Source organism: Salmonella sp. NW722 (assembly GCF_051702785.1).
Classification (GTDB): Bacteria; Pseudomonadota; Gammaproteobacteria; order Enterobacterales; family Enterobacteriaceae; genus Salmonella; species Salmonella enterica.
Genome location: NZ_JAMMIN010000007.1, coordinates 153556 through 211226 on the forward strand (window position 1 = coordinate 153556; position 57671 = coordinate 211226).

The 57671-nt window shown below is 52.9% G+C and carries 47 protein-coding genes and 1 pseudogene (1 of these 48 running past the window's edge); 26 read left to right on the forward strand and 22 right to left on the reverse strand.

Going from position 1 to position 57671, the window contains the following annotated elements; all coding sequences use genetic code 11:
• The coding region (locus NA330_RS18225; RefSeq protein ID WP_198879422.1) for an autotransporter outer membrane beta-barrel domain-containing protein at positions 1 to 2632 on the forward strand (2632 nt) is incomplete at its 5' end.
• Between the two features lie 719 nt (positions 2633 to 3351).
• Positions 3352 to 5133: pseudogene (locus NA330_RS18230) on the forward strand (vWA domain-containing protein).
• 40 nt (positions 5134 to 5173) lie between these two features.
• Here NA330_RS18230 and NA330_RS18235 read toward each other — a convergent pair.
• Both NA330_RS18235 and rbn read right to left on the reverse strand, forming a co-directional pair.
• Complete coding sequence (locus NA330_RS18235; protein WP_000368560.1) at positions 5174 to 6175, reverse strand: chemotaxis protein; 1002 nt, start codon at positions 6173 to 6175, stop codon at positions 5174 to 5176.
• Positions 6176 to 6240: 65 nt separating this feature from the next.
• Positions 6241 to 7158 carry a ribonuclease BN gene (gene rbn / locus NA330_RS18240; RefSeq protein WP_023242548.1) on the reverse strand — a complete coding sequence of 306 codons (918 nt, stop codon included), beginning with the start codon at positions 7156 to 7158 and terminating at the stop codon, positions 6241 to 6243.
• 60 nt (positions 7159 to 7218) lie between these two features.
• On the opposite strand from rbn, the gene NA330_RS18245 reads away from it, so the two are divergent.
• The 9 genes from NA330_RS18245 to pmrD all read left to right on the forward strand — a co-directional run bounded on the left by NA330_RS18245 (position 7219) and on the right by pmrD (position 15500).
• Positions 7219 to 7680, forward strand: coding sequence for a GNAT family N-acetyltransferase (locus NA330_RS18245; protein ID WP_000568155.1), 462 nt, complete (start codon positions 7219 to 7221; stop codon positions 7678 to 7680).
• A 54-nt stretch (positions 7681 to 7734) separates the two neighbouring features.
• A complete protein-coding gene (gene elaB, locus NA330_RS18250; RefSeq protein ID WP_001519663.1) occupies positions 7735 to 8040 on the forward strand; it encodes a stress response protein ElaB in 306 nt (101 codons plus the stop codon).
• 100 nt (positions 8041 to 8140) lie between these two features.
• A complete protein-coding gene (gene menF / locus NA330_RS18255; RefSeq protein WP_000555676.1) occupies positions 8141 to 9436 on the forward strand; it encodes an isochorismate synthase MenF in 1296 nt (431 codons plus the stop codon).
• 85 nt (positions 9437 to 9521) lie between these two features.
• On the forward strand, positions 9522 to 11192 hold the full coding sequence (gene menD / locus NA330_RS18260; RefSeq protein WP_000116395.1) for a 2-succinyl-5-enolpyruvyl-6-hydroxy-3-cyclohexene-1-carboxylic-acid synthase: 1671 nt from the start codon (positions 9522 to 9524) through the stop codon (positions 11190 to 11192).
• Entirely contained in the window at positions 11189 to 11947 is a 759-nt protein-coding gene (gene menH, locus NA330_RS18265; protein WP_023242547.1) for a 2-succinyl-6-hydroxy-2,4-cyclohexadiene-1-carboxylate synthase, read from the forward strand. The genes menD and menH overlap by 4 nt, the downstream gene beginning before the upstream one ends.
• A gap of 14 nt (positions 11948 to 11961) precedes the next feature.
• Positions 11962 to 12819 (forward strand): 1,4-dihydroxy-2-naphthoyl-CoA synthase, encoded by an 858-nt coding sequence (gene menB / locus NA330_RS18270; RefSeq protein ID WP_000640013.1) that lies wholly within the window; start codon positions 11962 to 11964, stop codon positions 12817 to 12819.
• Positions 12819 to 13781, forward strand: coding sequence for an o-succinylbenzoate synthase (menC, locus tag NA330_RS18275; RefSeq protein ID WP_023242546.1), 963 nt, complete (start codon positions 12819 to 12821; stop codon positions 13779 to 13781). Before menB ends, menC begins: the two co-directional genes overlap by 1 nt.
• Positions 13778 to 15145, forward strand: a complete 1368-nt coding sequence (gene menE, locus NA330_RS18280; protein ID WP_023202370.1) for an o-succinylbenzoate--CoA ligase — start codon at positions 13778 to 13780, stop codon at positions 15143 to 15145. The genes menC and menE overlap by 4 nt, the downstream gene beginning before the upstream one ends.
• Before the next feature lie 97 nt (positions 15146 to 15242).
• Positions 15243 to 15500: a signal transduction protein PmrD gene (pmrD, locus tag NA330_RS18285; protein ID WP_000455132.1), complete on the forward strand. Its 258-nt coding sequence runs from the start codon at positions 15243 to 15245 to the stop codon at positions 15498 to 15500.
• Here pmrD and arnF read toward each other — a convergent pair.
• From arnF to arnB, 7 genes are read right to left on the reverse strand one after another with little or no spacing between them, the layout of a single operon-like run.
• Positions 15495 to 15872, reverse strand: coding sequence for a 4-amino-4-deoxy-L-arabinose-phosphoundecaprenol flippase subunit ArnF (gene arnF / locus NA330_RS18290; RefSeq protein WP_000538692.1), 378 nt, complete (start codon positions 15870 to 15872; stop codon positions 15495 to 15497). The genes pmrD and arnF overlap by 6 nt on opposite strands.
• Positions 15872 to 16207: a 4-amino-4-deoxy-L-arabinose-phosphoundecaprenol flippase subunit ArnE gene (gene arnE / locus NA330_RS18295; protein ID WP_023202372.1), complete on the reverse strand. Its 336-nt coding sequence runs from the start codon at positions 16205 to 16207 to the stop codon at positions 15872 to 15874. Before arnE ends, arnF begins: the two co-directional genes overlap by 1 nt.
• Positions 16204 to 17850 (reverse strand): lipid IV(A) 4-amino-4-deoxy-L-arabinosyltransferase, encoded by a 1647-nt coding sequence (gene arnT, locus NA330_RS18300; RefSeq protein WP_031608415.1) that lies wholly within the window; start codon positions 17848 to 17850, stop codon positions 16204 to 16206. The genes arnE and arnT overlap by 4 nt, the downstream gene beginning before the upstream one ends.
• The gene (gene arnD, locus NA330_RS18305; protein ID WP_023242544.1) at positions 17847 to 18746 is read right to left on the reverse strand and encodes a 4-deoxy-4-formamido-L-arabinose-phosphoundecaprenol deformylase; all 900 of its coding nucleotides are present in this window, start codon (positions 18744 to 18746) and stop codon (positions 17847 to 17849) included. Before arnD ends, arnT begins: the two co-directional genes overlap by 4 nt.
• The gene (arnA, locus tag NA330_RS18310) at positions 18743 to 20725 is read right to left on the reverse strand and encodes a bifunctional UDP-4-amino-4-deoxy-L-arabinose formyltransferase/UDP-glucuronic acid oxidase ArnA (protein ID WP_023242543.1); all 1983 of its coding nucleotides are present in this window, start codon (positions 20723 to 20725) and stop codon (positions 18743 to 18745) included. Before arnA ends, arnD begins: the two co-directional genes overlap by 4 nt.
• Positions 20722 to 21705, reverse strand: coding sequence for an undecaprenyl-phosphate 4-deoxy-4-formamido-L-arabinose transferase (gene arnC, locus NA330_RS18315; protein ID WP_000458893.1), 984 nt, complete (start codon positions 21703 to 21705; stop codon positions 20722 to 20724). The genes arnA and arnC overlap by 4 nt, the downstream gene beginning before the upstream one ends.
• Positions 21706 to 21707: 2 nt before the next feature.
• Complete coding sequence (arnB, locus tag NA330_RS18320; protein WP_023242542.1) at positions 21708 to 22847, reverse strand: UDP-4-amino-4-deoxy-L-arabinose aminotransferase; 1140 nt, start codon at positions 22845 to 22847, stop codon at positions 21708 to 21710.
• Positions 22848 to 23145: 298 nt separating this feature from the next.
• On the opposite strand from arnB, the gene pmrG reads away from it, so the two are divergent.
• The gene (pmrG, locus tag NA330_RS18325) at positions 23146 to 23751 is read left to right on the forward strand and encodes a lipopolysaccharide core heptose(II)-phosphate phosphatase PmrG (RefSeq protein WP_000879257.1); all 606 of its coding nucleotides are present in this window, start codon (positions 23146 to 23148) and stop codon (positions 23749 to 23751) included.
• A 44-nt stretch (positions 23752 to 23795) separates the two neighbouring features.
• Here the strand turns inward: pmrG and nudI are convergent, their stop codons facing one another.
• Positions 23796 to 24221 (reverse strand): nucleoside triphosphatase NudI, encoded by a 426-nt coding sequence (gene nudI, locus NA330_RS18330; protein ID WP_001249905.1) that lies wholly within the window; start codon positions 24219 to 24221, stop codon positions 23796 to 23798.
• Between the two features lie 278 nt (positions 24222 to 24499).
• On the opposite strand from nudI, the gene NA330_RS18335 reads away from it, so the two are divergent.
• From NA330_RS18335 to NA330_RS18365, 7 genes are all read left to right on the forward strand, one after another.
• Positions 24500 to 25042: a YfaZ family protein gene (locus NA330_RS18335; RefSeq protein ID WP_001670658.1), complete on the forward strand. Its 543-nt coding sequence runs from the start codon at positions 24500 to 24502 to the stop codon at positions 25040 to 25042.
• A 114-nt stretch (positions 25043 to 25156) separates the two neighbouring features.
• Positions 25157 to 26353: a nicotinamide mononucleotide deamidase-related protein YfaY gene (locus tag NA330_RS18340; RefSeq protein WP_000935683.1), complete on the forward strand. Its 1197-nt coding sequence runs from the start codon at positions 25157 to 25159 to the stop codon at positions 26351 to 26353.
• A 249-nt stretch (positions 26354 to 26602) separates the two neighbouring features.
• The gene (locus NA330_RS18345) at positions 26603 to 27385 is read left to right on the forward strand and encodes an IclR family transcriptional regulator (protein ID WP_000894173.1); all 783 of its coding nucleotides are present in this window, start codon (positions 26603 to 26605) and stop codon (positions 27383 to 27385) included.
• A 13-nt stretch (positions 27386 to 27398) separates the two neighbouring features.
• Positions 27399 to 28604 carry an L-rhamnonate dehydratase gene (gene rhmD / locus NA330_RS18350; RefSeq protein ID WP_001530644.1) on the forward strand — a complete coding sequence of 402 codons (1206 nt, stop codon included), beginning with the start codon at positions 27399 to 27401 and terminating at the stop codon, positions 28602 to 28604.
• Between the two features lie 55 nt (positions 28605 to 28659).
• A complete protein-coding gene (locus NA330_RS18355; RefSeq protein ID WP_000028931.1) occupies positions 28660 to 29949 on the forward strand; it encodes an MFS transporter in 1290 nt (429 codons plus the stop codon).
• 25 nt (positions 29950 to 29974) lie between these two features.
• Positions 29975 to 30778: a 2-keto-3-deoxy-L-rhamnonate aldolase gene (gene yfaU, locus NA330_RS18360; protein ID WP_023242540.1), complete on the forward strand. Its 804-nt coding sequence runs from the start codon at positions 29975 to 29977 to the stop codon at positions 30776 to 30778.
• Positions 30779 to 30783: 5 nt separating this feature from the next.
• On the forward strand, positions 30784 to 30960 hold the full coding sequence (locus NA330_RS18365) for a hypothetical protein (protein WP_001112766.1): 177 nt from the start codon (positions 30784 to 30786) through the stop codon (positions 30958 to 30960).
• Between the two features lie 233 nt (positions 30961 to 31193).
• Here NA330_RS18365 and sseL read toward each other — a convergent pair whose 3' ends face one another.
• The 4 genes from sseL to glpA form a co-directional block, all read right to left on the reverse strand.
• Positions 31194 to 32216, reverse strand: coding sequence for an SPI-2 type III secretion system effector deubiquitinase SseL (sseL, locus tag NA330_RS18370; protein WP_023242539.1), 1023 nt, complete (start codon positions 32214 to 32216; stop codon positions 31194 to 31196).
• Between the two features lie 425 nt (positions 32217 to 32641).
• On the reverse strand, positions 32642 to 33832 hold the full coding sequence (gene glpC, locus NA330_RS18375; protein WP_023242538.1) for an anaerobic glycerol-3-phosphate dehydrogenase subunit GlpC: 1191 nt from the start codon (positions 33830 to 33832) through the stop codon (positions 32642 to 32644).
• The gene (glpB, locus tag NA330_RS18380) at positions 33829 to 35088 is read right to left on the reverse strand and encodes a glycerol-3-phosphate dehydrogenase subunit GlpB (protein ID WP_000667146.1); all 1260 of its coding nucleotides are present in this window, start codon (positions 35086 to 35088) and stop codon (positions 33829 to 33831) included. The genes glpC and glpB overlap by 4 nt, the downstream gene beginning before the upstream one ends.
• The gene (gene glpA, locus NA330_RS18385) at positions 35078 to 36706 is read right to left on the reverse strand and encodes an anaerobic glycerol-3-phosphate dehydrogenase subunit A (protein WP_000857205.1); all 1629 of its coding nucleotides are present in this window, start codon (positions 36704 to 36706) and stop codon (positions 35078 to 35080) included. Before glpA ends, glpB begins: the two co-directional genes overlap by 11 nt.
• 272 nt (positions 36707 to 36978) lie before the next feature.
• Here glpA and glpT point away from each other — a divergent pair, with 272 nt between their 5' ends.
• Both glpT and glpQ read left to right on the forward strand, forming a co-directional pair.
• Positions 36979 to 38337: a glycerol-3-phosphate transporter gene (gene glpT, locus NA330_RS18390; protein ID WP_000948739.1), complete on the forward strand. Its 1359-nt coding sequence runs from the start codon at positions 36979 to 36981 to the stop codon at positions 38335 to 38337.
• A gap of 4 nt (positions 38338 to 38341) precedes the next feature.
• Entirely contained in the window at positions 38342 to 39412 is a 1071-nt protein-coding gene (glpQ, locus tag NA330_RS18395) for a glycerophosphodiester phosphodiesterase (RefSeq protein WP_000858952.1), read from the forward strand.
• Between the two features lie 115 nt (positions 39413 to 39527).
• Here glpQ and NA330_RS18400 read toward each other — a convergent pair whose 3' ends face one another.
• Positions 39528 to 40406, reverse strand: a complete 879-nt coding sequence (locus NA330_RS18400) for a LysR family transcriptional regulator (RefSeq protein ID WP_000176718.1) — start codon at positions 40404 to 40406, stop codon at positions 39528 to 39530.
• A gap of 161 nt (positions 40407 to 40567) precedes the next feature.
• On the opposite strand from NA330_RS18400, the gene NA330_RS18405 reads away from it, so the two are divergent.
• The gene (locus NA330_RS18405) at positions 40568 to 41758 is read left to right on the forward strand and encodes an MFS transporter (protein ID WP_000660247.1); all 1191 of its coding nucleotides are present in this window, start codon (positions 40568 to 40570) and stop codon (positions 41756 to 41758) included.
• Position 41759: 1 nt separating this feature from the next.
• Here NA330_RS18405 and yfaE read toward each other — a convergent pair whose 3' ends face one another.
• The 5 genes from yfaE to NA330_RS18430 all read right to left on the reverse strand — a co-directional run bounded on the left by yfaE (position 41760) and on the right by NA330_RS18430 (position 47593).
• Complete coding sequence (yfaE, locus tag NA330_RS18410) at positions 41760 to 42014, reverse strand: ferredoxin-like diferric-tyrosyl radical cofactor maintenance protein YfaE (protein ID WP_000533921.1); 255 nt, start codon at positions 42012 to 42014, stop codon at positions 41760 to 41762.
• Entirely contained in the window at positions 42014 to 43144 is a 1131-nt protein-coding gene (nrdB, locus tag NA330_RS18415) for a class Ia ribonucleoside-diphosphate reductase subunit beta (RefSeq protein WP_000332026.1), read from the reverse strand. Before nrdB ends, yfaE begins: the two co-directional genes overlap by 1 nt.
• 112 nt (positions 43145 to 43256) lie before the next feature.
• Positions 43257 to 45542: a class 1a ribonucleoside-diphosphate reductase subunit alpha gene (gene nrdA / locus NA330_RS18420; RefSeq protein WP_001076494.1), complete on the reverse strand. Its 2286-nt coding sequence runs from the start codon at positions 45540 to 45542 to the stop codon at positions 43257 to 43259.
• 355 nt (positions 45543 to 45897) lie between these two features.
• Positions 45898 to 46626: a bifunctional 2-polyprenyl-6-hydroxyphenol methylase/3-demethylubiquinol 3-O-methyltransferase UbiG gene (ubiG, locus tag NA330_RS18425; RefSeq protein WP_001091009.1), complete on the reverse strand. Its 729-nt coding sequence runs from the start codon at positions 46624 to 46626 to the stop codon at positions 45898 to 45900.
• An 82-nt stretch (positions 46627 to 46708) separates the two neighbouring features.
• Positions 46709 to 47593 carry a GntR family transcriptional regulator gene (locus NA330_RS18430; protein ID WP_000944714.1) on the reverse strand — a complete coding sequence of 295 codons (885 nt, stop codon included), beginning with the start codon at positions 47591 to 47593 and terminating at the stop codon, positions 46709 to 46711.
• 49 nt (positions 47594 to 47642) lie between these two features.
• Between NA330_RS18430 and NA330_RS18435 the strand changes: the two genes are divergently transcribed.
• The 4 genes from NA330_RS18435 to rcsC all read left to right on the forward strand — a co-directional run bounded on the left by NA330_RS18435 (position 47643) and on the right by rcsC (position 56195).
• Entirely contained in the window at positions 47643 to 48968 is a 1326-nt protein-coding gene (locus tag NA330_RS18435) for an MFS transporter (RefSeq protein WP_000098078.1), read from the forward strand.
• A gap of 14 nt (positions 48969 to 48982) precedes the next feature.
• Positions 48983 to 50185, forward strand: a complete 1203-nt coding sequence (locus NA330_RS18440; protein ID WP_000705581.1) for a mandelate racemase/muconate lactonizing enzyme family protein — start codon at positions 48983 to 48985, stop codon at positions 50183 to 50185.
• Positions 50186 to 50594: 409 nt separating this feature from the next.
• A complete protein-coding gene (gene gyrA / locus NA330_RS18445) occupies positions 50595 to 53231 on the forward strand; it encodes a DNA topoisomerase (ATP-hydrolyzing) subunit A (RefSeq protein ID WP_001281212.1) in 2637 nt (878 codons plus the stop codon).
• 117 nt (positions 53232 to 53348) lie between these two features.
• Positions 53349 to 56195 carry a two-component system sensor histidine kinase RcsC gene (gene rcsC / locus NA330_RS18450; protein WP_023242536.1) on the forward strand — a complete coding sequence of 949 codons (2847 nt, stop codon included), beginning with the start codon at positions 53349 to 53351 and terminating at the stop codon, positions 56193 to 56195.
• Between the two features lie 102 nt (positions 56196 to 56297).
• On the opposite strand, the gene rcsB is transcribed toward rcsC, so the two are convergent.
• Together rcsB and rcsD are read right to left on the reverse strand one after the other, a co-directional pair.
• Positions 56298 to 56948 (reverse strand): response regulator transcription factor RcsB, encoded by a 651-nt coding sequence (gene rcsB, locus NA330_RS18455; RefSeq protein ID WP_001061919.1) that lies wholly within the window; start codon positions 56946 to 56948, stop codon positions 56298 to 56300.
• 16 nt (positions 56949 to 56964) lie between these two features.
• Positions 56965 to 57671 carry the 3' portion of a phosphotransferase RcsD gene (rcsD, locus tag NA330_RS18460; RefSeq protein ID WP_023242535.1) on the reverse strand. The gene runs 1963 nt beyond the window's last position, so only the last 707 of its 2670 coding nucleotides appear in the window; the start codon falls outside the window, past its right edge; its stop codon occupies positions 56965 to 56967.

Below are 57671 nucleotides of genomic sequence, written 5' to 3' on the forward strand. Positions count from 1 at the left end.
CACCGGCGGCACCCTCATCAGCGGCGGCACGCTAGTCGCCACTAGCGTTGAGGCGCTGGGAAGTGGCGACGTCACCGACAACGCCGTGCTGGAACTGAACACAGGCGGCACGTTCGACAATGCCATCAGCGGCAGCGGCCAGGTGGTAAAATCCGGCGATAAGACGCTCACGCTTTCCGGCGCCAATTCTTACACTGGCGGCACCACCATCAGCGGCGGTACGCTGGTCGCCAGTAACGTTGAGGCGCTGGGCAGCGGTGATATCGACAATTACGCCAGCCTGCAACTGAACGCCAGCGGCCAGTTCGTTACGGCAAATCTCACCACTCACGATAACGCCATCACCGCAATCGGCGCAGGCAGCGCATTGCGGGCAAATACGCTAACGCAGGAGGCGAACGGCACCCTGGCCGTACACCTGACCGACAACAACAGCGGCGCCATCGTCACCGCCGACCGCGCCAACCTGGGCGGCACGCTGGATATTACCGGCATCGGCAACGTGACGAAATCCTGGACCCGCGACGCGTACGCCTACACGCTGATTGACACGGACAGCGCCATCGATAGCGATTTTGCGCAATTCACCGTAGCCGGTATGGACGCCAAACAGGTGGATTTTCTCACCGTCGATGGGCGCGTGAACGCCGACGACGACACCCGCTATGACGTAACCGCCTCGCTGTCCTGGTATGCCGACAGCGACAACGCCGCCACCGACGCCCACGGCACCTTCACCCTGAGCGAGCAAGGCCACAGCTTCACGCTGAACACCGCGCTGACGGACGTTGACGCCACGCTCGATCCCGACAGCGCCACCGGCTGGGACGGCAAATCGCTCATCAAACGGGGCGCTGGCGCGCTGATCCTGGGGGCGCAAAACACCTACAGCGGCGACACCGACGTGCAGGAGGGCGCGCTATGGCTGACCGAAACGGCGACTATCGGCTCAGCGGGGAGCGCGCAGGCGGTTAATATCGCCGCGAACGCCGCCTTTGGCGGCCACAACGCCACGGTGAACGGCCATGTTAACAACCTGGGCAGCCTGTACTTTGCCGATACGTTCACCGTCAACGGCGATGTCGTCAACAGCAGCGCGATGATAAGCGGCAGCGACCAGCCCAACAATACGCTGACGATCGCGGGAAACTATACCGGCAACGACGGTCATCTCTATCTCAATACCCAACTGGGCGATGACAGCTCGCCCACCGATAAACTGATCGTCACCGGCGACACCGCCGGCAGCACCACGCTGCATATCACCAACGTCAATGGCCTGGGCGCACAAACGGTTAACGGTATTGAAGTCATTGAGGTGGGCGGTCAGTCCGACGGTGATTTTAGGCTCTACAAAGGGCATGTTGATATTAACGCCTGGACCTACACGCTGAAACAAGACGGCGGCGACTGGTACTTGCGCTCCGAGTCTGATGACGTGCCGGACGACGGCGGTGAGGTTACTCCGCCTGACGATGGCGGCGAGGTCACTCCGCCTGACGATGGCGGTGAGGTCACTCCGCCGGACGACGGCGGTGAGGTCACCCCGCCTGACGATGGCGGTGAGGTTACCCCGCCGGACGACGACGGTGAGGTCACTCCGCCTGACGACGGCGGCGATATCACTCCGCCTGACGATGGCGGCGATATCACTCCACCTGACGGCGGCGACGTCACGCCCGTGGCGCCGCAGTACCGCGCCGACATTGGCGTTTATCTCGGCAACCAGTGGATGGCGCGCAACCTGCAAATGCAGACCCTCTATGACCGGGAAGGCAGCCAGTACCGTTCCGCCGACGGCAGCATCTGGATGCGTTTTAAGGCCGGTAAAGCCGAATCGCAGGCGGTTAACGGCAATGTAGATATCGACAGTGACTACTCGCAGTTCCAGCTCGGCGGCGACATCCTGACCTGGAGCGACGGCGCGCAGAGCGTCACCGTTGGCCTGATGGGCAGCTACATCAACGCCAGCACCGACAGCACCGGCAACCGGGGGGCGGACGGCAGCCAGTTCTCCGCCAACGGTAGCGTGGACGGCTACAACCTCGGCCTCTACGCCACCTGGTTTGCCGATGCTCAAAGCCATCGCGGGGCTTACATCGATAGCTGGTATCAGTACGGCGCTTACAACAACAGCGTGGATAACGACGGACTCAGCGCCAGCCGTTACGACTCCGCCGCGCACGCCGTCTCGCTGGAAACGGGTTATCGTTATGATATTGCGTTAAGCAACCGCAACACGGTCAGCCTGACACCGCAGGCGCAGGTCACCTGGCAGCGCTACAGCGCCGACACGGTTATTGACGATGGCGGTACCCGCATCAGCGGCCAGAACGATGATAGCTGGACGACGCGCTTAGGCGTGCGTGTGGACGGTAAACTGTACAAAGAGAGCGGCAGGATCCAGCCGTTTATGGAGGTCAACTGGCTGCACGCCAGCGACAATGCCTCGGCCACCTTTGGCGACACGAAGGTATCGCAGGATTTGCCGAACGACCGCGTGGAAGTGAAAGTGGGGATTCAGGCAAACGTCAGCGAACGGCTAAGCGTCTACGCCCAGGCCGCCGGTCAGAAGGGAAAGAACGACTACGGCGACGCCAGCTTTAGCCTGAACATGCGCTATAACTGGTAGGTTGCTGACCAGGCATAGTACAACATTTATGCCGGATGGCGGCTACGCCTTATCCGGCCTGCAGGGTTATCAATATGTGATAATTCGTAGGCCTGATAAGCGAAGCGCCATCAGGCGTTGGGTGAGGCGTAGGTTGGGTAGAGCGCAACGCAACATTCGGTATCCGGTTCCGCAAGCAGGCAGTGGAACAACTCTCCCAACTGTTTTCGTGACCCGTTTCCCGGATAAATGTTTATTCATCGACTTCAATGGGAAAAATTTGATCTGAAGCGTATTTCTGTCAGCGTTTTTCAGGGCGTCAACGATCGCGCTCAGTTCATTATTTCATGTGACGGCGGCATATAATATCTTTCCATCAATAACGTGAGTGTCGGCACGGCTTAATGGATTGCTGTTTGGTGGGTTGTAAAAGGAAGTATCGGCGAGGGCACAGTGCAGATAGTCCCCCATCTTATATATTCACTTTTGGTAAATCGGTCACTGTAAATAGTGTTCTTCACGCAGAATCTGTGGGTCGAACGCCAGCAACTGATTAAGCCTGTCATCTTAAACGTAAATATTATTTGCCTCAAAAATATAATTATCTTTTTTATTATGGGTGGTTATTAACGCAGGTAATATTATTTTCTACTTTCGCCATGCAGATAATAAAAGTAAAGCGGAATATAATGCAGGACATCTGCAGAGAGTTACCCGAATATAATTGAAAAGGAATTTGTATGCTTAATGGAAAAACATTAATGCTGTTGTTGGGTGGAGTTGTTCTCTCGGGCTGTGGGCCGGAGCCCTCCGACCCGCAGGGAAATAATCCGGCTGAGTTAAAACAGGAGCAGGCTATCCAGAAAGAAAATAGCGCTCAGGCCGGGGATGACACTGTCCAGAAAAGACAAGCCGAGGCCGCCCAACAGGCTGCGAAAAAAGCAGCCGAATATGCTGAAGCCAAAGCCCTGGCAGATGCCAAAGCGGGATCTCTGGCAACAGCCGAAGCACCGCAATAAGTAATGCAGACACGTGCCGCGGCACCAAAAGCGTTCGCTGCACAAGGCGGTAATGTAATGGGGACCGCGCGTTACGAACACTACGATGAAAATCCAATTAAACAGGTAAGTCAGGCGCCGCTCGCCACGTTTAGTCTGGATGTAGACACTGGCAGCTACGCTAACGTGCGGCGCTTTCTGAATCAGGGGCAACTGCCGCCGCCGGAAGCCGTGCGGGTAGAAGAGATGCTCAACTATTTTCCCGCGCCTCAGCCCGTTGCGGATAAGCAGGATAACACTAAACCCATTGCGGCCTGTATACCGATGCCATTTGCGGTTAAATACGAACTGGCTCCCTCGCCGTGGAACGCGCAGCGTACGCTATTAAAAGTTGATGTTCAGGCCCGGGACATGCAGACCAGAGATCTACCACCTGCCAACCTGGTTTTTCTCATTGATACTTCCGGCTCTATGCAGCCAGCGGAACGCCTGCCGTTGATCCGGTCGGCGCTAAAACTGTTGGTGAACGATCTGCGTGCGCAGGATAACATCACGATTGTGACCTACGCGGGCGGCACTCACGTCGCGCTGGCGTCTACAGCGGGAAATAACACAACCGCGATTAAAGCGGCAATTGATAATCTGGATGCTTACGGGAGTACCGGTGGTGAAGCGGGATTACGACTAGCCTACGAGCAGGCCGAAAAAGGGTTTATCAAAGGCGGCGTTAACCGCATTTTGTTGACCACCGACGGTGATTTTAACCTCGGTATTACCGATCCCAAAGACATCGAAGCGCTGGTAAAAAAAGAGCGCGAGAAAGGTATTACCTTATCTACGCTGGGCGTCGGCGATGACAATTTCAACGAAGCCATGATGGTGAGAATTGCTGATGTGGGTAACGGCAATTACAGCTACATCGACTCCCTCTCCGAGGCGCAAAAAGTCCTCAAAGATGAGATGCATCAAACGCTGGTCACCGTTGCCAAAGATGTAAAATCGCAAATCGAATTTAATCCGCAGTGGGTGACTGAGTACCGGCAGATTGGTTATGAAAAACGCCAACTGCGCGACGAGGATTTCAATAACGATAAGGTTGATGCCGGTGATATCGGCGCGGGTAAACACGTCACGCTATTCTTTGAACTGACGCTTAACGGGCAGAAAGCCTCGGTGGATAAACTGCGCTACGCTCAGGATAAAGCCGCCTCAAAGCCAACAAAATCAAGCGAGCTGGCGTGGATCAAATTGCGCTGGAAAGCGCCGCAGGGCAGCGAAAGTACATTAGCCGAGTTCCCGGTCGTTATGGGAAAAATGCCGATCTTTGCTGACGCCTCTGAAGATTTTCGTTTCCGCGCGGCGGTAGCGGCTTTCGGGCAAAAACTGCGTGGCTCAGAAACGCTGGCAGATACGACCTGGCCGCAAATTATTAAATGGGGTGAACAGGCGCGCGGGGAAGATAGACAAGGCTATCGCGCGGAGTTTATTAAACTGGTAAAACTGGCGGAAGGCTTGTCTCACTAAGCGTCAGGGGATGCCTGTACTGTAGGCATCCCCTGTTACGTCAGGCGCTTTTGCGGCTGATCAGTGGTCCCTGGCTGTTTGTTGCTGCGCGCTCCAGCACTTCCTGAATGACCGAAGAGAGTTCGTTAATCTCAAACTTGGCCACGTAGCCGTCGGCCTGCACTTTACGTATATGATCTTCGTTGGCGCTGCCGGAAAGGGAAGAGTGAATAACGACCGGGATCTTTTTCAGCCGTTCATCGGTTTTAATTTTACGCGTTAACGTAAAGCCATCCATCTCCGGCATCTCAAGATCTGTCAGGACCAGCGCGATTTTCTCGCTAATTGGCTTACCTTCGGCCTCCGCTTCCTGCGCCAGTTGCTGGATTCTCTCCCATGCATCCTTGCCGGTCACATGCATCTGATGCGGAATTCCCATCGCGTTCAGCCCTTTTTCCAGCATCGCGCGGGCGACTTTGGAGTCTTCCGCCACAATGGCTACCGCGCCTGGGGTAATATAAAATTTATTGGTCTTCAGATTGGTGGCGCGCAGATCGTGGCTGGAGGGGACAATATCATAAAGGATCTGCTCAACGTCGAGCACCAGCGCCAGGTTGTTGGTTTCTTTGTTGTCATCCAGGCAGGCAATACTGGTGATGTAGCGACCGTTGACGGCTTTCTCGGCGGTATGCACCTGTTGCCAGTCAAGACGCATAATATTTTCCACCGACTCGACGGCAAATGCCTGTACGCTGCGCGCATATTCGGTGATCAGCAAAATATTCAGCCCGGTTTCCGGCTTGCAGCCCGCTACCGCTGGCAAATCAATCACCGGAATGACCTGATCCCGAATATTGACCATGCCCAATAGCGGCGCTTTCATGCCTGCCGGGCGCGTAAAGGCGGGCATTGGTACGATTTCGCGCAGCTTAAATACATTGATGCCGAACAGCTCTGACTTTTGTTCATGCAGCGATGTACCAAGACGGAATAACAGCAGTTCAAAACGGTTGGACAGGGTTAAATTGGCCCTGTCATCAATATCTTTCTGAAAATTGTCCATCCTAACCTCATTATGAAAGCCTGCCTTTTTTAGTGTTATCGGCAATGAGGACAAAAAATGGAGCGCTAAACCGGGAAAACAGAAAAATCGTAAGCCAGCTCCGTCGCCGGGAAAATAGCACGGCATTCCGCCAGTAAGCGCTGACAGCCTTTATCGTCATAGCGTGAGCTAATATGGGTCATAATCAGCCGACCGACGGCAGCTTCCCGCGCCAGCGTCGCGGTTTGACGGGTGGAGCTGTGTCCGCGAGCGTTGGCTTTCTCCTCCATTGACGCATCCAGCGTGGTTTCATGGACCATCACATCCACGCCTTGCGCCAGCGCGAGGGCGGCCTCGCAGGGCGCGGTATCGCCGAAAATCGCCACTGATTTCCCGGCCACGGCGGGAGCAAGGTAGTCGGCGCCATTGATCTGCCTTCCATCGGCAAGCGTGACGGTTTTTCCTGCCTTCAACGTCTGAAACAGCGGGCCGGGCGTAACGCCTGCGGCTTTTAACGCCCTGGCATTCAGCGCGCCAGGCTTGTCATGTTCAACAACGCGATATCCGTAGCACTCCAGTGGATGCTCCAGCCTGAATGCGGTCACTTTACGCAGACCGTCGTCAAGAATATCGCCTGCGCTAATTTCTTCAATTTGCAACGGAAAATCGGTCCATGAACCGCTAAGGCGCAGTGTGGTTGCAATAAACTCACGCACGCCTTGAGGTCCGTATACGGTTAGCGGATGGGGATTCCCCGCCATCGACCGGCTGCATAGCAGACCCGGCAGGCCAAACAGATGATCTCCGTGAAGATGGCTGATAAAAATGCGCTCAAGCTTACCGGGATGAAACGCGGTATTAAGCATTTGATGCTGTGTCCCTTCGCCGCAATCAAAAAGCCATACTCCCGGCTGCGTTGGATGTTGCAGATGTAATAAAATTGCCGTTACATTGCGTGAGCGCGTGGGAACGCCTGCGGACGTACCTAAAAAAATTAATTCCATCTTGTCCATACACGTTTGGTTATCGTTTAACCCAAGATTACCACAACACAGGAGCGCATCATGATTGACTGGCAGGATCTCCACCATAGCGAACTTACCGTTCCTCAACTTTACGCGTTACTCAAATTGCGCTGCGCAGTCTTTGTGGTAGAACAGCGCTGTCCTTACCTGGATGTGGATGGCGATGATTTAGTCGGCGACAATCGGCATATTCTGGGCTGGCACCAGGATGAGCTGGTGGCGTATGCGAGGATTCTGAAAAGCGATAACGAATCAGACCCGGTTGTCATTGGCCGGGTGATCGTCAGCGATGCCTGGCGAGGGGCGAAACTGGGCCAGCAATTAATGGCGAAAACGCTGGAATCTTGTGGGCGGCACTGGCCGGATAAGCCGCTATATCTGGGAGCGCAGGCGCATCTGCAACCTTTTTATGCGCGGTTTGGTTTTATTCCGGTCACCGATGTTTATGACGAAGACGGCATTCCGCACCGGGGAATGGCGCGGGAGGTTCATCAGGCATAAACCGAAACCGTTGACTATAGTTAGGAGCAGGTGTTAACACAACGGAGAATGAGAATGTCATATCAATTTGGTGAATCACGTGTTGATGATGATCTGACTTTGCTCAGCGAAACGCTGGAAGAGATTTTACGTTCCTCAGGCGATCCCGCCGATCAAAAATACATTGAGCTGAAAGCCCGCGCGGAACAAGCGCTGGAAGAGGTGAAAAACCGCGTAAGCCATGCGTCGGATAGCTATTATTACCGGGCAAAGCAGGCCGTTTATAAAGCGGATGACTACGTTCATGAAAAACCCTGGCAGGGTATTGGCGTAGGCGCGGCGGTAGGACTGGTACTTGGACTGCTGCTGGCGCGGCGCTAAATCCCCCCACTGAACAGAATTGCAACCCTCCCTAAATGAGGTACTGCTTTTTTAGGGCAGTACCCCGTATAATGTGGGGTTTTTAACAGGGAGGGTCCGCGTGCATTCTATTACTACTGCGCTGGAAAATCTGACGCGTCAGCTATCGCAAGAGATACCGGCGACGCCAGGGCTTTGCGTTTTCGATGCGCCTTTCCCTTTAAACGATGCCTTCGATGCATTGAGCTGGCTGGCCAGCCAGTCATCCTTTCCGCAATTCTACTGGCAACAGCGCAATGGCGACGAAGAAGCTGCCGTTCTCGGGGCAATCACCGTTTTTTCATCGCTCGATCTGGCGCAACGGTTTTTACGTCAGCACGCGCAGCCTGACTTACGTATTTGGGGGCTGAATGCGTTCGAGCCGAAAGAGGGCTACTTATTGCTGCCGCGGCTGGAGTGGCGACGTAGCGGGGGTACGGCGACCTTACGCTTACATCTGCACAGTGACGTTTCGCTACGCGATGATGCGCGCCAGGCGAAAGCGTTTCTCGCTTCTCTGGTCGGCATTAAGCCTGTTCCGGCGCTACGCCTTTCGCTCACGAGCGAACAACACTGGCCGGACAAAGACGGTTGGGTGAAGCTGATTCAGCAGGCCACCCACACCATTGCGCAAGAGGCGTTTGATAAAGTTGTGCTGGCGCGGGCCACCGACTTACAATTCTCCCGTCCGGTCAATGCCGCCGCGATGATGGCGTCCAGTCGTCGTTTAAATCTCAACTGCTACCACTTTTTTATGGCTTTTTCCGCCGATACCGCCTTTCTGGGATCATCGCCGGAGCGGCTCTGGCGGCGGCGTGAAACGGCGCTGCGTACCGAAGCGCTGGCCGGGACGGTGGCGAACCATCCGGATAACCATAAAGCCTGGCAGCTTGGCGAATGGTTAATGAAAGACGATAAAAACCAGCGAGAAAATATGCTGGTTGTCGAAGACATCTGCCAGCGACTGCAAAACTGCACCCACTCGCTGGATGTGCTGCCGCCGCAGGTGCTCAGACTGCGCAAGGTACAGCATTTGCGCCGCTGTATCTGGACGGCGCTTAATCAGGCGGACGACACGCTCTGCCTGCACCAGTTACAGCCTACCGCAGCGGTCGCCGGGATCCCTCGTGAACCCGCGCGTTGTTTTATAGAACAATATGAGCCGTTCGAACGTGAATGGTATGCCGGGTCGGCAGGCTATCTCTCCACGCGGCAAAGTGAGTTTTGCGTGACGTTACGTTCAGCCAAAGTGACGGCCAATGTGGTGCGATTGTATGCCGGCGCGGGAATCGTCCGCGGCTCCGATCCGGAACAGGAATGGCAGGAAATAGATAATAAAGCGGCCGGGTTACGTACCTTATTGCAGATGGATGCGTAATGAGTCACATATTCCCGACCCATATCAATAATCCATTTTTGCAGCTCTTTATACTTAGTCCCAATGATTGATACCGGACAAACTCATGTCAGTAAGTGCATTTAACCGGCGCTGGGCGGCGGTCATCCTGGAAGCCTTAACCCGTCATGGCGTCAGGCATGTTTGTATCGCCCCTGGTTCCCGTTCCACGCCGCTCACGTTGGCGGCGGCAGAGAATCCTGCTTTTATTCACCATACGCACTTTGATGAGCGTGGGCTTGGTCATCTGGCGTTAGGGCTGGCGAAAGTCAGCCAGCAGCCGGTTGCCGTTATTGTCACTTCAGGTACCGCCGTGGCGAACCTCTATCCGGCGCTGATTGAGGCGGGTCTGACGGGCGAGAAGCTCATTTTACTTACCGCCGATCGCCCGCCGGAGCTGATTGACTGCGGCGCCAACCAGGCGATCCGTCAGGCGGGGATGTTTGCCTCGCACCCCTCCCAAACTCTGTCGTTGCCGCGTCCCACGCAGGATATTCCGGCGCGCTGGCTGGTGTCGACCATCGACAATGCGCTCGCCATGCTTCATGCGGGCGCGCTGCACATTAACTGTCCTTTTGCCGAACCGCTGTATGGCGATATGAATGACACCGGTCTGGTCTGGCAGCAGCGCCTCGGCGACTGGTGGCAGGATGAAAAACCCTGGCTGCGCGAAGCGCGTCGACTGGAAAGCGACAAACAGCGCGACTGGTTCTTCTGGCGACAAAAACGCGGCGTCGTTGTCGCCGGGCGTATGAGCGCGGAAGAAGGCAAAAAAGTGGCGCAGTGGGCGCAAACTCTGGGATGGCCATTAATTGGCGACGTATTGTCGCAAACCGGGCAGCCGCTGCCGTGCGCCGACCTGTGGCTCGGCAACGCCAAAGCGGTGACCGAACTGCAGCAGGCGCAGATTGTCGTCCAGCTTGGCAGTAGCCTTACCGGAAAACGCTTACTGCAATGGCAGGCAACCTGCGAGCCGGAAGAGTACTGGGTAATCGACAATATTGAAGGTCGTCTGGACCCGGCGCACCATCGTGGACGCAGACTGGTAGCGAAAATCGCCGACTGGCTGGAGATGCATCCGGCGGAAAAACGTAAACCGTGGTGTGTAGAGATCCCGCGTCTGGCGGAACTGGCGTGGCAACGGGTGGTCGCGCAGCGAGACACCTTTGGCGAAGCGCAGCTGGCGCACCGTATCCGCGACTATCTGCCGGAGCAGGGGCAATTGTTCGTGGGCAATAGTCTGGTGGTGCGTCTGATCGACGCGCTGTCGCAGTTGCCGGCTGGCTATCCGGTATACAGCAATCGCGGGGCGAGCGGCATTGACGGCCTGCTTTCCACGGCGGCGGGTGTGCAGCGCGCCAGCGCCAAATCGACGCTGGCTATCGTCGGCGATTTATCCGCGCTGTACGATCTTAACGCGCTGGCGTTACTACGTCAGGTATCCGCGCCGTTTGTGTTGATTGTGGTTAACAATAACGGCGGGCAGATCTTTTCCCTGCTGCCGACGCCGCAAAGCAAACGTGAGCGCTTTTATTTGATGCCGCAAAACGTCCATTTTGACCATGCGGCCGCCATGTTTAACCTGCGCTATCATCGCCCGGAAAACTGGGAAGAGCTGGAGTCTGCGCTGGCTGGCGCGTGGCGAACCCCGGCGACAACGGTGATTGAGCTGGTGGTAAACGATACGGATGGCGCGCAGACGCTGCAGCAACTTTTGGCTCAGGTAAGCCATCTATGATGTTGCACGCGCAGCACATGCCCGGACAGCCTGGGGCGCCCTCGCTGGTTTTCCTGCACGGTTTTTCTGGCGATTGCCGCGAATGGCAGCCGGTTGGCGAACAGTTTCACGGCTGTTCGCGGCTTTATATTGACTTACCGGGACATGGCGGATCTGCGGCTATTCCGGTCGGCGGATTTGCCGATGTCATCAGATTGCTGCGCGCTACGTTAATTAGTTACAACATACTAAAGTTTTGGTTGGTGGGATACTCTCTTGGCGGCCGGGTGGCGATGATGGCAGCCTGCCAGGGAATACTAGGCCTGTGCGGCCTGGTGGTCGAAGGCGGTCATCCGGGGCTGCAAAATGAACAGGCGTGCGCTGAAAGACGGTTGTCTGACGGGCGCTGGGCAGAGCGTTTTCGTCGTGAACCCCTGACTGAGGTTTTTCACGACTGGTATCAGCAGCCGGTGTTCGCCTCGCTGACGGCGCAGCAAAGGCAGACGCTGACGGCGCTGCGTAGCCAGAATAACGGCGAAACGCTGGCTGCGATGCTGGAGGCGACATCGCTTGCCGCCCAGCCGGATTTACGCGAGGCGCTCAACGCGCTGGCATTTCCGTTTTATTATTTATGTGGCGAACGCGACAGCAAATTCCGCGCCCTGGCGCAGGAAGTGGCGGCGACATGCCATGTTATTCGTAACGCCGGACACAACGCGCATCGGGAAAACCCCGCTGGCGTGGTAGACAGTCTGGCTCAGATTCTGCGTCTCTGACTAAAGGACACACTATGATCTATCCTGATGAAACAATGCTTTACGCACCGGTAGAATGGCACGACTGCTCGGAGGGTTACACCGACATTCGTTATGAAAAATCCACCGACGGTATTGCAAAAATCACCATTAATCGTCCACAGGTGCGCAATGCATTTCGTCCGTTGACCGTCAAAGAGATGATTCAGGCGCTGGCGGATGCCCGTTACGACGACAACGTGGGCGTGATTATTCTGACCGGCGAAGGCGATAAAGCGTTTTGCGCGGGCGGCGACCAGAAGGTGCGCGGCGATTACGGCGGTTATCAGGATGACTCCGGCGTGCATCACCTGAACGTGCTGGATTTCCAGCGCCAGATTCGCACCTGTCCAAAACCGGTTGTCGCGATGGTCGCGGGATATTCCATTGGCGGTGGTCATGTGCTGCACATGATGTGTGACCTGACCATCGCGGCGGAAAACGCCATCTTCGGCCAGACTGGTCCGAAAGTTGGCTCCTTTGACGGCGGTTGGGGCGCTTCGTATATGGCGCGTATCGTTGGTCAGAAGAAAGCGCGTGAAATCTGGTTCCTGTGCCGCCAGTACGATGCGCAACAGGCGCTGGATATGGGGCTGGTTAACACCGTCGTTCCGCTGGCGGATCTGGAAAAAGAGACCGTGCGCTGGTGCCGCGAAATGTTGCAAAACAGTCCGATGGCGCTGCGTTGCCTGAAAGCGGCGCTGAATGCCGATTGTGACGGTCAGGCCGGGCTGCAGGAGCTGGCGGGCAACGCTACCATGCTGTTCTACATGACCGAAGAAGGGCAGGAAGGCCGTAACGCCTTTAACCAGAAGCGTCAGCCTGACTTCAGCAAATTCAAACGGAACCCATAATGCGTAGCGCGCAGGTATACCGCTGGCAGATCCCCATGGACGCGGGGGTGGTTCTGCGCGACAGGCGGTTAAAAACTCGCGACGGGCTGTATGTTTGTCTGCGTGACGGCGAGCGTGAAGGGTGGGGAGAGATCTCCCCGCTGCCGGGCTTCAGTCAGGAAACGTGGGAGGAGGCGCAGACGGCGTTACTAACATGGGTGAACGGCTGGCTTCAGGGGAGCGAGGGATTACCGGAGATGCCTTCGGTCGCGTTTGGCGCAAGCTGCGCGCTGGCGGAACTGACTGGCGTCTTGCCGGAGGCGGCGGACTATCGCGCCGCGCCGTTATGCACTGGCGATCCTGACGATTTGGTGCTACGGCTTGCCGATATGCCCGGCGAGAAAATCGCTAAGGTCAAAGTGGGTCTCTATGAAGCGGTACGCGACGGCATGGTGGTTAATTTGCTGCTGGAGGCGATCCCGGATCTGCATCTGCGTCTGGATGCGAATCGCGCCTGGACGCCGCTAAAAGCCCAACAGTTCGCAAAGTATGTTAATCCGGACTACCGCGCTCGTATCGCCTTTCTCGAAGAACCGTGTAAGACGCGGGATGATTCCCGCGCCTTTGCCCGTGAAACCGGCATCGCGATTGCCTGGGACGAAAGTCTGCGCGAAGCGGATTTCACCTTTGAAGCCGAAGAGGGCGTCAAGGCTGTGGTTATCAAACCTACGCTGACCGGATCGCTTGATAAAGTGCGTGAGCAAGTCGCTGCCGCCCATGCGTTGGGACTGACGGCGGTCATCAGCTCTTCGATCGAGTCCAGCCTCGGCCTGACGCAACTGGCGCGGATTGCCGCCTGGTTGACGCCGGGAACGCTGCCCGGACTGGATACCTTGCATCTGATGCAGGCGCAACAGGTTCGTCCCTGGCCCGGTAGCGCGTTGCCTTGTCTGAAGCGTGATGAGCTGGAACGACTGTTATGACATTCACGGACTGGCCGTGGCGCCACTGGCGTCAGGTTCGCAGTCAGGCGCCCGCTCTGCGCCTGAACGATGAAGTGCTAAGCTGGCGCGCCCTTTGTGAGCGTATTGATGCGCTGGCGGGCGGGTTTGCCGCGCAGGGCGTACGCGAGGGCGATGGTGTCCTGCTGCGCGCCGGGAATCAGCCGCGCACTCTGTTGGCATGGCTTGCGCTGATGCAGTGCGGCGCGCGGGTTCTGCCCGTCAATCCGCAGTTGCCCCAGACATTGCTGGAGGCGCTGGTGCCGAAGTTAACGCTGCGTTTTGCGCTGACACTGGAAGGCGAAAACGTATTTTCCGGGTTAACCGCGTTGCAGATACAAAAGAGCACAGCGGCGTATGCCGTGGCCTGGCAACCGCAGCGTCTGGTTTCTATGACGCTGACATCGGGTTCCACAGGATTGCCAAAAGCGGCTGTACATACGTGCCAGGCGCATCTTGCCAGCGCGCAGGGGGTGCTTTCGCTAATGCCGTTTGGCCCGCAGGATGACTGGCTGCTATCGCTGCCGCTGTTTCATGTATCCGGGCAGGGTATTATGTGGCGTTGGCTCTTCGCCGGGGCGCGCATGACGGTACGCGATAAGCAACCGCTGGAGCAGATGCTGGCAGGGTGTACTCATGCTTCGCTGGTGCCGACGCAGCTGTGGCGGCTGCTGGCGAATCGGGCGGCGGTGACGCTGAAAGCCGTTTTGCTCGGCGGCGCGGTGATTCCGGTTGAACTCACCGACCAGGCCAGCAAACAAGGGATTCGCTGCTGGTGCGGGTATGGGCTCACGGAGTTCGCGTCTACGGTATGCGCCAAAGAGGCCGATGGTTCGGATGATGTTGGCGCGCCGCTTCCCGGCAGAGAGATCAGAATCGTCGATAATGAAGTCTGGCTGCGCGCCGCCAGTATGGCGGAAGGTTACTGGCGTGATGGCAAACTGATCCCGCTGGTTAATGACGAGGGCTGGTTTGCCACGCGCGATCGCGGCGAGCTGAACCACGGCAGGCTAACCATCGCCGGGCGGCTGGACAACCTGTTCTTTAGCGGCGGCGAAGGCATTCAGCCGGAGGAAGTCGAACGCGTTATTAACGCGCATCCGCTGGTGCAACAAGCCTTTGTCGTGCCGGTAGAAGATAAAGAGTTTGGCCATCGTCCCGTTGCGGTTGTGGAGTATGCATCGCAGGCCGGAGACGTGAACCTCGCTGAATGGGTTCGCGATAAGCTGGCGCGTTTTCAGCAGCCGGTTCGCTGGTTGACGCTGCCTTCAGAACTGAAAAACGGAGGGATTAAAATATCTCGCCGTGCGCTCCAGCAGTGGGTGTGTAAGATCTGTAAAAATTAATGTTAGGTTAATATACAACCATTCCATCGCTATTGCCGTTTTGTTTATCCGTTGATGTGTAACGTGTTATGAACAATCAGCGTGAAACGGGGGCGCTATGGAATGGTTGGTTAAGAAATCGCATTATGTCAAAAAGAGGGCGTGCCATGTTCTGGTGCTGTGCGATAGCGGCGGTTCGCTAAAAATGATCGCCGAGGCGAATTCCATGATATTACTGAGTCCCGGCGATATCCTGTCGCCTTTACAGGATGCGCAGTATTGTATTAATCGGGAAAAACACCAGACCTTAAAAATCGTTGATGCACGCTGTTATTCCTGCGACGAATGGCAGCGGTTGACGCGCAAGCCTTCATGATCTGGCGGGCAGAAAAATCAGCATTACCCCCGCCATAATACACAATACGCCGAGCATCGCTTTTAGGCTGAAGGCGCCTTGCAAACCGGGTAACAACATTGAGGCTACCCAGACAAGCACATAGCTGAGACTCAGCAGCGCATAGGCTTTGCTGAGCGCGAGCGTGTGTAATGTTTTATGCCAGCAGAAGACGGAAACCAGATACCCCGCCAAACCGGCGAATAGCGCCAGGGTCGCGGCATTAAATGCGCCCAGCCCGGAAATAAACGCCAGTGGATGCGCTATCGATGGCAGTCGCATCATGGCGAATCCTAAACTCAACTGGGCGAGGGAGGCAATCGCAACGCTTATCAGTCCCCACATTACGCCCATTATGCCGCACTCCCCAGAATGATAATGCCGCTGATAATCAATGCGACGCCAAACCAGTGGCGGGGCGGAACCTGTTCATGCCAGATTTTCCAGGCCGCCAGCGTGACCCAGACAAAATTCAGACTCAACATCGGGTAAGCAATTCCCACCGGCAGGGTTTGTAGCACCAGCAGCCACAGCACCATCGCTGCGCCCATGCATATCAGCGCCAGGCCCAGCCACAGCATCAGGTGACGGCGGCGTCCGCCCGCCGTCAATGGCCGTGTCGCTTGCTTCTGGCAGAGCTGACCGCCAACGCTGAGCAGACTGGCAAGCACCAGAACGACGCCGATCATTTAGGCCGATACTGAATTAACACCAGACGCCCCTGATAATCAATATTGTCCGCAGGGGGAAGGGAAAGAGCGCTGATGTCTTCATCTTTGGCTATTGAAAGTACTAGCGTAATAATGCCCTCCTGACGATGCTGGTTGAGCCAGGCGTTAAAATCGTCGGCTTTAACGAATTTATCCTGCACATCAGGATAGCTAAGACCATACCTGAGTTCGCCCGCGTGTCCGTAGAGCATAATATCGTCTCGTTTCAGACTCCAGGCCAGCCCGGCGGCGACGCCGACGTTGTCGGCAAGAATATAGCGGCTTGATGCCAAAGGCGCCTGGGTCATTTCGACAAAAAACTGTGGCTGTTTGGACTCCATCACCCTGTCGGGGATGGAAAAGCCGAACAGCAGCGCCAGTCCCAGCGGACAAAACGCGGGTAATAGGTATTGTTGGCTATGACAGAGGCTATACCAGCCCACAAACGCCCAAACAGTAAAGACGCCCCAGACGCAAAAAACTTTATAGGTTTCGATATGCGTCCACACCGGCGATTTCAACGGGCCCCATGAGGAGACGACAAACGCCGCGACGATCCCGACTAACCCGAACACCAGGTTGATCCCGCCGTTGACACGTAGCGCGGCGACGCCTTCTTTTACGTTATGCAGGACGAAGCGCGCCATGAGTATCGCTATCGGTGCGAAACAGGAAAGAACATAGGTGGGCAGTTTCCCTTTCGCAATGCTGAAAAAGAGAAGCGGCATGATCGTCCATCCGAGCAAATAGAATGCGCCGTTTCGCTCGCGCCAGCCCAGTTTAAGCGCGCCAGGCAGTAACCCCAGCCACGGTAAACTTCCCGCGAGCAGTACCGGCAGATAGTACCAGAAAGGGGCTTTATGCTGGGCATCGCTCATGGCGAATCGCTGGATATGCTCCACCCAGAAAAAGTAATGCCAGAAATCGGCTTCGCGTCGCGCAATGGCGATCGCCCAGGGAAGGACAACCACAAAGCAGCTCAAGACCGCCAGCCAGCCGTATAGCAAAAAGTCCTTCCAGCGTTTCTGGACAATGACCCACGGCAGCACGCTCACTACCGGTACGGCCAGGGCGAGGAAGCCTTTAGTTAATACACCCAGACCGCAGGTTGCGCCCAGTAGCAAAAACATCCCAATCTTGCCCGTTCGGGTCGTGGCCTGCATCCCCTGCCAGAAACAACACATCCCGGCCGTAAGCCAAAGCGCGATCATCGGGTCGAGTACCGCATACGTCCCGATACTGTAAACGGCAAAGAGGGAGAGAAAGATAACGGAGGCGAGCAACGCGGTACGTTTATCCCGCCATAAGCGGAACGTCAGCCACGCCACCAGCGCTGCGGCCAGCAATGTCGTTAAAATAGCGCCAGCCCGCACGCCAAAATTGGTAGCGCCAAAAAGCCACTGACCCAGACTGTTTATCCAGTAACCGGCTATCGGTTTTTCAAAATAACGTAATCCCAGAAAATGCGGCACGATCCAGTCGCCAGACGCCAGCATCTCCCGACTTATTTCGGCATAGCGCGTTTCATCCGGCTGCCAGAGCAGGCGGCTATTGACAGGAATAACATAGTAGAGTGCGATAAATGCGGCGAAAGCCAGATAATAGCGTATCGATTTCATCATGAGGCGCTCGCGGTCTGTTGGCACCCCAGCCAACCTTCACGGCCAGGGATGTGTCCACGTACAATTTGCCCCAACGGCAGAGACTCAGGCGATGCCGGCAGCAGTTCGCCCAGAGGGCAAAAGGTGATCCCCGCGTCGCGTGCACGAACGAGCAAATCTTCAAACAGCGGCTGATGGACAATACCTTCGACTTCCGCATGGATGGTATATACCGGCGTGCCTTTGTCCTGCAACATACGGGAGATAATCCAGGTATTGAACGACTGCGCCTGAACGGCGGGGCCGATAACCTCATCCCACGTGGGTAAGGTGACCGGGATTTGCGGCGTCCCTGTCTGGCCCGGCATCAGTAGCGGACGGAATAAGGTGGTTCCACGGCAATCGCTGTTATACCGCAGGTTGAACGGCTCTTTCGCACGAACAACGCGCCCATCCGCTCGCCAGCCGGCCGCGGCTGAGCAGGTGACGGGTTTTCCGATAATGGCCTCAAGCGCCGTTATGCCGCGCGCGATATCTTCTTCAAGCTGGCGGATACTCCAGTGGCCGCTGTGAGTCTGCCACGCATGGTGATCCCAGGCGTGTAGTCCCGTCTCATGGTATGTTGCCGTTTCACGAATAATCCCGGCATTGGCGTTGCCGATATTTTTTCCCGGCCAGGCGGTACCGGCCAGCAGGATATCCCAGCCGTAGAGCGAAGCGGCGTTTGAACGTAGCATTTTCCATAAAAATCGCGGTTTTATCAGACGCCAAAGATGACGTCCCATATTGTCCGGCCCGACGCTGAAGAAAAAGCTGGCCTGAACGCCGTGGCGATGCAATGTCGCCAGCAGCCGGGGAACACCTTCACGCGTTCCTCGCAAGGTATCAACATCAATGCGTAAACCGACTTTCGTCATGATGCGCGTTCCGCGACATCTACGCTGCGCAGGAAGAAGTCCAGCGTTTCTTCAACCGTATCACACATCGCAATAGACGGTTCCCAGTCCAGACAGCGCCTGGCATTGTCGATACTGGGTTTCCGGTGTGCGACATCCTGATAACCCTTGCCGTAATAACTACGGCTTTCGACGACCTGGAAACCGGCAAACGGTGGGAAATGGCAGCGCAGCGGATGCTTATCAAAACTGTCGAGCAACAGCGTCGCCAGTTCCTGAATACTGGCTTCGTTGTCAGGATTGCCGATATTAATGATTTTGCCATCGCACCGATCGCCATCATTCACAATAATGCGGAATAATGCTTCGATCCCATCGCGAATATCGGTGAAACAGCGCTTCTGCTGACCACCGTCGATAAGCTTGATCGGCGTCCCTTCTACCAGGTTCAGAATCAACTGCGTTATCGCGCGTGAACTGCCGATACGCGCCGCGTTCAGGCTATCCAGCCGCGGCCCCATCCAGTTAAAGGGACGGAAAAGCGTGAAGCGCAATCCCTCTTTTTCGCCATAAGCCCAAATCACCCGGTCGAGAAGCTGTTTGGAAACGGAATAAATCCAGCGCGGCTTATTCACCGGCCCGACGATCAGATTCGATTTGTCCTCGTCAAAAGAGGCGTCCGTACACATGCCGTACACTTCAGAGGTAGACGGAAAAACCACGCGTTTACGGTATTTTACGCAATAACGGATAATCCGCAGGTTTTCTTCAAAATCAAGTTCAAAGACGCGCAGCGGGTTGCGGGTGTATTCAATCGGGGTAGCAATTGCTACCAGCGGCAGTACGACATCGCATTTTTTGACATGATATTCGATCCATTCTGAGTGGATGCTGATATCTCCCTCCACGAAATGAAAGCGAGGGTGGAGCAGGAATCGGCTAATGGCGTTGCTGCCGATATCCATACCGTAGACCTCGTAATTCTCTTCATTCAGTAACCGTTCGGTCAAATGATTGCCGATAAAACCGTTGACGCCGAGGATGAGAACGCGAATGCGACGTTTACCGCTGGTCGCTGGTGGACGGTTCAAACGCGCGCCCGCCACCAGACCAAGCGTCTGTGCAAGCTGCGAGCCCTGTACAGTAATACCGTCTCCGGCCTGGCCGGTAATAATCTCCAGCGCGCCATCGGCGCAGGCGATCCGCAGCGGAGAGACCGAAATTACCGAGCCGGGAAGCGCGCCCTGCGCATCCGGACAAATTCGGGAAGACCAGATAGTGAATTTTTGCGAGCCGTTATAGCTGAACGCGCCGGGCCAGGGGGCGGCTACCGCCCGCACCAGGTTATGCACCGTGGAAACCGGTTTGTGCCAGTCGATAAGGCCATCTTCCGGCCTGCGGCGACCATAATACGTAGCGTCAGACTCACGCTGGGGAACAGAAGGTATATCGCCGCATTTCATGGTGGGCAGGATGCTATTAAGCAACTGGCGCGCGGCCTGACATAGCTTATGATGCAGGGTAAGCGCAACATCGTCCTGCGCAATAGCGACGCGTTGACTGGCGACAATCTCTCCGGCGTCGGCACGTTTGACCATACGATGCAGCGTTACGCCCGTTTCGCTTTCGCCGTTAACCAGAACCCAGTTTAGCGGCGCACGGCCACGATAGGCAGGCAATAGAGAACCGTGCAGATTGAACGCGCCAGCCGGGGCGAGGTGCAGAATTTCTTCGCTTAACAGGTTGCGGTAATAGAACGAAAAAATAATATCCGGCGCAAGCTCAGCGATGCGGTCGACCCAGATAGGATGGTTTACGTTATCCGGTGCATAAACCGGAATCCCTAATTCTGCCGCCAGCCGGGAGACGGAGCCAAAAAAGGTGTTTTCCGCAGGATTGTCGGCATGAGTAAAAATCGCGGCAATCTCATACCCGGCATCCAGTACGGCCTGCACGCCCTGACATCCCATATCGTGATAGGCAAAAATAACGGCTTTCATTGGTGACTTTCCTCAGTAAACGGCGTGCTTTCCGGGTAGATAACTTGTTGAACAAAATAGCGGGGGCGGGCGCGGACATCGTTATAAATGCGACCGATGTATTCGCCCAGCAGTCCCATACCGATGAATTGCGCGCCGATGAAGGTAAACAGGACGGCAAAGAGCATAAATACGCCTTCCGCCGCCCACTGCGGCCCCAGCGCCAGGCGAAGTACAATAAGCAATACCGACAGGCTAAACCCGCCGATGGCGATAACGCTGCCCAGCAGACTCAACAGGCGCAGCGGCGTCGTCGTCAGGCAGGTCACCAGGTCATACATCAGGTTAATGAGACGCATAAAACTGTATTTAGAGTCGCCAAATTCACGTTCAGCGTGATGCACCGGGATCTCGGTAGCCCGACGAGCGAAAATGTTGGCCAGAATAGGGATAAAGGTGCTGCGTTCATGGCAGCGCAACATAGTATCGATAATAGGGCGGCGATAGGCGCGTAACATGCAGCCGTAATCGCCCATCGCTTTGCCCGTTGTGCGCTGGATCAGCAGATTAATGATTTTTGACGCCGATTTGCGAAACAGGCTGTCCTGTCGGTTCTGGCGCACGGTGCCTACCACATCGAACCCTTCATCGGCTTTCGCCACCAGGCGCGGGATCTCTTCCGGCGGGTTTTGCAGATCGGCATCCAGCGTAATGATGAGATCGCCGCTTACATGGCTAAACCCCGCCATAATTGCTGCATGTTGACCGTAGTTACGGTTGAGTAAAATAGAGATGATATGGCTATCGGCCTCCTGGGACGCCTTAACCATCAGCTCCGCCGAGCTATCGCTGCTACCATCATCTATCAATAAAATCTCCCACGCTTTGCCCAGACTCTCGCAGGCGGTGGTGGTGCGTCTTATCAATTCCGGCAGGCTTTCCTGTTCGTTATAGACAGGAATAACCACCGAGACTTTTTTTATGGGGGCGGCGTCAAACATGCTTATTGTCCTGCTATCTGATGAAGGGCGGTAATGACCCGATCAAAGTCACTCTCGGTCATGTCCGGGAAGAGCGGCAGTGAGCAGATCCGCTCGCTGTTCCACTCGGTGTCAGGCAGCGTGAGCGTTGGGAAACGTTCGCGATAATATTTTTGCGTATGCGCGGCGCGGAAATGCAGTCCTGTGCCGATGCCTTTCGTTTTCAGCGATGCCATCAGAGCATCCCGGGTAATACCGCAGCGGGCTTCATCGACCCGGATAATGAATAAATGCCAGGCGTGAATATGTTCCCACGCCGGAAGGCTCAGAGGCTGAAAAGGCAGGTCTGCCATTGCCTGGTGGTACTGCGCTGCGATGGCGGCGCGTCGAGCGTTAAGCGCATCCAGTTTCTGTAACTGAGCAAGCGCGATAGCGGCGTTGAGGTCGGGCAAATTATATTTGTAGCCCGGCGCCAGGACTTCCGCTTGTGGCGCGCGTCCTCCGCTCTGTCGATCCCAGGCATCAACGCCAAGCCCGTGAAACTTGAGACTGCGCAGTTTATCGGCGAATTGCGGGTTATCCGTGACGACGATACCGCCTTCAGCGCAGGTGATGTTCTTAATGGCGTGGAAGGAGAAAATCGCGGTGCCCCGGGCGCCAATGTGGCGACCTTTGTAGCTGGTTCCTGTCGCGTGCGCCGCGTCTTCAATCACCGGAATGCCATAACGCTCGCCAAGAGCGTAAATAGCGTCCAGATCGGCGGGCGCGCCAGCGTAGTGGACGGGGATAATTGCTTTGGTTTGTGGCGTAATCGCGGCTTCGATATGTTCAGGCGTGACCATCAGCGTATCGCGATCGACATCGACCATGACGGGGTTCGCGCCGAGTAAAACGATCATATTTAGCGTAGAAACCCACGTCATTGACGGTGTAATGACCTCGTCGCCTTCACCAATGCCCAGCGCCATCAACGCGATGTGCATACCGGCAGTGGCTGAACTGACGGCAACGGCATATTGATTGCCAGTTAGCCGACAAAACGCCGCTTCCAGTTCCTGATTTTTCGGGCCGGTTGTTATCCAACCTGAGTCCAGTACGGTCTTAACGGCAGCAAGCTCTTCCGCGCCCATTGCCGGACGGGAGAAAGGCAAAAAGTCCGACATCATTTTTCCTTCAGCCATTGAAAGCCGCTTTTCAAATATTTCGGCAATAGAAAAGGGCTTATTTTTTAACGCATTTAGCTGAACCCTACTGGATGAATATTAAATTAACATTAAGAAATTAAGGTGAAGTAAAAAGATAATTTTTAACGGAATTATGCTTTGCTTTCGCCGAAAGTTTAAGGCATTTTATGCATGCCCAAAAGCTGTTTTTATGTTTCTGGCCTGGTCTTCCGTTGCGGAATTTCATTTTAATCGTATTGCTATTAAGTTAGCTGCACTGTCTGCCTGAGAGGTTAATGTGCTGGCATTTACCCTACGCTTTATTAAAAACAAACGCTATCTCGCGACTCTGGCGGGGGCGTTGGTTATTATCGCCGGGTTGACCTCACAACATGCCTGGAGTGGTAACGGTCTACCGCAGATTAACGGTAAAGCGCTGGCGGCGCTGGCGAAGCAGCATCCGGTAGTCGTGTTATTCCGCCATGCCGAGCGGTGCGATCGTTCCGATAATACCTGCCTGTCAGACAGCACGGGGATTACGGTCAACGGTGCGCAAGATGCCAGAGCGCTGGGTAAAGCCTTCAGTGCTGATATACAAAATTACAATCTCTATTCCAGTAATACGGTGCGCACCATCCAGTCGGCAACCTGGTTTTCTGCGGGCAGGTCGCTTACGGTGGATAAAAAAATGATGGATTGCGGCAGCGGTATTTATGCTTCAATCAATACGTTGCTGAAAAAGTCGCAGAATAAAAATATAGTCATTTTTACCCATAATCATTGTTTGACGTATATTGCAAAAAATAAGCGCGGCGTAAAGTTTGATCCGGACTATCTTGATGCGCTCGTTATGCATGCGGAAAACGGAAAACTCTTTTTAGATGGTGAATTTGTTCCCGGCTAGCCGCATGTTAAAAGCGTAAAGACAGCCTGAAGCGGCTGTCGTCATTATAATAACCCTTTCAATGCTAATGTGTGGCGTGTCGCTACATTCAAATCATACAGCGCCAGTTCTTCTGGCTTGACCCAGGCGTAGTCCTGAAATTCGTCGTTAATACATATATCGCGATTAGCGGAAACACAGTCGAAGATGAGATAAATCATATAAATCTCTTCTTGTCTGCCATCAGCGTAGGTTTTAACGCGGATATCGTCGCGGAAGGTCCACGGCGTAATATCGCTCAGAATCAGTTGTTCGCCGAGTTCTTCCCGAACCTCCCGACGCAGCGCCTCTTCAATGCGTTCGCCCGGCTCGACCCCGCCGCCCGACAGCGCCCACTGACCGGGAAAGACGCCGCGGTTGTCGGCCATTTTGCACAGCAGATAACAGCCATCATTTTGAATTAATGGGCAAACTATAGTTCGTTGACGCATAAGTCGCTTCCTTAAACCACCAGGTCGTCAGCTTAACAAATCATTCTGCGAAATTCTTTGTGAAAAATGGAAGCGATAACGCAGACTGCGTTTTTTGTTAATCCAGTTGATGCAGGCGTCGCCATGTGATGGCGCAATGATGCGGCATGGCGAAAGTAGTATTTCGTTACAATATGTTTTTGGAATGGTTTTTTAGTGCATTGATTCCTCAGCGTCTGGCAGTACAATTCTGCCGTTTTGGGGAGTTTTTCTTTATGTGCTTGCTGGAAAGGGTAAAAATGAAAAAAAGCATATTATTAGGTTTTGCCGGAATGCTGTTCGTTTCTGCATCGGCGCAGGCCATCAGTATTAGCGGCCAGGCGGGCGAAGATTACACCAACATTGGCGTGGGTTTTGGTACGGAATCGACGGGACTGGCGCTAAGCGGCAACTGGATGCACAACGATGATGATGGCGACGCTGCGGGCGTGGGTCTGGGGCTGAACATTCCGGTGGGACCGCTGCTGGCGACGGTCGGCGGTAAAGGTATTTATACCAATCCGAAAGACAGCGATGAAGGCTATGCGGCGGCTGTCGGCGGTGGGCTACAATGGAAAATCGGCAACAGCTTCCGTCTGTTCGGCGAGTATTATTATTCACCAGATTCGCTGTCCAGCGGTATCGACAGCTATGAAGAAGCGAATGCAGGCGCGCGTTTCACCATTATGCGCCCGCTGAGCATTGAAGCCGGTTATCGTTACCTGAACCTGGCGGGTAAAGACGGCAACCGCGATAATGCGATTGCTGACGGCCCTTATGTTGGCGTAAACGCCAGCTTTTGATGCTAACGGCGCGGCAATCGTCGCGCCATATTCCTCCTTTTCCCGTCATTCTTCTTTCCACGTCCTATTCCTCTTTGCGTTATAGTGTTTTCATCATAAGAGCAGGAGAACACAATGCTAAATGTGGAAATGCTATCCACCGGGGATGAGGTGTTGCACGGACAAATCGTTGACACCAATGCCGCCTGGCTGGCTGATTTTTTCTTTCATCAGGGCGTTCCGTTATCACGGCGAAATACGGTAGGCGATAATCTGGACAGTCTGGTCGCTATCTTGCGTGAACGCAGTCAACATGCTGATGTTTTGATTGTTAATGGCGGGTTAGGGCCGACCAGCGATGATTTAAGCGCGCTCGCCGCGGCAACGGCAAAAGGCGAAGGATTAGTACTACACCAGGCGTGGCTGACCGAAATGGAACGTTACTTTCAGCAGCGCGGTCGCGTGATGGCGCCGAGCAACCGTAAACAGGCGGAACTGCCTGCCAGCGCGGAGTTTATTAATAATCCGGTCGGCACGGCCTGTGGATTTGCGCTACAGCTCAACCGCTGCCTGATGTTTTTCACCCCCGGCGTACCGTCGGAATTTAAGGTTATGGTGGAGAAGGAAATCTTACCGCGGTTACGCGCGCGTTTTTCGCTGCCGGAGCCGCCGCTTTGCCTGCGGTTAACGACTTTTGGACGTTCAGAAAGTGACCTCGCGCAGCGTCTCGATTCACTGCCGTTGCCGCCCGGCGTGACGATGGGGTATCGCTCATCAATGCCGATCATTGAACTGAAGTTGACCGGCCCGGCGACGCAACGGGAGGCGATGCTGGCGTTATGGCCAGAGGTCAAACGGGTCGCCGGACAGAATCTGATTTTTGAAGGTACGGAAAACCTGCCGGCGCAAATAGCCCGCCGACTGCAGGAAAGGCAGTTGAGTCTGACGTTGAGCGAGCAATACACCAGCGGTTTACTGGCGCTACAGCTTTCCCGCGCCGGGGCGCCTGTTCTTGCCAGTGAAGTCGTTCCTTCTCAGGAAGAGACGCTGGCGCAAACGGCACACTGGACGACAGAACGGCGCAGCAATCATTATGCCGGTCTGGCGCTGGCCGTGTCGGGGCTGGAAAACGAACATCTTAATTTCGCGCTGGCGACGCCGGATGGCACGTATGCCTTACGCGTGCGTTTTAGCGCCAATCGGTATAGTCTGGCAATACGTCAGGAGGTCTGCGCGATGATGGCGCTAAATATGCTGCGCCGCTGGCTTAATGGCGAGGACATTATCAGCGAGCATGGCTGGATAGACGTGGTTGAATCATTGACATCATAATCCCTTTCTCTTATCTGCGATGGGAACGACATCGTGAGCCGGATAAGGCCGCTATGCCATTATCCGGCAATATTATCTGCTTTTTTGTCCAGCCAATTGTACTGAATACAAAGTAATACGTGCGTTAATTCACATTTATATGGTTAACCCTTCCACTCCGTTGGAAGGCGGATAAGCTTTGACGCGCTTCACAATTTTTTCCCTACTGACCTTTCACACTGATTCCAGTGTCTCAGACTGGAGTCCAATATGTTGGAATCAAGTAAAGTCCCGGCTCTTACTCGCGCAATCGACATCCTCAATTTGATCGCGCGTATTGGCCCATGCAGCGCGGCAATCATTATTGAAACGTTGCGTATTCCAAAAAGCACCGCGTACCTGCTGTTGAATGAATTAAAACGTCAGCGATTTATTAGCCTCGATCATCAGGAGAACTACTGCCTGTGGACTAAGCTCGTTGAATTGTCGGGTCATGCGCTCAGCAAGATGGATCTGCGGGAGCTGGCGCGTCCTCGTCTAACACAACTGATGGATGAAACCGGGCTGCTGTGTCACTTGGGGATCATCGACCACGAAAATGCGTATTACATACTGAAAGTGGAATCCTCATCCACTATCAGCGTGCGCTCGCATGAGGGGAAAAGCCTCTCTCTTTATCGTTCCGGCATCGGCAAATGCCTGCTGGCATGGCAGCCGGCCGCCGTACGCAAAGCCATTATTGAAAAAATGGTATGGGAGCGAGCCACGCTGACTACCATCACCGAGCCGCAACAATTGAATGATGAGCTGGAACGCATTCGCCAGCGTGGATGGAGCTTTGATAACGGGGAGGATTATCCGGATGTCCGCTGCGTTGCCGCACCGGTATTTAATGCCAGAAACGAACTGACCGCGGCAATTTCAGTGGTCGGCACGCGCCTGCAAATCAACGAAGAGAATCTTGATTATTTGGCCGGTAAAGCTATTGCCTGTGCCAAAGATATTTCACGCCTGTTGGGATGGAAAAGTCCCTTCGACTCACTCGCATCTTAAAATGGAGAATATTATGACTCTTCCTAAAATTAAACACGTTCGAGCCTGGTTTATTGGGGGCGCTACCGCAGAGAAAGGGGCTGGCGGCGGGGATTATCACGACCAGGGAGGAAATCACTGGATTGATGACCATATCGCCACTCCCATGAGCAAATATCGCGACTATGAGCAGTCTCGTCAGTCTTTTGGGATCAACGTGTTAGGGACGCTGATTGTCGAAGTAGAGGCGGAAAATGGGCAGACGGGGTTCGCCGTTTCGACAGCAGGGGAGATGGGCTGTTTTATCGTAGAAAAACATCTTAACCGGTTTATTGAAGGCAAATGCGTAAGCGATATCAAACTTATTCACGATCAGATGCTCGGCGCGACCATGTACTACTCCGGTTCCGGCGGTCTGGTGATGAACACGATTTCCTGTGTGGATCTGGCGCTGTGGGATCTGTTTGGCAAGGTGGTTGGGCTGCCGGTTTATAAATTGCTGGGCGGAGCGGTGCGCGATGAAATTCAGTTTTACGCCACCGGCGCACGCCCGGATCTGGCTAAAGAAATGGGCTTTATCGGCGGTAAAATGCCGACTCACTGGGGACCGCACGATGGTGATGCGGGGATCCGTAAAGATGCCGCGATGGTGGCGGATATGCGTGAAAAGTGCGGGCCGGATTTCTGGCTGATGCTCGACTGCTGGATGAGTCAGGATGTGAACTATGCGACTAAACTGGCTCACGCCTGTGCGCCATTTAATCTCAAATGGATTGAAGAGTGTCTGCCGCCGCAGCAGTATGAAGGCTATCGCGAATTAAAACGCAACGCGCCTGCAGGGATGATGGTTACCAGCGGCGAACACCATGGTACGCTGCAATCCTTCCGCACTCTGGCAGAAACCGGCATTGATATTATGCAGCCGGATGTTGGCTGGTGCGGCGGATTAACCACGCTGGTTGAGATCGCCGCGCTTGCCAAATCGCGCGGGCAACTGGTGGTGCCGCACGGTTCGTCTGTCTATTCGCACCATGCAGTTATTACTTTCACTAATACCCCTTTCAGCGAGTTCCTGATGACCAGCCCGGACTGCTCCACCCTGCGTCCGCAATTTGACCCGATTCTCCTGGATGAGCCGGTGCCGGTGAATGGACGCATCCATAAATCAGTGCTGGATAAGCCGGGCTTCGGCGTCGAGCTTAACCGTGACTGTCACTTGAAACGCCCTTATAGCCACTAATAACTCGTGCGTTGCCTTTGTACGGCAACGCCCTCATCCTGTTGAGGATATTGCTATGAGCATCACTTTACTTGACGGCGTAGTGAAGAAAAACCGCGCACGTTTAATTCCTTTTATGTTGGCGCTGTATGTACTGGCGTTTCTGGATCGTTCAAATATTGGTTTTGCCAAAGAGACCTATCAGATAGATACCGGGCTAAGTAATGAAGCCTACGCGCTAGGGGCCGGTATTTTCTTTGTGGTTTACGCTTTCCTTGGCGTACCGGCTAACCTGCTGATGCGCAAATTTGGCGCAAGAACCTGGATCGGCACGACTACCCTGCTGTGGGGCTTTCTCTCTGCTGCGATGGCCTGGGCGGATAGTGAAGCAAAATTTCTGATAATCCGCACGCTATTGGGCGCGGCGGAGGCTGGATTTTTCCCCGGCATGATCTATCTAACTTCACAATGGTTCCCGCAGCGTAACCGTGCCAGCATTATGGGGCTATTTTATATGGGCGCGCCGCTGGCGTTAACGTTGGGTTCGCCGCTCTCCGGCGCTCTGCTGGAGATGCATGGTTTTATGGGGCACCCGGGATGGTTCTGGATGTTCGTTATCGAAGGCCTACTGGCGATTGGCGCAGGGATATTCACCTTTTTCTGGCTTGATGACACTCCGCAGCAGGCGCGTTTTCTTAGCCTGGAAGAAAAGAACGCGCTTATCAGGCAACTGGCGAGCGAAGAAGAGAAAAAGGTCACGTCAAGGCTTGCGGATGCGCTGCGTAATGGACGCGTCTGGCAACTGGCTATTATTTATCTGACGATTCAGGTGGCGGTATACGGACTCATCTTTTTCCTGCCGACCCAGGTTGCCGCGCTATTGGGCACTAAAGTGGGCTTTACCGCTTCGGTGGTAACAGCGGTTCCCTGGGTGGCGGCTTTGCTTGGCACATGGCTTATTCCTCGCTACTCCGACCGTACCGGCGATCGCCGTAACGTTGCGGCAGTGACGTTACTGGCTGCGGGTATTGGCATTGGCCTGTCAGGTCTGGTTTCTCCGGTGCTCGCTATTCTGGCGCTCTGTGTTGCAGCAGTAGGATTTATTGCCGTTCAGCCCGTATTCTGGACCATGCCGACGCAGCTACTTTCCGGTACGGCTCTGGCGGCAGGAATTGGTTTCGTTAATCTGTTTGGCGCTGTGGGCGGTTTTATTGCCCCAATTCTGCGCGTAAAAGCGGAAACGTTGTTTGCCAGCGATGCGGCGGGCCTGCTGACGCTGGCCGGAGTCGCCATCATTGGCTCATTAATTATCTTCACGCTGAGCGTTAATCGTCCGGTGGCGCAATCCGGCGCTGCGCATCATTAATCTTATCTACGTTGTAAGGATCGCTATGAACGCATTGTTATCAAATCCTTTTAAAGAAGGATTACGTAAAGGGGATACGCAAATTGGTTTGTGGCTCAGTTCAACCACCTCTTATATGGCGGAGATTGCGGCGACGTCGGGTTATGACTGGTTGTTAATAGATGGCGAGCACGCGCCTAATACGGTGCAGGACTTGTATCATCAGTTACAGGCCATCGCCCCATACGCCAGCCAGCCGGTGATTCGCCCGATCGAGGGAAGTAAAGCGCTCATTAAACAGGTACTGGACATCGGGGCGCAAACGCTACTGATCCCGATGGTTGACACCGCAGAACAGGCGCGCCAGGTCGTTTCCGCTACCCGATACCCGCCGTTGGGGCAACGAGGCGTTGGCGCGAGCGTGGCGCGTGCGGCGCGCTGGGGGAGAGTCGACAACTATATGGCACAGGCCAATGAGTCGCTCTGCCTGTTGGTGCAGGTTGAAAGCAAAATGGCGCTGGAAAACCTTGACGCGATTCTGGAGGTTGAAGGCATTGATGGCGTCTTTATCGGTCCGGCAGATCTCTCTGCTTCATTGGGTTACCCCGATAATGCCGGACACCCGGAAGTGCAGCGGATCATTGAAGCGTGTATTTATCGTATTCGCGCCGCCGGAAAAGCGGCGGGTTTTTTGGCGGTCGATCCGGCAATGGCGCAGAAATGTCTGGCGTGGGGCGCGAATTTTGTCGCGGTCGGGGTAGATACGATGCTCTACACCGAGGCGCTGGATAGCAGGTTGGCGATGTTTAAATCTGTTCAGTCAGTAAGCACGGCAAAACGTAGTTATTGAGAAAAATGCCGGATGGCACGTATGCCTTACGCGTGCGTTTTAGCGCCAATCGGTATAGTCTGGCAATACGTCAGGAGGTCTGCGCGATGATGGCGCTAAATATGCTGCGCCGCTGGCTTAATGGTGAGGACATTACCAGCGAGCATGGCTGGATAGACGTGGTTGAATCATTGACGGCATAGAACTTTTAGTGGGAAGGCCTGGCCTTCCCATCCTTATATACTTATAAATTCTTCGCAGAGCATCATTTCAGGATAAGAGCCTATCCCACCAGGCGTAATTGTTGAAGCCAGTTTGGGGCTGGCCAGCGCGCAGAAACCGGAGCGTACACGTAGTACGTGAGGATTTTGAGCACTGCCCGGTCCCAAAATGGCGAATAAAATAGTCTAATGGGATAGGCTCTAAGTACTCACCATTACTGGAGACTGTATTCATATATTTGTCGCCGGGTTTGGGTGTTAAATAGTGTTTGTTCCTCTACTGAAAGCGTTAAGAAATTTTCCGCAAATTCTCGTAGTGTGGTAGCAGGATCGTTTTGTCCGGCATTCGATAAGAGTTGAATTGCATGGTAACAAAATAGACCACAGCCGTTGGGTACATTATTCTGTAAATTCATTTCAATAAAATTAACCTCATCGCTTTCTGATATACCTGCAATCTTTGCTGCTTCTATAATCTCTTGCTTAGTATTTTCATTTAAATCATGATAACTGTTAAATATGAGACATTTTATTTTTTCTGCAAGTTTATAAAATAAACAGAGAAGCCAGTGATCTCCTGTATTTATCAGAAAGATTTCATTTTCACATAATCCTGATTGAGCAATCTTTTCAAGTAGCTGAGTGCTTAATATATTTTCTTTGGTGGTAGGATGAATAAGTCCAATGGGATAGTTTACCGAGAGAAAAGGTGATTCTTGAACCAGACCTTGCGTTGCAGCTGCCAGCTCATCTGACGACATCATTCGCACACCACACCAAAGATTTTCAACTCCAACCTGTTCTTTATCTGTCTGAGCGAACTGGTTGCCCATAATTTTATGTGCTATTTCTATTTTTTTAGAAAGGTCGGTTGTCGCGGAACCGGCCATATAAAGTAATCTGGAAGGGGTATGTAGCTTTTTCCACTCAGTATTATTTTTTGTTATATCGTTATTGGCAATTTGATGTAATACAAGGCAAGCCTGATTGATTTTTTTATCTATATCTGGTGAGCCCGATCTTTTTCCGCTAAAGAATTCAAAAAGAAATTTCTCAACTCTATGTCCCAGGTCATCGTTGCGTAACGCAAGATTGCATAACAGATCAATACAATTCTGATCACCGTTCTCTACTGAGCTAAGCAACAACGTAAGCGTCTCATCGCTCACCTCTCCTGCATATAGGCTGTGAAATTGCGATATGCTCAATCGGTAAAGTGAATTTACACATATATTCATTTTGCTCTGTTTCCTGATAGGTGAAAGTAGCGAATATGATGTCATGTATAATTATTTGTAAAAATATTATTATTAGTGGGGGATATATTAAATCAGGCATAGACCTGATTTTCTTATTATTCACATAACACTCAATTATTATTGGGGATATTCAGTTATCCCCCTCTTTAAAGGGGGCTGGTAACGCGTCGATACAAGAGATATTGCTCTATACACAGTAACGTCGTTATCTGTCATGCCACCATGGGTTAGCGGTCATGGTTAACCAAATAGGGCAGGTTATTGCAAAGAGACATCCGCGTTTATACCCAAAATAATCCGTAGCCAACACATAAGCAACTTGAAGTATGAAGGATATATGTCTGATGGAAAATCGTCCCTGGTGAGTAGGGTAATAGCGCCGGAGGGGCTCCGGCGCTTTTTACTTAGCCGAGCGCCTGGGCCAGTAGCGTAATGGGGTGTTCGCAGCGTTTGCTTGTAGACATCTCAATTTGCCACTTACAGGTTTCACAATCGGTGACGACAATGTCGGCGCCGCTCTCTTCAATCTGGCGGAACAGCGGCGCGCCGATGGACTGTGATGTCGGATAGTTTTCCTTTTTAAATCCATACGTACCGGCAATGCCGCAGCACTGTGAATCAAGTACCGTCAATTCAAGCCCCGGAATTTGCCGCAATAATTCAAGCGTGTAAAGCGTCCAGCCCATTTTTTCCATATGACACGGCGTATGGTAGACCACTTTCAGCGGCAAAGGATTAAGCGGCAGCGTTTTCCCGGCATCCAGTTTGCGCCATAGCCAGCGGGTGGCCAGCTCGATATGTTCGCGCAGCCCGGCGTTGTCCACGTCCAGCACTTCAGGATATTCATCGCGCAACGCAAACGTACAGGTGGATGACGTGGCGATGACCGGAATACCTTTGACGGCAATCGCCTCGCGTAGCGACTCCACATTGGTGATAGCCTGCTTGCGAGCTTTATCCGTAAAACCGTTAGCGATCAGCGGTACGCCGCAACACTTCTCTTTACTCAGCAGCTGTACGCCGGTACCCATTGCGTTCAGCACCTTAATCAGATCTTTTCCGAGCTGCGGATGGTTGTAATTCACAAAACAGCCATGGAAAAAGGCGACCTGATCTTTGTATTTAGCCTGCTGCGCCGCCACGCTACGATACCAGCGGCGGAAGGTGCCGAAAGAGTATTTTGGTAAGGTGCGGCGATGATCGATTTTAAGCGCGTAATCAAGCAACTGGCGCACTGGCTTTAATGCGGTGGCGGTATTGACCACCGGCGCGAACGGCGTTGAAACGCTGCCCATCAGATCGGTATGGCTGAGAATAAAGTTACGCAATGACGGGCGCGTCGTATCGTATTTCGCGCGGGCGCGCTGGATGATATCGCCAATCTTCACGTCCGACGGACAGGCGACCTCACACCGTTTGCAGTTAATGCAATATTTCAGCGCCTCATCATACAGCGCGCCGTCTTTCAGACGCAGGCGTTCGCCATCCGGTCCGGCCTGTTTAGGGCCAGGGTAGCCAGGATTAACGCGGCTGACCGGGCACGCGGTGGTGCACACCGTACATTTAATACAACTTTCAAAACGTGTGTCGCTCATTGCTGTTCTCCTGCACGCTCAGCGATATGGTGCGCGGCCTGGAGGGCGCTGACTGCGCAGACGCCGCCGCCGCATCCCTCAGCTATAGGATCGAATCCCGCCAGCACAGAACCTATTGCATACAGATTTTCTACCGTGTTGCCCGCAAGGGAGGGGCGGAAGGCGTCATCCGTCACGACGCCAAACTGCTGCCAGGGCTGTGGGTCGAAGAAATGTTGTTGATACCATTCGGCGCGGGTGGCCGTTTGCTGTACGTCGAGCCCTAAAATAGGTTCGCGGATCCCTTCGCGCTCGGCAACCAGACCGCTACTAAAGAAGCTACCGCTGGCAAGTACGGCAAAACGCGGGCGCAGTGGGATATCGGCATGGTTGCGGGTCCATATTTCGCTCACGGTACCGCGACGGCAGGTGACTTTCTTCACTTCATCGCCCGGCATCCAGATGCCGCCCTGACGGACAAACTGGCGCTGGAGCTGATTGTGCAGACGAATACCGAGCACCGATGGCGGCAGCGTCGGCAGCAGCGTGAGCGCGCAGGGCAGACGTTCGTTAAGCCAGCGCCACAGCGTATCGTTCGCCAGCCCGAAGCAGGCGGGCATGATGATCATGTCGCAGTTTGTCGCTATTGGCGACAGCGCGTCGTACAACAGTGGCCATTTTTCTTCGTTATCAAGCAGACGCGCAATATTGACCGCGCGAAATTCCGTCGGGTTATCACGCAGTACGTCCAGTTCCGGAAGGTCGATTTCTGCGGTTTCCACGTTGAGGTCGCGTTGGCGCAGCGACGCTGCCGCAAGGTGCGCCTGGAAATCCAGTAATCCGCTAACGCCGACGACGCAAATTCGCTGTGCGGATAACGGCCAGACCGGTACTTCCGGCGAGCTAAGCCAGGTTGAACGCAATGTGCCAAGCGGCGTGACACGCTGGTGCGCCTGCTGTACGTCGCCGTATAACTGCGCGCCGCTGGCGTTAAGTAGCGTTTGCGCCTGTTGCGCCAGCGTAAGGACTTTTTGCGCGCCTAAACGCGAATAAGGATGTTCAGGCGCCTGGCGGCACAGCGCATCAAGCCCGGCGGTAATGTCGGTCACCGGTTGGCCGTCGGGCAGGGCGCTGAGCAGATCCAGCGAGCCGGAGGAAAAATGCAGCGCGCTTTGTCCGCGGGTGACGATGGCGCAGCGTAATCCATGCTGCTGGAGCTGCAGTCCGCATAGCAAACCGGCGAGACCGCCGCCCATAATAACCGTATCAAATTTCATCCTGGTGCTCCTTCTCCAGACCGCATAATCCCTGATAAACCCAGCGCGTGAATTCGCTTTCGCGCAGCGCGTCTCCCCAGGCGACAGGTTGTACGCCTTTCCAGCGCTCATTCAGAAATTCAGAGAGTTGCGTAATAGATTGCGCCGCGGTCGTCACATTAAAACGCTGCAATAGCCCGGCCGCGCGGCAGGCGCATAGCTCGCCCTGGCAAGTGCCCATCCCTACGCGGGTGCGACGGCGCAGATCCAGCAGGCTATTCACGGTTAAGTTTTCGACGGCATACTGCACTTCCCCCGCCGTGACGGCCTCGCATTCACAGACCAGGCTACGGTGTTGGCGGCCTTCGCTCAGCCACCCCGGCGTGCGATCGCCATGCCGATAAACCGCCGATCCGCGTAGCGGCGCGGGAAGCGAGATAATGCGTTTCAGCGTATGTTCCGTAGACTCTTTTGAGCCAGGCAACGGCGTATCCGCCGTGATGCAGGGGCGAGTATTGCCCAACTTGCGGCACACGGCGTCGGTCGCCCATTCCGCCATCAGGCGGTAAGTCATTAGCTTCCCGCCGGTAATGGTAATGAAGCCATCAAGCCCGTCGCGTTCGGCGTGGTCGAACAACACAATACCGCGGCTGACGTTACGACCGCTGGGATCGTCATCGCTGGCCACCAGCGGGCGGACGCCGGAATACGCGCGCAGAATACGCGTCTTCGCCATGACAGGGGCCAGTTTTTCCCCTTCACGCAGCAGGATATCGACTTCATCTGCGGTGACGCGGTTGCTGTCTATCTCATTGTAATCAATATGGGTAGAGGTGGTGCCGATCAGTGAAATCGTATCGCCAGGTACCAGAATGTCGGCATCCGATGGTTTCCGGCAGCGGTTAATGACATGCTGGTTGATCCGATGGTCCATGATCAACAGCGAGCCTTTCGCCGGGAACATGCGAATACTCAGGTCGGCGTATTCGGCGATCCGTTGCCCCCAGATACCAGCCGCATTGACCACCACCGGCGCGTGAAGCGTCTGGGTTTCGCCAGTGAGATGGTTGCGCACATGGACGCCGCAGACCGTTGCGCCTTCACGAATGAGCCCGGTCACTTCATGCGCCGTTAACACGATTGCGCCATGTTCTCTGGCATCCAGCATATTGGCGGCGGTAAGGCGGAAAGGGTCCACGGTGCCATCCGGCACTTTTACCGCACCGATGAGCGCAGGGTTAACGGAAGGTTCGATGATGCGAGCCTGCTGCGGATCGATGGCTTCAGCGCGAATGCCTGCCGCTTCACAGGCGCGAATAAAGGTGGCCTGAAACGCAAGATCATCTTCCGGCAACGTAATAAACAGACCATCCGTCGGTTCGACGCAATGGCGGGCGATCCGTTTTAAAATCTGGTTTTCACTAATGCACTCGCGCGCGGATTCCGCGTCGGTAACCGCATAACGAGCGCCGCTGTGCAGCAGCCCGTGGTTACGCCCGGTTGCGCCGGTCGCTATATCATGCCGCTCCACCAGAATGACACGTAAACCGCGCAGCGCGCAGTCGCGGGCGATCCCTGCGCCTGTTGCTCCACCGCCAATGATAATCACGTCACTTGCTTGCGAGTCGCGAGTTTTCATTGTTTTTCCTCACAGTTCGTTTTTTATCATTTAGCCATACAAATCATATGGAATGTTTGATTTCGCGCATAATCGCTCACTATTCGAAAATGAAACGTGATTTCGTGCGCCTTTCTGAACATTGGTCATAAAACTGTAACAATATGTGCTGTAATTCACATTAACGTGACGTATCTTTACTTAACATCGCGGCCACACTGGGAGCAGCGGGGTTGTTTGAACAAACTGCGGTGTTTACCTCTAAATAAAATACGGGCCACGGAGGCTACAATATGTTGAGTATTTTTAAACCAGCGCCGCATAAAGCGCGCTTGCCAGCGGCGGAGATTGATCCGACCTATCGCCGATTACGCTGGCAGATTTTCCTGGGGATATTCTTTGGCTATGCCGCGTATTATCTGGTGCGCAAGAACTTTGCCCTCGCGATGCCCTACCTGGTAGAACAGGGTTTTTCACGCGGCGATCTGGGCTTTGCTCTGTCCGGGATTTCCATCGCTTATGGTTTTTCGAAATTTATAATGGGTTCGGTGTCCGATCGCTCGAATCCGCGCGTTTTTCTGCCGGCAGGGTTGATTCTGGCCGCAGCAGTCATGTTGTTTATGGGCTTTGTACCGTGGGCGACATCCAGCATCGCCGTGATGTTTGTACTGTTGTTCCTTTGCGGCTGGTTCCAGGGGATGGGGTGGCCGCCGTGCGGACGTACGATGGTTCACTGGTGGTCGCAGAAAGAACGCGGCGGCATTGTGTCGGTCTGGAACTGTGCGCATAACGTCGGCGGCGGGATCCCGCCACTGCTGTTCCTGCTGGGGATGGCGTGGTTTAACGACTGGAAAGCGGCGCTCTATATGCCAGCCTTTGGCGCGATTGTGGTGGCGCTGTTCGCTTTCGCAATGATGCGCGATACGCCGCAATCCTGCGGTCTGCCACCTATCGAAGAGTATAAAAACGACTATCCGGACGACTACAACGAAAAAGCGGAAGAAGAGCTGACTGCGAAGCAGATCTTCATGCAGTACGTACTGCCAAACAAACTGTTGTGGTACATCGCTATCGCCAACGTGTTTGTTTATCTGCTGCGCTACGGCATCCTCGACTGGTCGCCGACCTACCTGAAAGAAGTGAAGCATTTCGCACTGGATAAATCCTCCTGGGCCTACTTCCTGTATGAATACGCGGGTATTCCGGGCACGCTGCTGTGTGGCTGGATGTCGGATAAAGTCTTCCGCGGCAACCGCGGTGCGACCGGCGTGTTCTTTATGACCCTGGTGACTATCGCGACCATCGTTTACTGGATGAACCCGGCAGGAAACCCGAACGTTGATATGGCTTGTATGATTATCATCGGCTTCCTGATCTACGGCCCGGTAATGTTGATCGGTCTGCACGCGCTGGAACTGGCGCCGAAAAAAGCGGCGGGTACGGCGGCGGGCTTTACCGGTCTGTTTGGTTACCTGGGCGGTTCTGTCGCTGCAAGCGCCATTGTGGGTTATACCGTTGACTTCTTCGGTTGGGATGGCGGCTTTATGGTGATGATTGGCGGCAGCATTCTGGCGGTAATCCTGCTGGTGGTCGTGATGATTGGTGAAAAACGCCATCATGATGAGCTGCAGTTAAAACGCAACGGAGGCTAATAACATGAAAACCACACTGAAAAACCTTAGCGTGGCGTTAATGTTGGCAGGAATGACCATCGGAAGCGGCGCCGTGGCGGCTGAAAAAGTCGTTATCGCCCACCGTGGCGCCAGCGGTTATCTGCCGGAGCATACGCTACCGGCGAAAGCGATGGCGTATGCGCAAGGGGCAGATTATCTGGAACAAGATTTAGTGATGACAAAGGACGACCATCTGGTCGTCCTCCATGACCACTACCTTGACCGGGTAACTGACGTCGCTGATCGTTTTCCGGACCGGGCGCGTAAAGATGGGCGCTATTACGCTATCGATTTTACGCTGGATGAAATTAAATCCCTGAAGTTTACCGAAGGGTTTGATATTGAAAACGGCAAAAAAGTACAAACTTATCCGGGCCGTTTCCCGATGGGAAAATCTGATTTCCGCATTCATACCTTTGAAGAGGAAATTGAATTCGTTCAGGGATTAAATCATTCTACCGGTAAAAATATCGGTATTTATCCGGAAATTAAAGCACCGTGGTTCCATCATCAGGAAGGGAAAGATATTGCCGCGAAAACGCTGGAAGTGCTGAAGAAGTATGGTTACACCGGCAAGCAGGACAATGTCTATTTGCAGTGTTTTGATGTCGCTGAGCTGAAACGTATTAAGAATGAACTGGAACCCAAAATGGGGATGGATCTCAATCTGGTTCAACTTATTGCGTATACCGACTGGAATGAAACACAGCAGAAACAGCCGGACGGTCGTTGGGTAAATTACAACTACGACTGGATGTTTAAGCCGGGCGCTATGAAGCAGGTGGCGGAATATGCGGACGGTATTGGTCCGGATTACCATATGCTGGTTGCGGAAGGCTCAACGAAAGGGAATATCAAGCTGACTGGAATGGTGCAAGACGCGCATCAGAATAAGATGGTAGTGCATCCTTACACTGTGCGTGCCGATCAATTGCCGGACTATGCCACAGACGTCAATCAGTTGTACGACATCCTGTATAACAAGGCGGGCGTCGACGGGCTGTTCACTGACTTCCCGGATAAGGCGGTCATGTTCCTGCAAAAAAATGACTAAAGGTTTGCCATAGTCGAAGTGACGCGCCGGATAAGGGCATAAACGCCTCATCCGGCCTGGCGCAACGTTTGCCAGCGTAAGTCTGGTAAACGCAATGCCATCAGGCGGGGTTGTTTTATAGCAACCCCTCATCGGTCAGTGTTTCCATACATTTTTGTAATAAAAATAGCGGACTTCCTTCTACCGGCGGTTCTTTTGCTAACAGGGAAATTTGTCGATAAAAGGTGGGTTCCAGCGCCACGGAGCATAATTTTCCTGCCGTGGCTTTTAAGGTTAATTCTGGCAATAAGGCGATACCTAATCCCTGGCGAATAAAATTCAGCGCAGTATCGGGATGGTTAAATTCATATTTAAATATCGGCTCAATACCCTTTTCTTTAAACAACGCCATAATGCTTAATTCATAACGACCTTTACTGACAATAAGGGGTTCGTCCATCAGTTCTTCGACCGTTACTGTACTATTGGCCGCCAGGGGATGATTTTCAGGCACCACTACGGTGAATTTATCCCGGTAAATGGGGACGCAATACATACCGTTGACCGGAAAAGGAACGAAACCGGCATCAATACTTCCGTCCTGCAGCGAATCAATAATAGCCGTACTGTTCTCTTCATAGGGGATAATTTTTACATTTGGATGATGGCTTTCAAAATAGCGAATGACGCCGGGTAAAATGCAGGCGCAGGCGCTGGGAAAACAGCCAATCCGTAGCGTACGGGCCGGGTTCTTTTTTTCTTGTTCGGCAATCTCTTTTACCGCGTTGACGTCGCGCTGGATCGCGCGTAAGTGCCTGACGATGCGGCTACCGGCGGCGGTAAGCTCAATCTCTTTACGACGCTCACGAATCAATATGTCAACGCCGAGCTCCTCCTCAAGCGCGGAGATGGCCTGGCTGACGGCGGATTGCGTCATGTATAGCCGTTTGCTGGCCTCGGTAAATCCGCCGTACTCCAGTACGGCAAGCAGGGCATGGATTTGGGTTAGCGTCATTAGTAAAACCTAATCAATATAATTAAAACGATTAATTTTTCTAATAGAGTGCACTTGTTTATACTGCGATTCTATCGAATACATCACATTTTGACGCACCTGATAGGTGTTCAGTTGAGCTGAGCGTTGCCTGCGTGCGCCATCTGAGCGGGTCGTTAAGAATGAAAGAAAAATTATGGACGAAGGATTTTTGGGCAATCACCATAGTCAGTTTTATTATCTTTTTTGTTTTTTATGTACTGCTAACTTTATTACCCATTTATATCGCTGACCGCCTGCATGCTTCTGCAGATAAGGCCGGGCTGTTAGTGACATGTTTCCTGGCCGCGGCAATTGTTATTCGGCCATTTGCCGGACAGTGGGTGGGAAAATATTCGAATAAAAAGATTCTGGTGCTCTCTTCTCTGGCTTTTTTGGTGATTACCGCGCTGTATCCGGTTTGCCATTCTATCGAGTCGCTGCTCTTTATCCGCGTACTTCATGGGATTACGTTTGGTGTTATTACCACGGTAAAAGGAACTATTTCAGCGCGGTTAATTCCGGCCTCCCGACGTGGAGAGGGCATCAGCTTTTTCTCTTTAGCGATGGGCCTGGCGATGGTCGTAGGACCGTGGATCGGTTTGAATATGGCCCGCTGGAACGCGTTCACTGCCGCATTCTGGCTTTGTTCCGCTGTAGCGGCGTTAGGGATTGTACTTTCCCTGATTGTGACGGTCCCTCCGGTAATTCGTCATGCCGATGGTTCGAAACCGAATCTGGGTTTTGCCGCGATGTTTGACCGCGCCGCCTTGCCTTTTGCGCTGGTCACCTTTTTTATGACTTTCTCCTATGCCGGCGTTTCGGCTTTCCTGGCGCTGTATGCGCGTGAGCTGGATTTAATGGCGGCGGCCAGTAATTTCCTGCTGTGCTACGCGATTTTCCTGATGATATGCCGTACCTTCACCGGGAATATTTGTGATAAAAAAGGGCCGAAATATGTTGTTTTCCCATGCCTGTTGGCTTTTACCATCGGTCTGGTGGCGCTGGGCTACACCAATGGCAGCATCATGATGATTATTTCCGGCGGTCTCATCGGTATCGGCTACGGTTCGGTCACGCCGGTTTTCCAGACGCAAATTATCAGCTCGGTTGAACCGCATAAAATCGGCGTGGCGAATTCACTGTTCTTTAACGCGATGGATGCCGGAATGGCGATTGGCGCCTTTATCATGGGAATGATGGTTGAGTCGGTTGGCTATCGTATGATTTATGTCGCTGGCGCGGTGCTGGTGGTACTCGCTGGCGCACTGTATGCCGTGCAGATGAAAAAACGTGGCGTGATGCCTTTGGTTTCCACCAGCGAGTTGCACTGAGTTACATCTCGATTTCGATATCGCCTTTTGCCCTGCAGCAGCAGGGCAAAATCTCTCCCGGCTGGATAAACGCTAAAGGTTCCGTAATCCAGTCAACCTGACCGGCAACCAGTCGGGTACGACAGGAGCCGCAATAACCTTCGCGGCACTGATACTCCACCTCAACGTTATGCGATTCCAGCGCGGCCAGCAGAGAAGGGTGTTCATCCTGGCACAGCAGTTGTGTGCCAGTGATACGCAGCGTGACGCGTCCCATCAGAGCTGGAAATTACTCAGATCGTCGGTATCGACTTCCGAATCGATTTGTCCGACCAGATAAGAGCTAACTTCCACTTCCTGTGGCGCGACCTGAACGTTATCGGACACCAGCCAGGTATTGATCCACGGGATTGGGTTGGAGCGGGTCTGGAACGGCAGATCCAGTCCTACCGCCTGCATACGAATATTCGTAATATATTCAACGTATTGACACAGGATGTCTTTATTCAGGCCGATCATCGAACCGTCGCGGAACAGATAGTCCGCCCACTCTTTTTCCTGCTGCGCCGCCTGCACGAACAGGTCATAACATTCCTGTTTACACTCTTCGGCGATTTCCGCCATCTCCGGGTCGTCCACGCCGCTACGCAACAGGTTCAGCATATGTTGCGTGCCGGTCAGATGCAGCGCTTCGTCACGGGCGATCAGACGGATAATTTTGGCGTTGCCTTCCATCAGTTCACGCTCGGCAAATGCGAAAGAGCAGGCGAAGCTGACGTAGAAGCGGATGGCTTCCAGCGCGTTCACGCTCATCAGGCACAGATACAGTTTTTTCTTCAGCTCACGCAGATTCACGACAACCGTTTTGCCATTAACGGTATGGGTACCTTCACCGAGCAAATGCCAGTAACTGGTCATCTCAATAAGTTCGTCGTAGTAGGCGGAGATACCTTCGGCGCGCTTCTGAATTTGCTCATTGGTCACGATATCGTCAAAAACGACAGCCGGATCGTTGACGATGTTACGAATAATGTGGGTGTAGGATCGTGAGTGAATCGTCTCAGAAAACGCCCAGGTCTCTACCCACGTCTCCAGCTCCGGGATGGAAATGAGCGGCAGCAGGGCGACGTTCGGGCTACGTCCCTGAATGGAATCCAGCAGCGTCTGGTATTTGAGGTTGCTGATGAAGATATGTTTTTCGTGCTCCGGCAACGCCTGATAATCGATACGATCGCGGGAGACGTCGACCTCTTCCGGACGCCAGAAGAAAGAGAGCTGTTTTTCGATCAGTTTTTCGAAGATGTCATATTTCTGCTGGTCATAGCGTGCAACGTTGACCGGCTGGCCAAAGAACATGGGTTCCTTGAGCTGATCGTTTTTCGTCTGTGAAAAAGTGGTGTATGCCATTGAAGTGAATCCTTTATGGGATGAGCGCCGGATGGCGGCGCAAGCGCCTTATCCGGCCTACAAACCGTACAATCGTAGGCCGGGTAAGCATAGCGCTACCCGGCACTATTCATCAGATCTTACAAGCGCCGCTTTCGCAGCCATCGTCCTGAATAGAAGGCGCCAAATCGTCCTGCGCATCTTCCGCGCCGTCGCGGGTATTTTGATAGTACAGAGTTTTCACGCCAAACTTATACGCGGTGAGCAAATCTTTCAGCAGTTGCTGCATCGGCACTTTTCCTGACGGGAAACGTGACGGATCGTAGTTGGTATTGGCGGAAATCGACTGATCGATAAACTTCTGCATGATACCCACCAGTTGCAGATAACCGTCGTTGTTCGGCATCTCCCACAACAGTTCGTAAGCGTCTTTCAGATGCTCATAATCCGGCACGACCTGACGCAAAATACCGTCTTTCGAGGCCTTGATGCTGACGTAGCCGCGCGGCGGCTCAATGCCGTTGGTGGCGTTGGAGATCTGGGACGACGTTTCCGACGGCATTAGCGCCGATAGCGTGGAGTTACGCAGACCGTGGGTTTTGATCGACTCACGCAGCTGTTCCCAGTCGTAGTGCAGCGGTTCGTTGACGATCGCATCCAGATCTTTTTTGTAGGTGTCGATCGGCAGAATGCCTTTTGCATAGGTGGTTTCGTTGAACCAGGGGCAGGCGCCTTGCTCTTTCGCCAGTTCGTTGGACGCTTTAAGCAGATAGTATTGAATGGCTTCGAAGGTTTTATGCGTCAGATTATTGGCGCTGCCGTCGGAATAACGCTTACCGTTTTTCGCCAGCCAGTAGGCGAAGTTAATCACGCCAATGCCCAGCGTACGACGGCCCATTGCGCCGCGTTTGGCAGCCGGAATCGGGTAATCCTGATAATCGAGCAGAGCATCCAAAGCGCGTACTGCCAGAATAGCCAGTTCTTCCAGCTCGTCCAGAGTTTTAATGGCGCCCAGGTTGAATGCAGACAGCGTACACAACGCAATTTCGCCGTTTTCATCGTTGACATCGTTCAGCGGTTTGGTCGGCAGGGCAATCTCCAGACACAGGTTAGACTGGCGTACCGGGGCGACAACCGGATCGAACGGACTGTGAGTATTGCAGTGGTCAACGTTCTGGATATAGATACGACCGGTAGAGGCGCGTTCCTGCATCATCAGCGAGAACAGTTCGACCGCTTTCACACGCTGTTTGCGGATGCTGTCGTCGTTTTCATATTTCACGTACAGGCGTTCGAATTCGTCCTGGTCGGCGAAGAACGCATCGTATAGCCCGGGTACATCGGACGGACTGAACAGCGTAATGTCGCCGCCCTTCAGCAGGCGGGTATACATCAGTTTGTTGATCTGTACGCCGTAGTCCATGTGACGTACGCGGTTGCCTTCCACGCCGCGGTTGTTTTTCAGTACCAGCAGGCTTTCCACTTCCAGGTGCCACATCGGATAGAACAGTGTCGCCGCGCCGCCGCGCACGCCGCCCTGCGAACAGGATTTCACCGCCGTCTGGAAGTGCTTGTAGAACGGAATACAGCCGGTGTGGAAGGCCTCGCCGCCGCGAATCGGGCTGCCCAGCGCACGAATGCGGCCAGCGTTGATGCCGATACCGGCGCGCTGAGAAACGTATTTCACGATAGCGCTGGAGGTGGCGTTGATGGAATCCAGACTGTCGCCACACTCGATCAGTACGCAGGAGCTGAACTGACGGGTTGGGGTACGCACACCGGACATGATGGGCGTCGGCAGCGAGATTTTGAACGTAGAGACCGCATCGTAAAAACGTTTTACATAGTCAAGACGCGTTTCACGCGGGTAGTTCGAGAACAGGCAGGCCGCTACCAGAATGTAGAGGAACTGTGCGCTTTCATAGATTTCGCCGGTCACGCGGTTTTGCACCAGATATTTCCCTTCCAGCTGCTTAACGGCAGCGTAGGAGAAGGTCATATCGCGATCGTGAACGATAAACGAATCCATCTGCTTGAACTCTTCTTCCGTGTAGTCTTCCAGCAGATGATTGTCGTATTTGCCAAGCTCAACCATTTTTACCACATGGTGGTAAAGTGCGGGCGGCTCAAACTGGCCGAAGGCTTTCTTACGCAGGTGGAAAATCGCCAGACGCGCAGCCAGGTATTGATAATCCGGCGCATCGCGAGAGATCAGGTCTGCGGCGGCCTTAATGATAGTTTCATGGATATCGGAGGTCTTAATCCCATCATAAAACTGAATATGCGAGCGTAGCTCGACCTGAGAAACCGATACGTTATTCAGTCCTTCTGCCGCCCAATCAAGCACGCGATGAATTTTGTCGAGATTGATGCGCTCAGTACGGCCGTCACGCTTTGTCACCAGCAGACTCTGATTCATGTGGTTTTCTACCTGTTTACCTGTCCGTGAAAGAAAAATATCCCCCCGCTTATCCACAACGCCACGTTGTGACTAACTCTGTGGATAAATACTATATATAGGGGGTAATCGATAAGTGAAACGCTATATGGTGAGTATTCTAGTAGGGATTCTTTTGAGTACAAGAGTTGATTTTGGCGTTAAATTGCGGTTGCAAAAGCGTAAGAATCGCTAAATGCGCGTCTGATAAGGCCTGGAGAGGATGTCAACAATTCATAAAAAAAAATCAAAATTTGATCGAATGCTGATTTCTTCATCGAAGAGAAAGGTTGCGCCCGATGATCTAACGCAACCCTTATAGGAAAATTCTTTGATGTCAGGCTTTTTTAGCGCGGGTATGCAACATGTAGTTAACGTCTACTCCGGGACCGAGTTTGAAAGTATTGGTTATCGGGTTGTAGTGCAGCCCGGTGATATGTTGCTCTTTCAGGACGGTTTCATCTACCCAGCTTAACAGTTCAGCAGGCTTAATGAATTTCTTCACGTCGTGCGTGCCTTTTGGCACCATGCGCAGAATATACTCAGCGCCGACGACCGCCATCAGCCAGGATTTTCCATTGCGGTTCAACGTTGAGAAGAACACCTCGCCGCCGGGTTTAACCAGTTGGGCGCAGGCGTGGACGACCGATTGCGGATCGGGAACATGCTCCAGCATTTCCATACAGGTGACGACGTCGTATTGCTGGGCGTGTTTTGCCGCATGTTCCTCAACCGTCTCCTGCACGTACTCTACCTCAATGCCGCTTTCCAGCGCATGCAGTTTGGCGACCTGCAAAGGCTCAAAGCCCATATCCAGCCCGGTAACGGTAGCGCCTTCGCGCGCCATGCTCTCCGCCAGAATACCGCCGCCGCAGCCGACGTCGAGTACCTTTTTACCAAACAGGCCGCCTGAGCGCTCAGTAATGTAGCCAAGGCGTAGAGGGTTGATGCGATGCAATGGCTTGAATTCGCCCTCCAGATCCCACCAGCGCGACGCGACGGCTTCGAATTTGGCGATTTCATTATGGTCAACGTTGTGAGCTACCGACGGTTTTTCAGTGTTCATGAGTACATGAGATTCCGCTATTGATCTATCGGGGCAGTATAGCAGGTGCAAAGTCGCTGCGTTATATCTACTGCCGTCTTTATTACGCTTTCAGCGCAAGAAGTTTTCTTGCGCGTTCTGTAAAACCGCTACCGATGTGGTGCGTGATAAAATTACAAACGCCCTCGACGTTGTTGTTTTTTAACATATCCAAAATAGTGGCATGTCCACGGTTAGAGCTGGTGATATATTCAGCGGTAAAATCCAGTCTGTAGCGAATTGCCAATAAACGTGCTGAGATCAACAGGTGTGCTTGTGAAATGTATTTATTATCGGCATATTTCACAAAAACATAATGAAAATCATGATCCAGTTTGAGGTAAGCTTGCGTATCTCGCTCTGCATTAATTTTTGCTGACTTCGATAAAATATTGCTTAATTCGACTATGACATTGTTAGCATTTTTCTCCATCGCTTCACGAATTGCGCCCTGTTCAAGGATAACCCTCATTTTGATGAGATCATTGATATCCTCGTCGGTGACAGAAAAAACAAATGTCCCACTGCGGGGAATGATGTTGACCAGGTTTTCATTATAGCTCAGCCAAATAAAAGCTTCACGAATTGGTGTTTTACTTACCATCAGAATATTTGATAGTTCATTTTCACTGATCGCTTGCCCAAGATCGAAATCGCCATGGATAATCATCTCCCTTATTTTCTCTTTAATCACCTGGGTGATGGATTTGGGTATTTCAATTGATATGTGACTAAAGTCACGCTTTAATCTATTTTTCATTTTCTTCTCCTCCATGGTTAAACCCGGTTCCATTGTAATTAATTTATTCAAAATTAATGGATCTAATATATCAGATATAAGAAAATTTACATACTTTATTGTTGTTATTGTATATTTCATTAAGTTTGCTTGCTGATATATCAGATATGACACATTAGCTTTTGAATTGTATTGTTTTTTACGTAACATCGATTCCGGTCAATACCCTTATTCATTGAATCATAAAAGGTGATGCAAAATGAGTAGTCCACAAGAAAATTTATACGATGCAATTCGTATTGTAAAAAGGAAAATCATTCCTTTGGCCTTTATTCTTTACTTTTTTAACTATATGGATCGTGTCAATATTGGGTTTGCTGCATTACGCATGAATGAATCTCTCGGTATTACGCCTGAGGATTTCGCTAATATTTCTTCTATATTCTTCATATCATATTTAATCTTTCAAATTCCGAGTAGCATTGGCTTGCAAAAGCTTGGTGCAAGAAAATGGATTAGTTCCATTATTATCGGCTGGGGAGCGGTAACAGGGCTGATTTTTTTTGCTAAAGATACTCAACATATTTTGCTGGCTCGCATTTTTTTGGGGGTATTTGAAGCTGGCTTTTTCCCGGGCATGGTTTATTATCTTGCATGCTGGTTCCCGGCTCGTGAACGCGGAAAAGTCAATAGTTTCTTCATGTTATCTATTGCTGTTGCATCGGTATTGGCTGCACCGATGTCTGGTTGGATCATCGAGCATTTGAATACCCCGGATTATGAAGGCTGGCGCTGGCTTTTTGCTATTGAAGGTATCCCTACCGTATTCCTTGGCATCCTGACATTTTATTTACTGCCTGACAGTCCAGAAAAGGCTAAATGGCTTACGCCACAGCAGATATCGGCCTTAGTTAATAAATTACGCACTGACAATGAAACTGCAGCTGCATTAAATAAAAATACCAACTCATCCTTTCTTTCCGTAATCAAAAATCCAGTTTTGCTTCAGCTTTCTTTCGCCTACATGTTGATTCAGGCGGCTGCTCTGGCGGCAAACTACTGGTTGCCGGGGTTGGTGAAGGGATTTTCAGCTGATTTTACGGATACTGACGTTGGTTTAATCATGAGTATTCCGTTTATTTTCGCTATGTTCAGCATGCCCTGGTGGGGCTGGCATTCCGATAAAAAGAATGAACGAAAATGGCATGCTGCATTACCCATGTTTCTGGCAGGCTGTGGTTTTCTGATGATTGCTCTTGTCCCCTCAATGTCGCTGAGAATGCTGGGGCTAACGTTCTATGGTGTTGGGATCCTCAGCTATTACGGACCTTACTGGGCGCTGCCTTCTGCATTATTGTCGCCGTCAGGGTTGGCTATCAGCATTGCGTTTATTAACTCATGTTCAAGTCTTGGCGGATTCCTGATTAATAAGTCACTGGGATTCGTTTCTACTCATTATGGTGCGACAGGAATATTTATTGTAGAGGCAATACTTTGCTTCGCTGCGGTAGCCGTTCTGGCGTTAATGAAAATTGATGTGAAAAAAGAAAAAAGCCAACAAACAAATGTTGTATCACGAACCTGATAAATGGAGAAATTATGAAAATTACGTCTATTGAAGTTTTTGACTGTGAATTAAAAAAAAGAGATCAAACGATGTCCTCCTATAATCCAGTACTTATTCGGGTGAATACCGACTCAGGATTAAGTGGTATTGGCGAAGTAGGACTGGCCTATGGCGCAGGCGCTAAAGCTGGCGTAGGGATCATCAGAGATCTGGCGCCATTGATTGTGGGTGAAGATCCACTAAATATCGAAAAAATTTGGGAGTTCTTTTTCAGAAAGACTTTTTGGGGGATGGGGGGCGGGAACGTTTTTTATGCCGGAATGAGCGCTATTGATATTGCTCTTTGGGATATCAAAGGTAAATATTTAGGTGTACCTGTTTATCAGCTCCTTGGCGGGAAAACTAATGAAAAATTAAGAACCTATGCTAGTCAGTTACAATTTGGTTGGGGGGATAAACGCCAGATATTAGTGACACCTGATGAATATGCTGAGGCGGCGCGTGCGGCTCTTGACGATGGATATGATGCGATTAAAGTGGATCCACTCGAAATCGATCGTAATGGTGATGACTGTGTTTTTCAGAATAAAAATCGTAACTATTCAGGATTGTTACTGGCCGATCAATTAAAAATGGGGGAAGCGCGAATTGCCGCTATGCGTGAAGCAATGGGGGATGATGCTGATATTATCGTGGAAATCCATTCTCTTCTCGGTACAAACTCAGCTATTCAATTTGCGAAGGCGATAGAAAAGTATCGTATCTTTCTTTATGAAGAACCGATCCATCCATTAAATTCTGATAATATGCAGAAAGTTTCCCGTTCAACAACGATTCCAATCGCCACTGGCGAGCGTTCCTACACAAGATGGGGATACAGGGAATTACTGGAGAAGCAGTCTATTGCCGTAGCGCAACCTGATTTGTGTCTCTGCGGCGGAATTACCGAAGGAAAGAAAATCTGTGACTATGCTAATATTTATGACACCACTGTACAGGTGCATGTTTGCGGCGGTCCTGTTTCCACGGTAGCCGCGCTGCATATGGAAACAGCAATTCCCAACTTTATTATTCATGAGCATCATACCAATGCGATGAAAGCATCTATTCGGGAACTTTGTACCCACGATTATCAGCCGGAAAATGGCTATTATGTCGCGCCGGAACAGCCCGGATTGGGTCAGGAATTAAACGATGAGGTAGTGAAAGAATACCTGGCCTATGTGATTAAATAGCATCTGGTGATACTGATTATGGTTTATGCCTCCCGGCATATCCCCTAAATAATTCGAGTTGCAGGATAAAATGGTTAACCGTCTTGAACAGCGCTTGCGCTAACCGCGACGGGGGGAGGCCCAGGGATGGGCCGAGTAACTCGCCGCCAACGCACATGAAACTTGAAGTATGACGGGTATACACGGGAGGTATTGATTTTCTAACCTCTTGCTGGCCAGGCCCCGATCTCCCCTGTGTCGCCTCTGAAGCCGATCGCCAATAAACGCCGGGACCACGCTTATAAATGAAGAGAGCATGCGGCACCCGAATAAAGCATTGTCTGGCTGCATTCCGTTTACCAGTACGTGGGCGAATGTGTTATAATTTGCGACCTTTGAATCCGGGATACAGTAGAGGGATAGCGGTTAGATGAGCGACCTTGCGAGAGAAATTACACCGGTCAACATTGAGGAAGAGCTGAAGAGCTCCTATCTGGATTATGCGATGTCGGTCATTGTTGGCCGTGCGCTGCCGGATGTCCGAGATGGCCTGAAGCCGGTACACCGTCGCGTACTTTACGCCATGAACGTATTGGGCAATGACTGGAACAAAGCCTATAAAAAATCTGCCCGTGTCGTTGGTGACGTAATCGGTAAATACCATCCCCACGGCGATTTCGCAGTGTATGACACCATCGTTCGTATGGCGCAGCCATTCTCGCTGCGTTACATGCTGGTGGATGGTCAGGGTAACTTCGGTTCTATTGACGGCGACTCCGCGGCGGCAATGCGTTATACGGAGATCCGTCTGGCGAAAATCGCCCACGAACTGATGGCCGATCTCGAAAAAGAGACGGTGGATTTCGTGGATAACTATGACGGTACGGAAAAAATTCCGGACGTCATGCCGACCAAAATTCCGAATCTGCTGGTGAACGGTTCTTCCGGTATCGCAGTAGGTATGGCGACGAATATCCCGCCGCACAACCTGACGGAAGTGATTAACGGCTGCCTGGCGTATATCGACAACGAAGACATCAGCATTGAAGGGCTGATGGAACATATTCCGGGTCCGGACTTCCCGACCGCCGCGATCATCAACGGTCGTCGTGGTATCGAAGAAGCCTACCGCACCGGTCGTGGCAAAGTGTACATTCGCGCCCGCGCGGAAGTTGAAGCTGACGCGAAAACGGGCCGTGAAACCATCATCGTCCATGAAATTCCCTACCAGGTGAACAAAGCGCGCCTGATCGAGAAAATCGCCGAGCTGGTGAAAGATAAACGCGTGGAAGGCATCAGCGCGCTGCGTGACGAATCCGATAAAGACGGGATGCGCATCGTGATTGAAGTGAAACGCGATGCGGTGGGTGAGGTGGTGCTTAATAATCTCTACTCCCAGACCCAGCTACAGGTTTCCTTCGGTATTAACATGGTGGCGCTGCATCATGGTCAGCCGAAGATCATGAACCTGAAAGATATTATTTCAGCGTTCGTGCGCCACCGCCGTGAAGTGGTGACGCGTCGGACTATTTTTGAACTGCGTAAAGCCCGTGACCGCGCGCATATCCTTGAAGCTCTGGCGATTGCGCTAGCTAACATCGACCCGATTATCGAACTGATTCGCCGCGCGCCGACGCCGGCGGAAGCGAAAGCGGCGCTGATTTCGCGTCCGTGGGATCTGGGCAACGTTGCTGCGATGCTGGAGCGCGCTGGTGATGACGCCGCGCGTCCGGAATGGCTGGAGCCAGAATTTGGCGTGCGTGACGGTCAGTATTACCTGACTGAGCAGCAGGCGCAGGCGATTCTGGATCTGCGTTTGCAGAAACTGACCGGCCTGGAGCATGAAAAACTGCTCGACGAATACAAAGAGTTGCTGGAGCAGATTGCTGAACTGCTGCACATTCTGGGCAGCGCCGATCGCCTGATGGAAGTGATCCGCGAAGAGATGGAGTTAATTCGCGATCAGTTCGGCGATGAGCGTCGTACCGAAATCACCGCCAACAGCGCCGATATTAATATCGAAGATCTGATTAGCCAGGAAGATGTTGTCGTGACGCTGTCTCACCAGGGTTACGTCAAATATCAACCGCTGACGGATTACGAAGCGCAACGTCGTGGTGGGAAAGGTAAATCTGCCGCGCGTATTAAAGAAGAAGACTTTATCGACCGCCTGCTGGTGGCCAACACCCATGACACCATCCTCTGCTTCTCCAGCCGGGGCCGTCTGTACTGGATGAAGGTCTATCAGCTGCCGGAAGCCAGTCGTGGCGCGCGCGGTCGTCCGATCGTTAACCTGCTGCCGCTGGAAGCCAACGAACGTATCACCGCGATTCTGCCGGTTCGTGAGTACGAAGAAGGCGTCAACGTCTTTATGGCGACCGCCAGCGGTACCGTGAAGAAAACGGCGCTGACCGAATTCAGCCGTCCGCGTTCCGCCGGTATTATCGCGGTGAACCTCAACGACGGCGACGAGCTGATTGGCGTTGACCTGACTTCTGGCTCTGACGAAGTCATGCTGTTCTCGGCCGCGGGTAAAGTGGTGCGCTTCAAAGAAGACGCTGTCCGTGCGATGGGGCGTACCGCGACCGGTGTGCGCGGTATTAAGCTGGCGGGAGACGATAAAGTCGTCTCTCTGATCATCCCACGCGGCGAAGGCGCTATTCTGACCGTAACGCAAAACGGCTACGGGAAGCGTACCGCAGCGGACGAGTACCCGACCAAGTCTCGTGCGACGCAGGGCGTTATCTCTATCAAAGTGACCGAGCGCAACGGTTCCGTTGTCGGTGCGGTACAGGTAGACGATTGCGACCAGATCATGATGATCACGGATGCCGGTACTCTGGTGCGTACCCGTGTGTCCGAGATCAGCGTAGTGGGACGTAATACCCAGGGCGTTATCCTTATCCGCACGGCGGAAGATGAAAACGTGGTGGGTCTGCAACGCGTTGCTGAACCGGTAGATGACGAAGAACTCGACGCTATCGACGGCAGCGTGGCGGAAGGGGATGAGGATATCGCCCCGGAAGCGGAAAGCGATGACGACGTTGCGGATGACGCTGACGAGTAATGTTATTGCTGTGCGAGGGCCGGATATCCGGCCCTTTTTCTTTGCCGTTGCGGGCTACGTCATTTACCGCTACCTTAGTCACACTCTATTTACATCCTGAGGCGGAGCTTCGCCCCTTTGAAATACCTTGCTTCCTTTCGAACTACGCTGAAAGTCTCGCGCTACTTATTCAGAGCGTTAGCGTTACTCATTTGGCTCTTAATCGCCTTTGTTTCGGTGTTTTACATCGTCAATGCCCTGCACCAGCGGGAATCTGAAATTCGTCAGGAGTTCAACCTTAGCTCCGATCAGGCGCAGCGTTTTATCCAGCGCACGTCGGATGTGATGAAAGAGCTCAAATATATCGCCGAGAACCGTTTAACGGCGGAAAACGGCGTCATGTCGTCGCGTGCGCGTGATGACAAAATGGTGGTGCCGGACTTTGAACCGCTATTTGCCGACTCAGACTGTGCGGCGATGGGCTCCGCCTGGCGCGGATCGCTGGAGTCGCTGGCCTGGTTTATGCGTTACTGGCGCGACAACTTTTCAGCGGCGTATGATCTTAACCGCGTTTTCCTGATTGGCAGCGATAACCTCTGTATGGCGAATTTCGGCCTGCGTGAAATGCCCGTGGAGCGCGATGATGCGTTAAAAGCGTTACATGAGCGGATTATGAAATACCGCAACGCGCCGCAGGAAGAAAGTGGGAATAACCTTTTCTGGATAAGCCAGGGCGCGCGTCAGGGCGTGGGCTATTTTTATGCGCTGACGCCGGTGTATCTGGCCAATCGTCTGCAGGCGTTGCTGGGCGTCGAGCAGTCCATCCGTATGGAAAATTTTTTCACGCCCGGCAGTTTGCCGATGGGCGTCACTATTATTGATGAGAACGGCCATTCGCTGATTTCGTTGACCGGTCCTGACGGCAATATTAAAGCGGAGCCGCGCTGGATGCAGGAGCGCTCCTGGTTTGGTTATACGCCAGGTTTTCGCGAACTGGTACTCAAAAAAAGCCTGCCGCCATCCTCGCTCAGTATTGTCTATTCTGTGCCTGTAGATTTAGTCCTGGAGCGTATTCGTATTCTTATCCTGAACGCTATCCTGCTGAACGTGCTGGTGGGCGCAGGGCTGTTTACGCTTGCGCGGATGTATGAGCGGCGAATTTTTATTCCGGCGGAGAGCGATGCTCAGCGTCTGGAAGAGCATGAACAGTTCAACCGTAAAATCGTCGCCTCCGCGCCGGTGGGGATCTGTATTCTGCGCACTATTGATGGTGTCAATATTCTGAGTAACGAACTGGCGCACACCTACCTGAACATGCTCACGCATGAAGACAGACAGCGCCTGACGCAAATTATTTGCGGCCAGCAGGTCAACTTCGTTGATGTATTGACCAGTAATAATACCAATTTGCAAATTAGCTTCGTCCATTCCCGCTATCGTAATGAAAACGTCGCGATTTGCGTGTTGGTAGATGTGAGTACGCGCGTCAAAATGGAAGAGTCGCTGCAAGAGATGGCGCAGGCGGCGGAGCAGGCAAGCCAGTCTAAATCCATGTTCCTTGCAACGGTCAGCCATGAATTGCGCACACCGCTGTACGGTATCATTGGCAATCTCGATCTGCTGCAAACCAAAGAGCTGCCAAAAGGCGTGGATCGTCTGGTCACGGCGATGAATAATTCCTCCAGTCTGTTGCTGAAAATTATCAGCGACATTCTCGACTTCTCGAAAATTGAGTCGGAACAGCTAAAGATTGAGCCGCGCGAATTTTCACCGCGAGAGGTGATGAACCATATCACCGCCAATTATCTGCCGCTGGTGGTGCGTAAGCAGCTCGGCCTGTATTGTTTTATTGAGCCTGACGTGCCGGTATCGCTGAACGGCGACCCGATGCGTTTACAGCAGGTCATTTCAAACCTGTTGAGCAACGCCATTAAGTTTACCGATATTGGCTGCATCGTGCTGCATGTGCGCTGTGATGGGGATTATCTCAGCATTCGCGTGCGGGATACCGGCGTCGGTATTCCGGCAAAAGAGGTGGTTCGCCTGTTCGATCCCTTCTTCCAGGTGGGAACCGGCGTACAGCGTAACTTTCAGGGGACCGGTCTGGGGCTGGCGATTTGCGAAAAATTGATCAGCATGATGGACGGCGATATTTCCGTCGATTCGGAGCCGGGCATGGGAAGCCAGTTTACGCTGCGTATCCCGCTTTATGGCGCGCAATACCCAGTGAAAAAGAGTGTGGAAGGACTCGCCGGAACCTGCTGTTGGCTGGCGGTGCGCAATACTTCTTTGTGCCAGTTTATTGAGACCAGTCTGGCGCGTAGCGGCGTTCATACGCAGCGTTATGAAGGGCAAGAACCCGCCGCGGACGATATTTTGATTGTCGATGACGCGCTGGAGCATACCTGGCAGGGGAGGGCGGCGGTCGTCTTTTGCCGCCGTCATATCGGGATTCCGTTGGAAAGAGCGCCGGGCGAGTGGGTGCATAGTGTGGCGTCGGTGCATGAGTTGCCCGCACTGTTGGCGCGTATTTATAGTATTGAGCTGGATAGTGAAGCGCTTTCCAGCGCATTGCCGACGACGGATAAAACCGCAGATTCAAATGAAGACATGATGATTCTGGTCGTTGACGATCATCCGATCAATCGCCGTCTGTTGGCCGATCAATTGGGATCGCTGGGATATCAGTGTAAGACAGCCAATGATGGTGTGGACGCTCTGAATGTTCTGAGTAAAAATGCTATCGATATTGTTCTGAGCGATGTGAACATGCCGAACATGGACGGCTATCGCCTGACGCAGCGTATCCGTCAGCTTGGGCTGACGCTGCCTGTCGTCGGCGTGACGGCGAACGCGCTGGCGGAAGAGAAACAACGTTGCCTGGAGTCCGGTATGGACAGCTGTTTGTCGAAGCCTGTGACGCTGGATGTGTTGAAACAGACGCTGGCGGTGTATGCCGAGCGGGTACGTAAAACGCGGGCATAAAAAATGCCGGATGGCGGCGTCGCCTGTCCGGCCTGTAAAAGATGAGTCGACTGGTAGGCCTGATAAGCGTAGCGCCATCAGGCTGGGTAACATAAAAGCGATTTATTCTTTGTCTGTCGGACTCAGGGTGACGGAAGAGAGATAGTTGAGCAGCGCGATATCATTTTCTACGCCCAGTTTCATCATCGCCGATTTCTTCTGGCTGCTGATGGTCTTAATGCTGCGGTTGAGCTTCTTGGCGATTTCGGTGACCAGGAAACCCTCGGCGAACAGGCGTAATACTTCGCTCTCTTTTGGCGACAGGCGCTTATCGCCGTAACCGCCTGCGCTGATTTTTTCCAGCAGACGAGAAACGCTTTCCGGGGTGAATTTTTTGCCTTTTTGCAGCGCGGCCAGCGCCTTAGGCAGATCGGTTGGCGCACCCTGTTTGAGTACGATCCCTTCAATATCAAGATCCAACACGGCGCTCAGGATCGCCGGATTGTTGTTCATGGTCAGAACGATAATAGACAGGCTCGGAAAATGACGCTTGATGTACTTGATCAAGGTGATCCCATCGCCGTATTTATCTCCCGGCATGGAGAGGTCAGTGATCAACACATGCGCATCTAATTTCGGCAGGTTGTTGATCAATGCTGTGGAATCTTCAAATTCGCCGACAACATTCACCCACTCGATTTGTTCAAGTGATTTGCGAATACCGAACAGTACAATCGGGTGGTCATCGGCAATAATTACGTTCATATTGTTCATGTATTGGGCTACCTTGCTACAGCAAGCTTTTGACGTAGGCGTCAATGTCGCTGATATATTTTTCTATACCTGGAGCATCTTTCTCACGAATCAGATGTTCCAGCGTTTCACATAACTGCTTGCCGGGTACCAGATTAAGCATGGCAAACACCCCTTTCAGGCGGTGGGCCGTTTGGGCCAGCGCAGCGAAATCGCTGGTTGCCGCCTCAGTATACAACCTCTTAACATCATCCGGTACTGTGTCTACAAATAGCGCATAATAGCCGCTGGCATGAAGCTCGGCATTTTCATCTCCGCCGAGCGGGGAGGCGGGAATCTCTTCCTGCGCCAGCTGCTCTTCGATAAGTTGTAGTACAGCTTCCTGCATAGCATTGCTCATATTAAAGTTGACGCGCAACTGACCCGGGCCAATTTTCCGCACGCCTGACTCATCATCGCTTAAAAGCAAGCCCGAGGCAGTAAGATTAGACGGATTATCCGTTAAAAAGAGATCATATTCTTGACTTATCTGCCTTTCATCCGGCGTGATGCAGGTGGCGCCCCAGTTTTCTAACTGACGCAGCACAATCGCGCGAACCTCGTTGGACGTCACATCGACCATCACGCTCACGTCGTCCAGCAGGCGCTCTTCGACCTGAGTATGCTGATCGTGAGGAAGCATTTTGACATGAACGGTATAGCGCGTGCCCAGCGTTTCTCGCGCTTTAATGTTGAGATGACCGC

What these genes read in the sequence shown, in the direction of transcription:
- arnA (WP_023242543.1), bottom strand. Translation starts at nt 20,725, where the DNA reads ATGAAAGCCGTTATTTTTGCCTATCACGATATGGGATGTCAGGGCGTG.
- arnD (WP_023242544.1), bottom strand. Translation starts at nt 18,746, where the DNA reads ATGACGAAAGTCGGTTTACGCATTGATGTTGATACCTTGCGAGGAACG.
- NA330_RS18440 (WP_000705581.1), top strand. Translation starts at nt 48,983, where the DNA reads ATGAAAATTACGTCTATTGAAGTTTTTGACTGTGAATTAAAAAAAAGA.
- ubiG (WP_001091009.1), bottom strand. Translation starts at nt 46,626, where the DNA reads ATGAACACTGAAAAACCGTCGGTAGCTCACAACGTTGACCATAATGAA.
- rhmD (WP_001530644.1), top strand. Translation starts at nt 27,399, where the DNA reads ATGACTCTTCCTAAAATTAAACACGTTCGAGCCTGGTTTATTGGGGGC.
- nrdA (WP_001076494.1), bottom strand. Translation starts at nt 45,542, where the DNA reads ATGAATCAGAGTCTGCTGGTGACAAAGCGTGACGGCCGTACTGAGCGC.
- NA330_RS18405 (WP_000660247.1), top strand. Translation starts at nt 40,568, where the DNA reads ATGAAAGAAAAATTATGGACGAAGGATTTTTGGGCAATCACCATAGTC.
- glpB (WP_000667146.1), bottom strand. Translation starts at nt 35,088, where the DNA reads ATGAAATTTGATACGGTTATTATGGGCGGCGGTCTCGCCGGTTTGCTA.
- yfaU (WP_023242540.1), top strand. Translation starts at nt 29,975, where the DNA reads ATGAACGCATTGTTATCAAATCCTTTTAAAGAAGGATTACGTAAAGGG.
- menD (WP_000116395.1), top strand. Translation starts at nt 9,522, where the DNA reads ATGTCAGTAAGTGCATTTAACCGGCGCTGGGCGGCGGTCATCCTGGAA.
- menB (WP_000640013.1), top strand. Translation starts at nt 11,962, where the DNA reads ATGATCTATCCTGATGAAACAATGCTTTACGCACCGGTAGAATGGCAC.
- rcsB (WP_001061919.1), bottom strand. Translation starts at nt 56,948, where the DNA reads ATGAACAATATGAACGTAATTATTGCCGATGACCACCCGATTGTACTG.
- NA330_RS18435 (WP_000098078.1), top strand. Translation starts at nt 47,643, where the DNA reads ATGAGTAGTCCACAAGAAAATTTATACGATGCAATTCGTATTGTAAAA.
- glpA (WP_000857205.1), bottom strand. Translation starts at nt 36,706, where the DNA reads ATGAAAACTCGCGACTCGCAAGCAAGTGACGTGATTATCATTGGCGGT.
- menH (WP_023242547.1), top strand. Translation starts at nt 11,189, where the DNA reads ATGATGTTGCACGCGCAGCACATGCCCGGACAGCCTGGGGCGCCCTCG.
- nrdB (WP_000332026.1), bottom strand. Translation starts at nt 43,144, where the DNA reads ATGGCATACACCACTTTTTCACAGACGAAAAACGATCAGCTCAAGGAA.
- NA330_RS18245 (WP_000568155.1), top strand. Translation starts at nt 7,219, where the DNA reads ATGATTGACTGGCAGGATCTCCACCATAGCGAACTTACCGTTCCTCAA.
- elaB (WP_001519663.1), top strand. Translation starts at nt 7,735, where the DNA reads ATGTCATATCAATTTGGTGAATCACGTGTTGATGATGATCTGACTTTG.
- nudI (WP_001249905.1), bottom strand. Translation starts at nt 24,221, where the DNA reads ATGCGTCAACGAACTATAGTTTGCCCATTAATTCAAAATGATGGCTGT.
- glpQ (WP_000858952.1), top strand. Translation starts at nt 38,342, where the DNA reads ATGAAAACCACACTGAAAAACCTTAGCGTGGCGTTAATGTTGGCAGGA.
- NA330_RS18235 (WP_000368560.1), bottom strand. Translation starts at nt 6,175, where the DNA reads ATGGACAATTTTCAGAAAGATATTGATGACAGGGCCAATTTAACCCTG.
- NA330_RS18430 (WP_000944714.1), bottom strand. Translation starts at nt 47,593, where the DNA reads ATGTTACGTAAAAAACAATACAATTCAAAAGCTAATGTGTCATATCTG.
- glpT (WP_000948739.1), top strand. Translation starts at nt 36,979, where the DNA reads ATGTTGAGTATTTTTAAACCAGCGCCGCATAAAGCGCGCTTGCCAGCG.
- pmrD (WP_000455132.1), top strand. Translation starts at nt 15,243, where the DNA reads ATGGAATGGTTGGTTAAGAAATCGCATTATGTCAAAAAGAGGGCGTGC.
- glpC (WP_023242538.1), bottom strand. Translation starts at nt 33,832, where the DNA reads ATGAGCGACACACGTTTTGAAAGTTGTATTAAATGTACGGTGTGCACC.
- NA330_RS18400 (WP_000176718.1), bottom strand. Translation starts at nt 40,406, where the DNA reads ATGACGCTAACCCAAATCCATGCCCTGCTTGCCGTACTGGAGTACGGC.
- arnT (WP_031608415.1), bottom strand. Translation starts at nt 17,850, where the DNA reads ATGATGAAATCGATACGCTATTATCTGGCTTTCGCCGCATTTATCGCA.
- gyrA (WP_001281212.1), top strand. Translation starts at nt 50,595, where the DNA reads ATGAGCGACCTTGCGAGAGAAATTACACCGGTCAACATTGAGGAAGAG.
- arnE (WP_023202372.1), bottom strand. Translation starts at nt 16,207, where the DNA reads ATGATCGGCGTCGTTCTGGTGCTTGCCAGTCTGCTCAGCGTTGGCGGT.
- sseL (WP_023242539.1), bottom strand. Translation starts at nt 32,216, where the DNA reads ATGAATATATGTGTAAATTCACTTTACCGATTGAGCATATCGCAATTT.
- NA330_RS18340 (WP_000935683.1), top strand. Translation starts at nt 25,157, where the DNA reads ATGCTAAATGTGGAAATGCTATCCACCGGGGATGAGGTGTTGCACGGA.
- NA330_RS18365 (WP_001112766.1), top strand. Translation starts at nt 30,784, where the DNA reads ATGCCGGATGGCACGTATGCCTTACGCGTGCGTTTTAGCGCCAATCGG.
- menC (WP_023242546.1), top strand. Translation starts at nt 12,819, where the DNA reads ATGCGTAGCGCGCAGGTATACCGCTGGCAGATCCCCATGGACGCGGGG.
- arnB (WP_023242542.1), bottom strand. Translation starts at nt 22,847, where the DNA reads ATGTCGGACTTTTTGCCTTTCTCCCGTCCGGCAATGGGCGCGGAAGAG.
- NA330_RS18355 (WP_000028931.1), top strand. Translation starts at nt 28,660, where the DNA reads ATGAGCATCACTTTACTTGACGGCGTAGTGAAGAAAAACCGCGCACGT.
- NA330_RS18345 (WP_000894173.1), top strand. Translation starts at nt 26,603, where the DNA reads ATGTTGGAATCAAGTAAAGTCCCGGCTCTTACTCGCGCAATCGACATC.
- yfaE (WP_000533921.1), bottom strand. Translation starts at nt 42,014, where the DNA reads ATGGGACGCGTCACGCTGCGTATCACTGGCACACAACTGCTGTGCCAG.
- rbn (WP_023242548.1), bottom strand. Translation starts at nt 7,158, where the DNA reads ATGGAATTAATTTTTTTAGGTACGTCCGCAGGCGTTCCCACGCGCTCA.
- NA330_RS18335 (WP_001670658.1), top strand. Translation starts at nt 24,500, where the DNA reads ATGAAAAAAAGCATATTATTAGGTTTTGCCGGAATGCTGTTCGTTTCT.
- arnC (WP_000458893.1), bottom strand. Translation starts at nt 21,705, where the DNA reads ATGTTTGACGCCGCCCCCATAAAAAAAGTCTCGGTGGTTATTCCTGTC.
- arnF (WP_000538692.1), bottom strand. Translation starts at nt 15,872, where the DNA reads ATGGGCGTAATGTGGGGACTGATAAGCGTTGCGATTGCCTCCCTCGCC.
- menE (WP_023202370.1), top strand. Translation starts at nt 13,778, where the DNA reads ATGACATTCACGGACTGGCCGTGGCGCCACTGGCGTCAGGTTCGCAGT.